Raw genomic sequence first — 57,671 nt, 5'->3', positions numbered from 1 at the left:
AATGTAAGCTTTCGCTTGATCTGTAATTTTCATGATTCTCACCTCTCTTTACACGTATAGTATAACGCAGATTGTGACGAATGAACATCATTTGATCTCTAGATTTTAGACACGTTCTCGCTTCACCGGTCGATGTCGCAGAAAATTTTTATAAGCAAATCCTTTTACGTCATCTTCTTTAAAATGCTTCAATAATTCATTGATCAAATGTTGGTACATCCCTGCATGTTTGAGTCGATCAATCGTTTTAGGCATGCCATCAAAATCTGAGCCAAAACAAATGTGCCTCACGCCTCCTAAGGCACAAAAATGTTCAATGTGCCGAATAATATCATCTATCGTCCCTTTTCCATCCGAACGCAAAAACGCGGGATGAAATACAACTCCAATAAACCCGTGACGAGAAAACAGGGCCTTCGCTTGCTCATCACTTAAATTGCGGGGGTGATCAGCCAAGGCTTTTGCATTTGAATGACTAGCGATTGGGTAAGCGGCGACATCTAATACATCCCAAAAGGAGCGTTCACTCAAATGCGAGACATCGGTCCAGACTCCCCATTGATTATTTAAACGGACAACATTAAATCCTAATTCAGTCAGGCCCGCCCCTCGTCTTTCACCGACCCCATCGGCACAAAGATTTGCATTGTTCCAGGTCAGCCCAACCGATTTCACACCAAGTAAAAAAAGTGTCCGAAGCTTGGCAAGGTCATTACCGATCGCATCCGCTCCTTCTAACGTTAACAGCGCACCAATCTGCCCATCTTCAAGCGTATCAATATCCTCCCAATTCACAATTTGCTTCATCTCTGGCTGGGCAAGGACATGCCGATGAAACAAATCAATTTGGTCAAGAGCCACTTGAAACTTCTGGTCGGATGTTACATCATCTTCTACAAAAATCGCAAAACATTGAAGCTTAACTTTTCCTGCTTTGATCCTCATGAGGTTTGTTTCGATCTCTGGTGAATCAATGAATGACCGTTTTTGCGGTTGTTCCCACAATTTCAGCAATGCATCACAATGACTATCAATAATATACATAGGTACCCCCACTTCTTTTCCACTTCTACCAACAGTTTCCTTCTATCAATCTAATCATACTTTCACTAAATTATGCCTTTCGCCCATACCATTTTTACAATGGAAACATATAGTGATAACAGTTAAACAGACCAATAAACACTTAATCGCTGAAGAGACAAGGAGGTTGCATCTATGGGTGATAAAAATGAACGTCTACCAAAACAACAACAAAAACCTTATAGTGATCTCTTAAAATCCATTGATAACTTCTTCACCGAAACATTCAAAAACTTCCACGATAACGGACTATTTGCGCCAAGTTTTCCAGTTCATATGTATGAAACAGATCAATATTACATGATCGAAGCTGAACTGCCAGGAGTAAAAAAAGAGCAAATTCAATTGGACATTTATCAAAACCACGTCCGTATTGGTGTTGAGCATCAGGAAATCATCAATGAAGAAGATCAAAAGAACGATTTCTTTCATCAACAACGCTCTTACCAACGACGAGAGCGTACGATACCACTTCCGTTTACAATCTCCGAAAAAGATGCAAAAGCAAGGTATGCGAATGGATTATTAACGATTAAAATCCCAAATAAACGGAAGACAATCGACATTGAATAACTTGTAAATTTTGGGATCGAGGAGGATGAACATGAATTTACATCATTTCCCTTTTAATGGAGGCAATCAGTATCCACCACCTCAACAAAATCATCCGTACGCACGCATGACACCGTTTGATTTGCCACAATTTTTCGGATCGATGTATAATCAAGGGTTTCCTTTCCAAACTCCGATGCCACCTCAATCCAATCAGCAACTACCGCAGCCACAACAAAACCAGCAATCACAGTCGCCGCAACAAAACCAACAACACCCCCCGCAGGTACAGCAGCAACAAGCAAACCCTACTCAGGCAACACAGCCGATGCCTGGGTATCCACCGATGCCACAACCTCTCATCGCTCATTTCATGGATGCCGATGGGAAAATCGATTTTGATAAAACCTTTAAAACCGTGGATCAATGTGTGAAAACGGCCAATCAAATTGGTCCATTACTGAAACAAATGAGTTCATTTTTTTCACAAAATCGTTAGCCTAAAGCCTACTCATCTACCTAGTAGGCTTTAGGTTTGTGTATTCTTTTATCCATTCCCCTTCGTTAATAAAAGCGGAGAGTTCTTCGTTATGCTTTTCTCGCACACATCGCGAAAGTTCTGCCAGTATAGCTTCACAGGGTGGTTTGGCTCATAATCATTCATCGTCAGCTCCAACCATCCTAGCTCATCGGCTAATCGAACCGATGAGCCTACCCATAATTTTCGCCCATGAACGTGTAAATAAAAAGGTTCATCAAAACGGAACGGCAAATAAAAGCCTTCTTCATTCGGGTGGATAATTAAATGTTGATAAACAGTTTTTTTAAACCATTTGGCATAAAATAAAAAAACGTGATCATTTTTGGCTGCTGCTGTTTTAAGCTGCTGTAATGTTTGTTGATCACCAAGTTCACGGTCCTCAATCACCTGTGTCCAATTCAATTGCTCTCGGTAAGGTACAAGGTGCCCCATTTGTTGCATCTTTAATTCTAAGTCACGATATAACTGTTTATACTGATTTCGATCTAACGTCGGAAATAGAGCTTCTACTTTTGCTACAATCGTCAATCTTAACACTCCTAATCATTTAAGCCTTCCTCAAACCTTTCGAAGAGTCAACCATGTTTATGAGTGTCGAAATAAGATTTATGATTTTAATAGAAAAAGAACCGCCCCCAACTGACTGACATCTCTACTGAGATAAACAGCCAATTAAGGACGAGACTGCTGAAAAAGTAACAGGCAGGCCAATTCAGGAAGAGTAATGGCTTCGCACATTACATAAAAGGCACTGAAAAAGTGAATTCCACACTTTTTCAGTGCCCTCCATAAGGACAGCCCCTTCTTATTTGATCTTAACCCCATATGCCAGCGTCTGGTTTTTATTGATAAGCTTAAATCCTTGCATAGGCCTATAGTCGACTTTTAAGTAACTGCCAACCTCTTGTCGCGCATAACGGTCAGCTAAGAATGTGATTCCGTTTACTTCGATGATGACATCTTCTGGTCTCGGCTCATCCAGAGCGAGAAAAAACTCAATCATCGTGCTTCACTCATACGTATCTCGAGCTACAACGCGAATGTTCTTTGTAAGACCTAGTGCTTGCATTTGCTTCACAGCAGCATCTGTCACAACGATATTCAACCTAGTCTCCCCCTTTCTCGTGAAGTCACAGTACAAATTAGTATAGCATGTTTGAGACGAGCGTACATAAAAGAAGGAGCCCTACTCACCTATTGACTACCATTCTATTTTACTCATCTCTTACTTTAAAAGAATTGCTTTGTTTAAGCAGGTCACTGCTTAATTGGTTTAATTCTTCCGCGGCTTGTGCGACACTATTTAATGCATCAACTTGCTGATCAGTAGATGCATTAACTTCTTCAACCGATGCTGCAGCTTGTTCAGTCACAGCGGCAATGCTTTGAATGGATCCAACTAGTGCATCTTTGTGATCGTTCATGATCGTTAAATCATGATTAATCGAATCAATCGAGTCAACAAAGGTTGCGATTGCCGTAGCAATTCGGTCAAATGCCTTTTCGGTATCTGAAACAGCTGTGGTTTGTTCCGAAGAAATTTCTTGTGTTTTCGTAATCGCAGCAATCGCACGCTCAGATTCAGATACAATCCCTTTAATCGTTTCACTTACTTTAACCGTCGCATCTGAAGACTGTTCAGCTAACTTTCTGACTTCATCAGCAACAACCGCAAATCCTTTCCCGTGTTCACCAGCTCTTGCTGCTTCAATACTTGCATTAAGTGCTAGTAAATTCGTTTGTTCAGAAATCCCGTTGATCGCACTGATCACACTTTCAACCTCTGAAATTTTCGACGACAAATCAACGATAACAGATTGTACTGATGCAATGACTTCATTGGATTCAGCATTCTTTTCTTTTAGGACTACGACTTGAGAAGCACCTTGCTTGCTCTGTTCTTTCGTTTGATTTGAAAGCTCCATTAATGTATTCGTTTCTGTGGTTACTTTATCAATTTGGTTTGAGAATTCCACAGCACGGTTACGCGTATCCTCTACATCAGACGCTTGTTGTGAAGCCCCCTTCGCTATTTCAGATACTGCTTGTGAAACATCCTCACTTGAAGCAATCATTTCCTCTGAAACTGCGCTCATGTTTTCAGCTGAATCATTGACTTGATTCGCTGAACGCTGAGCAGAATGAATTAACTCATTCACATTAGCTACCATCATATTAAAATGTTGTGCTAAATCTCCTACTTCATCTTTCGCCTTTGTTTGCACTTGAACGGTCAAATCACCATCTGCCACTCGACCAACTTCTGATTTCAATTGAACAATTGGACGCGTAATTCCTTTTGAGAAAAAATAAGCAGCTGTTAAGGATAGTAGAATCACAGCGATCGCAACTAGTAAGATAAGGTTACTTAAGTCTCTAGCACTCGCTAGCATATCATCATGGACATACACCGCACCGATCTTCCAATTCGTTTGTGGAACGGTCTCATAGTACATCAGTCGATCTTGACCATCAAAGTGATAATGAATGACGTCGTTCTTTTCCCCTGTTAACATTTGTTGAACCGCTTCTTCTTCAGAAAGATCTTCACCAGTGAGCGTTTGATGAACAAGAGCTACACCTTGATCATCATACAAAAATAAAAATCCATCATAATTAACCTCAACTTGATTAATTACAGTTGCCAACGCTTCAAGCGATACGTCCATCGCTAACACACCTAAAAATTGGTCAGCTTCTGTGATCGCTTTTGCAGCAGTAACGACATACTCTCCATCCTCATCACTAATATAAGGCTGTGTCCACACGACCTCATCTGGGTTTTCTTTCGCATTGATATACCACGGGCGCTCGGTTGGATCAAAGTCGTCTGGCAGATCAATTAATGGTGTCGTATCGATCGATTGATTGGTCGCAATATAACTTAATTGCACACTATCATTCAAATCATTAAAATGAGCGAAGGTTTGATCAATCGCCCCCCACCCCTCACGGTTGATTGGATCTTCTTCCACCGCATCTACAAAAGCTATAATACGCTCATCTTGACTAAAAAGATCAAGAGTCGTTGCGAAATTACCAAAATAATTATCAACGTAGCGATTAAGCTCTTGCACAAGGCTGGATGCTTCAGACTGCACATTGTCTTCGATCACATGTTTTGTTTGTTGATATGTAATCGTAGAAACAATCAGTAGCGACGCAGCTAACAGTCCTGATATCAAGATCATTAATTTTCGATTAATTTTTTGAAACATGTCTCTCTCCCTTTACCTAATGTCTTTTTTTATGTAGTTGAACAGCTAAAACATTTGTAAAATACAAATTAGTTGGACAAAGATAATATATCACAAAAACTTTTATGCGTCATACATTTTTACTAGATTCATATGTACTTAATCATACATCATTTTCCTTACTTTTCAGAAAAAATAAGAGAACCCTAAAAAAGTGCGAGTTCTCTTACCTATACTCTCCGAATTATGAAGATAGCAGTCCTATGATGAAAGACTCAAAAAGTTACGTTCGGGTCTTCAGACACTCCTCAATCTGCCTCTTTTTGTCATGTAACGATGCAAGGTCTTGTTGACTTGATAACGCCTCGATCTGAGCGACATAATAATCCATCGTTTGCGCGTGTAATTCTTTCTTAAGTTCCCCAACCCATTTTGCAAATTCGTCCCTATAATGCTCATGTAACACATGCAAGCAATCATGGATATATTGATCAGCAAACGGACGAAGTTTTTCCTCTAGTTGATCACGCAAGGCGAAATTTCCCTTTTCTAAAAAAAATGATTCCGTACTCGAATATTGGTCAAGTTCTTCCTTGAAGAAATCAGCATTAACCTCGTAAAATCCTTCATGAAACGAAGGCGAAGCAACATCAAAAGCTCGCAACGGCCGAACGTTCAAGTGCGGATCTACCTCCTGCAAACGTCCCCCCACCCTCTCGCACATGTCCTCTAGCGTCTTCTTAAGAAACATTTCAACTCGAAAGGATGTTGCCCGCATTTCTTGAACAAAATCAAAGGCAAGAAAATGAATCACTTCATTTACACAACGTTTTAAGGTTTTCGTAAAATCTTCTCCTTCAAAGCGTATCGGGCTGAAGATTCGTTTGTATTCATCAAAATATCGATAAAACACACGTTGCTTCACGTAAAAGACTAATTCATCAATCTCCTGCAATACAAGCTTTTGTTCAATCTCTACATCCACCTCGTCGACCAGCTCAAGCGAATGCCTATATGCTTTCCTCACTTGGTTTAGCTTCTCGACGCGAATATGTTCACTCTCATTTACCATCGCAATAAACAGAAATAGTCGCTCTTTTATCGTTTTGATTTCGTGATAGGAAACGTAAATCGATGATTGCAGAAGTCGTTCAATCGTATTTGTATAAAAATCATTTTCAAATGACTCCATTCCAGCATAAGCCGTTCCCATCTCAATATAGCTAGGGTCTACACGTCGCTTGTATCTTAGCGATTCGTTTTCGGACAATTGATCCATTTGAAATTTCTTTGCTAACAAACTGAGCTGACTTGAGACTGGAAAGATGCGCGCATCACGGATCCCACATGTTAAGAGATTTTTTTCAATATGAGCGACGACATCGTCAACCTCAGCCACACTGTGTGCCAAGTCAGCAGCATTAATAATAAAATACATTTTATCATGGGTAAAGGACTCTTTGACTCGACCTAATTGAATCAAGAACTCGCGATCGGCCCTTGAGAACGCATGGTTAAAATATGAGACAAATACGATCGCATCTGAGTGTTTGATGTAAGAAAATGCTAGATCCGTATGTCTTCCATTGATCGAATCAGCCCCTGGCGTATCAACGAGGATGATGCCTTGGCGTGTTAGCGAACAATCATAATAGACCTTAACCACCTCAACATAGCAGGCTTTCTCCTCCGTTTTCACTAATTCATAAAATTGCTCAAGGGAGACCTCAACGCTTTGACCGATCGATGCCTTCATCGACTCGTAACCAGCTTCTAGAGCTTGCAACAATGCCCATTGACGGTCATCTAATAACTCGAATGGATCCTCGTTACGGTCGTCTTCCTTTGTCGTCTCTTCATCCTCATGTAGTTGATCATCGTCTGTCTGTTGCCAAACGAACGACCGCTCTTGTAGCAGATGAAAAAGTTCCTCGAGGCTATCAACCTGTTGGTGAGCATACGAAAGCACTTCATTAATATCTTTTACAAGCTCACTTTCACATTTGAACGTCACTTCTACGCTCTTATGCGGATGATCAGCAGTCGGAGGGGAAATTTGGTTAATGACAGCCGTCGTCGGATTGGGAGAGACGGGGAGCAGTTCTTCTCCTAGTAATGCATTGGCAAAGGATGATTTCCCCGAACTAAATGCACCGAAGAGAGCGACGGTAAAACGATGATCGCGCAGGCGACTAGCCCGATCGATCAAGTCCTTCCTTGCCGTTGCAAACCCCTTTACCCCTTCAACAACCTGAGCTGTTTTCTCAAGTGCAGCAAGCACTTGATCCCTTTTTTCGTACATCTTAGGATCAGGAGTTCGTTTCCTTCCTTCATCATTGTTCATATAATCAGTTAAATTAACAGCGTACTGAGTTTTTTTGCTACTTTTATGTGATTGTGAGGTAAACTTCTGTTGCTTGAGAGACCCTTGGCGAGTTCGCTCATGTTTTTTATTAGGTCGATCCGTTTTGTTAAAAAGGATATCAATGAATTGCTCGTACGTGTGATCAAGTTTCTTTTCAATTTCTAGGGTTCCTTCGCACGCAAGAAGCTTCCGTTCAAATTCATCTCTTTTCCGAACACGATCACGTTCTCTCTTCGCTCTATGCTTTCTTACATATGTACTTGCTTCGGCAAGCTTTTTCAAGGCGTGCGTACGATAATAGGATCTCACCTGTTGAATGACTTGCTGTGAGAAATGAAGAACATATTGATGATTAAATAGTGCACCACGACTGAGAGCATTTGTAATCACAGTATCTGGTAGACCGACGTTAAATTGATGAATCGATATCCGTAAGGCTTCATCGTTCAGGCCATATGCCTTCGTATGAGAAAACAATAACTGCCGAATATGAATATCAAGGTACGTCGTCGCGTTTTCAGACAGCTCCTGGTAAAACTGCTGAAAACGATTGTCTTGAGCTTGTCTTGTTCGCGCAGTAGAAAAGAACCCTTTCACTTTAAAACCGATTTGCTTTGATTCTAAGTAATCCCTAGCCAAATGCCTCGTATGATAGGGCATCAAATTCGCATTTTCCAAAATGCGTTCGAGCTTCTCACTAAACTCTTCCTCAAATTGTTGAACCAATGTTTCGGCTGTCACCTGCTGTTGCTTGTATGTCTCCCACTGTTGTTTAATTTCTTTAAAATCGTTTGGCTGATAAGGATGTAATACCTCTTTATACTCTTCTAGGCGGTGCTGAAAGTGATCACTCCACCACTCTATGTGTTCTAAAATCATTTGAAAGCTTTCAGTGAGAATACTTTTTGCAAGCATCATTTCTTTATCAGCAATGACCTCATTTAACTCATCCCTTAATCGATCAAGTTCGTTATATTGGTGATCTCCAGCAAAAGAAGACGTATAGAACAACCCTTCACATTGCAATTGGTGGTCGTGCAACGACTTGCTAATTTTTTCTTGATACGCAGAAAAGGGGAGTTCTGTGTCGATATGTTTATCAATTTGATTAATTAATAAAAACGTCGGCTTCACCTGTTCATTAAGCTTTTGGATAAACTTACGGTTGATCTCAGATTCAACATGGTGATAATCCATCACATACAAAACAAGGTCGGCTAAGTGTAAATGGGATTCAGTCGCAAGGCGATGGGCCTCCTCTGTCGAATCAATGCCTGGCGTATCTAAAAGAGTCACTCCCTTCGGCAATTGTTCATTTGGCTCACGAATGTCAACGATGTCAACAGAATCTCCATCCATGCAGTACTGTTCAACAGAATCAAAAGCACCTTCTCCTTTGAATGTCACAGTCCCCTTATCTTTAAACGTGACAACGACCTCTGGGTGCCTTGCTGCCTTTACTTTCACGATATTAGCACTTGTTGGAATCGGGTGTGACGGTAACACCTCCTGACCAATGAGCTCATTAATTAATGTCGACTTCCCTGCAGAAAATTGACCACAAAACGCGATCACAAGCTGGTTGTCATCCAACTTTTCTACTAACTGCTCGCACTTTTTTAATCGTTTGTGATCGCTTTTTTGGCTGAGGTGATCATAGATCTTCTGCAGACCCTTCTTTATTTCTGAGAGCTCTTTATTGGAATTTTTTACATAACGATTTAACTTCTCCATCTGTTCTCGCTGATTCAACTGCATAAGCTCACCTGCCCTGTCACTTCTTTTCTACGAGTGTATCAAAAAAACTGGCTTCATTCGTTACCATTATAAAAAAACCGTTCAAAAAAGAGATCAGCTTCCTCTTTTTTAAAACGGCCGCAAGACTTTACTGATTTTGTACGAGTTTCTTTCCATCCATACGTGTACTGACGACTTTATAGATCAAGATCCCAATGCTACCGACAAGAGCAAAACCTGCTAATATGAGATACAACGTCGTGACACCCATTTCCTCGATCACCCAGCCGCCACCAAGCGAACCAATAATGCCTGAGAGGCCAAAGAACGTGGTAATAAATAAGATATGGCCAGTCGCTTGCAAATGATCTGGAATTAACTTTGAAACAAATTGAAAGGCACAAATATAAAACACACCAAACGAAACCCCATGTAGCACTTGCAACACTAGTGTAAACGTAGGATCATGTATCATTCCCATTAAAAACCAGCGGCTGCTATAGATCAACCCTGCTACTAAAATAAAGGTTAATGGATGAAAGCGACGGAACCAATAGGCACTTGTTGCAAGAACGAGGGCTTCAGAGGTGACGCCAATGAACCAAGCTAATCCGATTAAAGATTCAGAACCCCCTAATTCAACGATATAAATCCCTAAAAAACTATCATTTGTGCGGTGTGTGATCGATACGAATAAAATAATCAACAGAAATAATAGTAATTTTGGGTGAATACCCAATTTCACAGCGCTTAGTAAGGTAACCGGCTTTGCCGTTGACTTCACATCTGAAACCGTTAATGCCATTATCAAGGCAACAAAGGCCACACATAAAAATGGAATCCACAAATACTCGATGCCAAAAAACGCTAAAAAGTACCCAGTTAAAAGAGAGGTAATCGCAAAGCCTAACGAACCCCACATACGTATCCGCCCAAAGTTCCCCTGCATTTGCTGTGCGGTTTTTTGTGCAAGACTATCTCCTAATGCCGTGATTGGTGACATAAATGAAAATAATACAAACATCATGATCATAAATCCAATGAAACTGTTCATCTGAAAAAGAGCGACTGCAGCCGCAAGTACACCGATCAGGGTAACGACCAACACCCGTTTAATCGTTTTGTATTTATCGCTCATATATGCCCAAAACGGCTGAGCAAAAATCGATGCAAACGGTCCTACAGCTAATAACCAGCCGACTTCTATACCTGATAAACCATGATGTTGAAAATAAACGGGCATGTAACTAATGATAATGGTCATCGTTGAATAGGCGAAATAGAGATACGCCATTAAACGAAAGGCAGAACGATTGTTTCCCATAGTTCCCCTCAATTCTACACGTAGATTATTCACCTGTACTAGCATAAGCGCTCTACATGAAAATATCTAGATATGTAGGCAAAGTACAACTTTTCGAAAAATAACAAAAGCCTTGAAAACACTAATGTATATGTGTTCAAGGCTTCTTTCATTACAACAGACCATCTTTTTCAAAAAGGTAGGCATATGGGATATCAATAAATAAGTAGAGCTGATCGTCAATTGGAATCGCATAGGTACGAATAATCTCATCTCGTTCAATATCTGTATAGAGATCAGAGAGGATCCCCTTTTGCTCATAATTCATACGGACAATGTTTTCGAGGAAATAAGGGCGCCAACTCCAGTTTTTAAAACGGTCTTCTGGGTGTAACTCCCATCCCCCTTCTTCATTTCTAACCGCATTCGATGATTGTTGGAAACCATCATGGTCACAAATATAAACACGAAAACTGATATCCGTTAACTCATAGGCGACACGTTTAACAACATCATCATAATCATCTGTGACAGTAACTTTTTTTAAAGTCGATTTGATCGATTTACTTAACTGGTCTGTGATCGATAATTGAGCTTCAATTTTTTTCCGCTCATAGTTAATAAAATGATGAAATTGTTCTTTTAGATTTTCCTTACACAAATCATGAGGAACAAATTCTCGTTTCGGCTTCGCTACATAATTTCCTTGATAATATCTTCCACCATTGCGCCATGCATAATTTAAATCAAGAAAACTATTGATTCCATCAAACAATAACAGGGCGCCGATCTTCTGCGTGAGCATTGATAAAGAATGAAGGGCATCCCGATACAATTGTGGTAAGGCATTATCACCATCAAGAAAAGAAAAATTAACTTTCACGATGTTCGGCTTCAAAAAAGCAATTCGCTCTAAGTTTCGTCCACCGGAACCACCGTCCGTTAAGGCGACTTTCATTCCGAGACTCTGGATATAGGTTAACAAATGTTTCAATCTCGAAATGTCTCCTATATATAACCCTTCTGCGATCTGAAGAACAACTCGATCGAGTCGCAGCCCTTGCTCCTGATAGGCGAGTAATTTTGCAATAAATTCCTCGCCTTGATCATTCATTAGGAGATTGACATTATAATTTAAAAATAATAATTGATCTGTCTTTTTTTCTATGTAATAGTTTAGGGCAAGCGTCTGCACATGATCATCAATTTCAAGACGGTATTCATCGGGAATGCTCGGATCTTGAAAGAATCCCCCTAAACTTTTGACACCTGACTCCGTTTCGATTCTAGAGAGGACTTCATACCCAATCACCGTTTGTTTATCCGCACTAACTACCGGTTCAAAATATGGAATCACTTGATCTTTATTCATTAGAATATCAAGGGCATCCATGCTACCACCTCAATTTAGACTTAAATAGTTTATTTGATTCTATTTTTATTATACCATGAACTTATTAGTGAGAAAGTACCTTCATCGTACTCAATGCACGAACAAATAAACCCCTGATACCTAGTGTCCAAATTTGTTTCTATTGTAGCGCTTCCACTTCAATCAAAGTCGGCACTAGTAAGCTCACTTCCTCGAATATGTTTCACCGTTAGTGCAATCCGTCCCCCTTTTCCACCGCCAAAAAGATGCATAAACCGTTACGTTCATGCACCTGTATGACCTACTTGTCCTTATTATACGTCGGACGCGGCTTTGAAAAGCGCTCTCCAAGTTTTCCATAATCCGTTCCTGCTAAGCGGCTAAGCGGGGCTAGTGCATCGGTGGATATTTTCCCGTCCTCATAGACACTGTCGTCAATATCAAAACAAACCACTTCGCCAATAATTAAATCGGCATGTGGTGCTTCTTCGCTTCCACCGAGTGGAATGACCTTATGTAAGCGACACTCTAGCTTAATTTTCGCTTCTTTAATGGAGGGGACACCCACCTTATGACTCGGTATCTTTGTCAATCCTATCTCTTCAACTTCACTAACGTCATGAGGGAAGTCAGCTGATGAGGCGTTGACTTGCTCGACGTTACCTTCATCCACGACATGAACGACAAATTCCTGCTGGTTGCAAATATTTAACGATGTATCCTTTTGAACGCCATTTGGCTTACGACCGACGGATACACTAATTAAAGGTGGGTCAGCCGTTACGACATTATAAAAACTAAACGGTGCAGCGTTTAGAACACCTGTTGTCGATTGGCTAGTCACAAATGCGATTGGTCGTGGCAAAACGCTCCCAATCAACAATTTATAATTGTCCTTCCTCGACAATTGTTTTGGATCAATAATCATTTGCTTCACCTCAACGATTAAAATAGTTCGAACATTCTCCCATGGCTCTCCCTATCTTAACGAGGGAAAGCCATGGGAGCGATTAGGCTAAACCAGGAAGTTTCTGTACGAATCCTTCCTTTCGAATGATCCGTTCTGTTTCACTTGCTATCTCTTCTAGATAAGCATCAATTACATCCTGAATTTCTGCTGCTTTCTTTAAACGAGCGGTCCCATGTTTCATTTTTTCTTTATAAATCATTTCACAAGCTTTAATTCGCTTCTTCTCTTTTTCCTCAACACTCGGGTCGATGCATAACTCAAACATATCAACGACTTCATCATGCTTTCGTGAAGGGTCGATGACATGAGGTGATGTTCCATCGAGGATCGCTAGATTTAATTCGTCAATGATGATCATATCAAGACTATCTGGATCAAGCCCGCATAAAAAATACGTCAGTGAATAGCCGCGCTCAAGCGCTGGCTCCGCAACTTTTCTCATTAAGGTTGACTTTCCGCTTCCAGAACGCCCTTTTATGATGTAGCGCTTTTTCACATCTGCTGTCAGTGAGTCGATAAAATTCTCAGCACCCATAGGTGTCGCAGCCCCAAAGAAGATCTCTTCGACTTCGCCATGACCTGATTTAGGAGGAACTTGTTTATAAATGACATCAATTAATTTTTCGGCAACTTTATCCGCTTTTTTAAAATCCATCGCTGATAAGTAAATATCCTCTTTTGTTTCATGGATCTGTTTTGCCTCTGAAAACAATCGGTACGCCTCTTTATATTGATACTGTCTTTCATCGACTAATTGCTCCACTTTTTCTTTTACCTTACTAAAGTGCTTTTGATTGATGTCATCATTAAGGTTGACAATCTCTTTTAGCTTCGATCGATGGTCAAGAGCGGAATGCTGAGCCAATGCCTCATCAAAAAAAGCAAGCCGTAATGCTTTAATTCGCACCCCTTCACGACGCTTTTGATGATGAGGGCTATGGTAATAATCGACCTGATAACCTTTCTTTTCATAGGATAACCCGACTTCATCTAAGAGCTCAGATTTTGCACGCAATGAGTCCCCTTTAATCAAATACAGATGATTAATCGTTTCTACAACGCTATCAAACAATGAAAAAAACCCTTGACTTGTATTCCCACTTACATAATAATGTTTGACACTCATGAGCAACCTCCACCTCAGTAAACTAATCATGATGTACGTAACTGTTAGAATAAATGTCTACTGTAAGCGTATGCCACGACTGCCGAAACGGTTACTCTGCCTACATCGGTAAGACAGAATGTTTATTTTGTAAAATCAAAGGGTGTTTCTTGATAAACATAATAGTTTAACCAGTTAGAGAATAATAGATTCGAATGTGCGCGCCACTTCAAACGTGGTTTTTCATGATGATTATTATTCGGAAAATAATTTTCAGGAATATGAATATTCAGACCCTTTTCTTTATCACGTTCATATTCATCCTGTAATGTACATGCATCATACTCAGAATGACCAGTGACAAAAATTTGCTGTCCATTTTTTGAGGCAACAATGTATACGCCAGCGCTTTCAGATTCAGACAAAATCTCAAGGTCCGGAACCTGCTCAATATCTTCACGACGAACATCAGTATGACGAGAATGCGGAACTAAAAACTCATCATCAAACCCTCGAAGTAATTTGACATTGTCAACATTAACGGTATGAGGATATACACCAAACAGCTTTCGATCCAAGGGATATTTTGGTATGCCATAATGATGATATAATCCGGCTTGCGCTCCCCAACAGATATGTAGGGTTGATGTTACATTTGTGACACTCCAATCCATGATCGTCTTTAACTCTTCCCAATAGGTAACCTCTTCAAACTCAAGTTTTTCGATTGGCGCCCCCGTAATAATCATCCCATCAAACTTACGCGTCTTAATTTCATCAATCGTTTTGTAAAACGAAGCTAAATGTTCTTGAGATGTATTCTTTGAATGATGTGTATCAGGATGAAGGAACGCAACCTCAACTTGCAGCGGCGTGTTCCCTAACAACCGCAGCAATTGCGTCTCCGCCGTTTCTTTGATCGGCATCAAATTTAAAATGACGATTTTTAATGGGCGGATGTCCTGTTGATAGGCCCGACTTTCATCCATCACAAAGATATTTTCACTGTTAAGAATCTCTTTTGCAGGGAGATGATCTGGTACTTTAATTGGCATTTTGATACTCCTTTACTACTTTCATACTATCAATTTTTATTGATCCGATGATAAAATAACAACACCGTAATATCTACTGTCATATGTGTCGAGAACTAGCATCTGCACAAGTTTTTGGCAAATGTCTATGACATTATAACTTAATATAACATAAATCCTTTAGAGTATTAAATGAAAAAAGCATAAAAATCTGATCATTAAAAACAATTGTATGAAGCCTATTCTACCCGCGTAAACTACCATGTAGGCTACTCTTAATTCTAAAGGAAAGGAAGATATACATTGAATAAAATCATCAAACGAATCATAACAGCCATTGCGATTCGCCAAGGCCAGAAGCTTCTTACCAAATTGATTAGAAACATCCGCTAAAACGCCTATATCATAGTTTTTTTAGATTCGATCCATCCTGTTAATTATTAAAGGTAACATGTTTTTTGACTATTCGCAATTTATATGTTTATATTTTTTTAGAAAATGATCAAAGCAAAGGATGTGTTTTTTATATGAAAGTGCGGCTTGAATGGGTCTATCAGCCCGTCCGAGGTAAAAAACGGATGCGTTTCCTTTCGGATTACGTCACGCCTGAAGAAGCTTTATTCTTTTACCGCGACATTGAACGAACCGGACGAGTGAAATCGCTAGAATTCTACGATGCAACAGGAATGCAGTGGCTCAAAAAGGAGCTCGAAAAACTTGTCGAACAAATCGAGACAGAGCCTCATGCGATTACAGCCTACTTCGATGGTGGACACAATCGTGAAACTCATACGGCCGGCCTTGGTACAGTCATTTATTATGAAAAAGATGGGAAGTCATATCGGATTCGTAAAAATGATCGCTTTGAGGAAATTGAAACGAATAACGAAGCGGAATATGCGGCTTTGTGGCTACTTCTCCTCGAATTGGAAGAACTCGAGGTACACCATACAGACATAACCATAAAAGGAGATTCACAGGTCGTACTTAATCAGTTGACGGGTGAGTGGCCAACCTATGAAGAACATTTGAACCGTTGGCTCGACCGAATTGAAGAAAAATTGAAGACGCTCGGATTAACTCCAAACTATATACTTATTCCTCGAAAGGAAAATCAAGAGGCAGACCGCCTGGCTTCACAAGCGTTAGAAGGAACACCAATTGCAAGTCATCTTACAATTGATGAAAAGGAATCGGGACAAAACTAGTTAAATCGAGGCTGGTACAAAAGGTAAAAACCAACCTTTTGTACCAACCTCTCTATGGTTTCTATTACGCCTAGGCGTTAAGCTCTTCTTTAATTAAAATCGTAGGATCGTCCGCTAGAGATAACTCCTTACCCGTTTCCTCTACACGTACACAAGGTCGATGCAAATGTGAATTAATGCGTGTAACAATTCCAGTTTCCCCTGTGCTTAAGCGTACACTAGTACCTGGAAGATACGAAGGGACACCTTTGAAGAAGCTGTTCACAACCGAATGTTTATAATCGACATCCGTTAAGCTCATGATTTTTTCTACAGCTTCATATGGTGGAACTCGGTCTATAGATAGTAGTTGTTCATAGCGATTGGCAACGCTACACACTTGAGCAAATTCTAATACTTCATCTTTCTTTAACTGTCTAGGGTAACCAGTTCCATTTACTTTTTCATGGTGCTGGTAGGCAATATGAGCCGATAATAAATTAAACTCACGAATACTTCGAAGAATTGTAAACCCTTCAAAGGGATGCTTTGCTTCATCGCTCGTCACAGCTTTACCGATGTCATGCAATAAACATCCAATCGCTAAATCACGTTGCTGAATGTCATTGTATTGAAGCTGTTTACCCATCTGTAACGCAATTAATGCTACATTGACAGCATGAGCGTATGGCTGGATTTCTTTTGCTGTTGATGTAGAAGGGACTAGCAAAACGGCTTTTCTGACCTTTACTTCCTGTAATAGCTTCGAAGCTGTTACTTGGATGTCCTTTATTGGTATCGGAGCTTGTTTCTCTACTTGTTCAAATGCTTGTTGTACAGTTTTGATCGCATCGATCCATGTCGGCATATCAACCATTTCATCAAGGGTAATCCCTCTAGAGGAAGTATCCTCAACCACTACATATGTAATCCCTAATTCTAGTAACTTTTGCAAGTATTTTGGATGAATAGCATTACCTGCTGCTAATAATATTCGTCCTTTTTGATCATAGATTGGCTTGGCAAGCTCCATTGTATTGTAATTGTAATCTGAAATTTCTATCACTCTCACTAAACAAACACCACACTTTAATTTTTTCGAAAAACGCAAACGTTTATGATAAGGAACATCTATAAAGCAGGTTCCACTCCACATCCAAACCATTTTACCATGAAAGGTAAAAAAGTTATAGGAAGAAAGTTACAACCCAAAGACATAAAAGAAGCTGCTCTAAAAGAAAGGTCCACCTTTTAAAACAGCCTCTACACTTATTTTCGTTCATTCATTTCCTTAATAAGTAGATCCGCTAACTGATTATGAATACGGGTCACACCTAACGGCTCTCGCACGCGACCATAATCTTCGTGATGGAAATCAGATCCACCGGTTCTCAATAAACGAACATGATGTTTTTGCTCGATCCCTTCAACCAATTGTTCATAATGCCTCGCATCTTCTGGAGAATGATCGCGATGATAGACTTCAACCCCATCTAACCGATCATTCACGACCCAACCTTCAATATACTCATCAAGACCATAATAGACAGGATGAGCGAGAATCGCGACACCCTTTGTTTTATGAATCCACTCAATCGCTTCTGTTGGTGTCATCTCCCGTTCTTTGGCAACGTAACACGGTTTATCCTCTGCTAAATATAGCTGAAACGCTTCAGCCACATCTTTCACATATCCATGCTTAACTAACGCTTTCGCAATATGAGGACGACCAATGCTACCTCCATCGACAAACTCTAAAACATCCTCTGCTTGTAGAGAAATCTGTTGTGCTGCCAATTTTTCGAGAATCACATCAAGTCGTTTCCTGCGCATCTCCCTTTGCTCAGCTAGCATACGCTTTAATTCTCGATCTCGATAATCAAGACCATAACCTAGCACGTGGACACTAATACCCTTATACTTGGTCGAGAATTCAATTCCGGGAATGACTTGTATCCCTTCATCCGCTGCCGCTGTGATCGCCTCTTCAACACCATCCATCGTGTCATGATCGGTTAATGACACGACTGAAAGCCCAACACCCGCACACTTTTTCATCAATTCAGATGGAGAATACCCACCATCTGAAGCTGTCGAATGCATATGTAAATCTGTATTTTTCTCTGTATGTTTCACATCACTCAACTCCTGCACCTTTTCGTACCTAACTGTAGCATCTCTACTGATCTTCAAGCAATCGTTTAGGATCTAACTCCCAAACAATCTGACCTGTTCGTAAATGATCGGTATAAACAAACTCATATCCACTTGATGACGGGACAAGATAGGCAATTTCCCCACGCATTTGCCGTGCCGGATGTAGTTGACCTCCTAATACGCCCTTCGTATTAATTCTCGACTCATGTTCATGACCATACCCTTGATCGTCAATCAACGTCATATTATAGCGAGAAATCTCATGAATGCGATCAGTCGTATTTTCAATGGTAACATCAACAATGACAATATGTTCTTCAACCGAACCCGCCTCGCTCTCTTCTAAACGAGCATCATTAATTGTTACATGCAAACCATTGATAAATACCGTATCACCAATATTAAAAACATCCGCCTGACTACTAGCTGGCTTAGCCGTCCACTCACCTCGTGCATCTGTATCTTTCGGTGAATGTCCCCCTAAATAAAACCCAAGCATAAAGCTTAAAATCATTGATAAGACAAGCAAAGCAACGATTTTTTTTTGTAATACCATCCTTCCACTCTCCCAGTTCATGAACGTCAATCTTGCTGCCTCTAGACAGACACTCCCTACTCTATGTATGCCTACACCTGTTTATACCCATTTCATTTGTGATATCCATGAGAAAAGAAGAGCCTTATTTCATAGGCTCATTTACGAATCAACGATTTTCTTTCCACCACTCATCATACACTGTAACAGGTAACCTCCGTTTATGTTCGGTTTTGTTATAGCGTGTCTCAATTTTTTCAACAATGGCTTCAGGTACGTTACTACCTTCCATATAATCATCAAGCTGTTCATACGTCATTCCTAACGCCACTTCATCAGGTAACCCTGGCTTGTCATCTTCTAGGTCAGCTGTAGGGGCTTTCGTGTATAGATGTTCAGGGCAGCCTAGTTCCATTAATAATTGCTTCCCTTGACGTTTGTTTAACCCATATAACGGCGCAACATCACACGCCCCGTCCCCATGCTTTGTAAAAAATCCAGTAATCGCTTCAGCGGCATGATCAGTTCCAATCACAAGACAACCAACATGTGCCCCTACATCATATTGGGCTTTCATCCGTTCACGCGCCTTCGTATTCCCTTTATTAAAGTCAGTTAACTGTTCACCAACAGCCTCGTAAAACGATTGATAAGCTGCATCCACTGCAGGCTTAATATTAATCGTCACCTGTTTCGTTGGATTGATAAACACAATCGCATCTTGTGCGTCACGTTCATCTTGTTGCTCACCGTAAGGTAAACGGACGGCAATGAATTGGTAAGAGTTTTCCTTTTGTTCATTTAATTCATCAATAGCCATTTGAGCTAACTTTCCGGCAAGCGTCGAATCCTGCCCACCTGAAATGCCAAGTACATACCCATTGGCCCCAGTCGAAGTCAGGTATGATTTTAAAAAATTCACGCGTTTTCGGATTTCACCTTTTGCATCAATGGTTGGTTGAACATGTAAGTCAGCTATAATTTGTTTTTGAATCACTTTTTTCCCTCCATGATTGCTTCGATTGTTTTTATAAATGGTGCCGATGAACGTTGCGAAATGGTACGATCAATCGGTCGTCATGTTAAAACGCTTGATATGATCCGTTAATTGTTCCTTATGTAAGACCTCAATCTGTTTGGCACCAATTAAGTCGAAATGTGAATAAGACGGACGTCTATGAATCCATTCTTTTCGTAGCCCATAACGGCTCCCCCACTTCACTAATTCATCTAAGTCAGCACATGCTACCTTTGTAACCGTTTGAATTGTAGGATCTTTTGGGTGGAGCCAGTAATGAGTCAAAAAAGCAATCTGCCCTTCCCGTGAGGCCTGTTTCCATTCATTTAATTCCTGTCTTGTAATGCCAAAAGCCATGTTGGTCATTCTCTCCTTTGTGTACACCTGCTTACTCCTTCTATTTTATCATAAAGAGGCGTACCCAGCATAAATATTCCTCTCACAGGAGAAACCAACGCTTTTTTCGTTTTTGGAGTCGACTTTGTTTTTCTTTTTGTAATGTTCTAATTTTATACATCACATCACGATCTGCTTGTGCTGTTGCGAGCTCATCGCTAGTCTGTTCAAAAGAACCGGGCTCCTGTTTTGTTTCCTGTTGGTTCAATGACTTCTGTTCATTCCTTTCTTCGGTTGATGGTTTACGGCGTTTCATTCGCTTCTTGACCGGATTTACGATCGTTTTCTCTTTTTTTACATCTCTTTCAACCATTTCCGCAAATGTTTGCATCGCCAATTCACGAATCTCAGGGTTATTAGACTGCATTTGCTTTTTTATATGATAGAGTTGGTTTTCTAATCGACTTCTCCCTGAAAACAATGTACTCATGATTTTTCACCCTCACTTTACCCTATTTTTCATCTGCTTTCAGCTTCTATGTTTGATTTCCTTACGATTAAAAAAAATCCTGCGATAGATATTGTCTAAAACGGTCTAGTTTTCACCAGCTTAACGACAACGTTTTGCACAATATTTACTTACACTACTGAAAGCGACATAAGAAATGTCCAATCAAGGAGGATTAACAAGGATAAAGGAGATATATACGTAAAAAAACAAGGCCGGAAGATGGACCCGTACCTTGCTTTCTTGTTTCAAAACATTAAATTTCGCCATTCTCACGAGCCTTTTGTTCATCAGCAATTTCGGATTCAAAGGCTGCGATACTTTCTTCTCTTCGCTGATTTTTTGCAAGTAGCTGCTCGCGTTCTTCTTCAGTTAGCCCAGCTGTCTCTAACTGCTCGGCAGCTTCATCAATTTTTCGAATCGTATTTTCACGCATTTGTTGAAGTCGTTCTACATTATTTTTACGATTATCGTGGTGTGTCAATCGCTTCACCCCTTGTTTTTTTATTAGTTTATATCAAACAACGGATGCTATACGATCGGGTTTGAACGTTTTATTTTTTCTTAATCTCTTCATATGTTTGAAACCATTCCGGAAATACTTTTTTAAAAGCGGTCGGTTTAAATGTATCTTTTCTTACGATAATATGAGTGGTTGAGCCTTCTACACAGAGTTCACCATCACCGTTTACTATTGCATAACCGTACACCGTTTTGACACCGTCGTTGCTCTCCACCCACGTTTTAACAACAGCCTTGTCGCCATAGCGAAGCGGTTTTTTGTAAACGGCTTGCACATCATAAACTGGTGCAAAATAGCCGGATTGTTCCATCCCTACATAACTATAGCCTAGATCTTCCATCAATGCTGCTCTACCTAATTCAAAATATTTCAAGTAATTGGCATGATAAATCACACCCATCATGTCCGTATCCGCATACAGAACTTGAATATCCCTAGTTGATACAAAATAGTTATCCATTGCTGTGTTCCCCCTAATGATCATTATCGTCATTTTGCAAAAGACTTATAGTGCCTCTACGAAATCGCTTTTCACTAACGTCGTAAGGGTTGCCTCCTCATCCGTCAATTCGTCTGCCAGCACCCGGTGCGAATGATTTAAAATCGCCTTATCAATCGCATCAACTGCGTAACGGCCATTTGAATTGATCGTTTTCCCTGCAACGATATCACGAATATACACTAAAGCGTCTTCGTTTAATTGATAACCATACGTTTTTGCATACCCAAGCATAATTTCAATCATTTCGTCCGTTGAGAAATCTGGGAAATGTAAATGTTTTTTGAACCGAGACGTAAAACCAGGGTTCTTAGCTAATAATTTTTGCATGTCATCCTCATAACCAGCTAAAATAACAACAAGGTTTTCATTATGCTTGGTCATTTCCTCCACTAGTGTATCAATGGCTTCCTTACCAAAGTCCTTTTCACCGCCAGAGGCTAATGCGTAAGCCTCATCAATAAAGAGGACACCGCCAAGCGCTTCACGGACTTTATTTTTTGTTTTGATCGCGGTTTGACCGACGTAACCAGCAACTAAATCAGATCGCCCGGTAACAATCAAGTGACCTCGTTTCAACAAATCTAACTCTTTTAAAATCTTTGCATACACCTTTGCTACGGTTGTTTTTCCCGTTCCTGGATTACCAGTGAAGGTTGAATGCAGTTGGACAGGAACAACCGGCAATCCCTTCTCACGACGCATTTGCTGGACTTTGACAAATGACACTAGCCCTTGAACTTCTTTTTTGACATCGTCGATCCCTACGAGTTGATTAAGTTCATCAATCGCTGAACCCTCATTTTGTCCATCATCTTCTTTGACATCTTCTTTTTCTAGCATTGTAAAATCATTCATTTGCAGCTCTTCATCAAGCGACACCCGTGACCCTTTTTTAAAGATTGCATCAAGAACAATATTTTTCACGGTACGGGCATTACCGAACGTTTCATCGACTTGTTCCTTCTCAATTCGTTTCTTTAATTCTGTTAACGCCTGATCAGAAAAGGTATAATCATTTTCAATTGCCGCCTTTTCAGCAATATCAATTAAGTCTGGTAGGCTATAATCCGGCAAATGGATATGGTTACTTTCTGGAAAACGACTTCTGAGTCCTGGGTTCGCCCATAAAAATTGGCGCATTTCTTCTGGGTAGCCTGCTAAAATAACGGCAAACGTCCCCGCGTACTCCCCACTAGTCATCGCCGACACTAAAGTATCAATCGCGGTTTGTCCATAATCATTACCTGCAGCCCCTTCTCGTTTAAGGCTATAGGCCTCATCTATAAAGAGAACACCACCGACGGCTTTTTTTATGATATTGATTGTATTTTCTTCGGTTTGCCCAACAAAGCCACCAACGAGTTGCGAGCGATCAACCTCCAATACTTCTGGACGCTGTAACATGCCTAGTTCATAATAAATTTTCGCAAGTAACCGGGCTAACGTCGTCTTTCCCGTACCTGGATTTCCGGTTAAGATCATATGTAAACTAATATCATCGGTTAACATATAGCCTTTTTCTTTTCTAATTTTTTGGTAACGCAAATAATGATAGAGTCGATGTACACGTTCTTTCACAGGCTCTAAACCAATCATCTGGTCTAGTTCAGTTAACGAGCTTGGGTCTTCCTCACGTTCAGAAGTTTCCGTTGGAGTCAGCTCATTCCATTTTAGTTTGAGTGATTCAATGGTTTCAATCGCGGCTTTAATCTCTTTAAGTTGAGATGCTGAATAAAAAATCCCTGTCATCGAATCAGAGTACGATTCTGTTGCTTTGACAATTTGCATCAATGGCTTCTTCATTTCTGCTAAGAGCGCATTCATCGTCTGGAAACGTTCTATTTTTTCCTGATCATCGATTCGCTTGGCCGCTGCTAACGCTTGATCTACCTTCTCTTGGTACAGGGGTACCTTTGTAAAAAAAGTATTCGCAATTTGCAAGTAATCATTGGCTAGCTTTTTTTTCGCAGACGCATGATCGGTCTCTCTAATTTGTGGAAATTGCTCTGGCAGCAATCCAGCTTGAATAAAGTCTTCATTGATTCTTAACAAAAGCTCATTCGCTAGATGATGGTGACCATCAACACGAAACGCCTCATCCATCCAACTATTGATCATATCATCAACCAAATGCGTGCGTTCATATCTCGAAAACGCCATCAAGCTCAATAGCGATACCTTTATTCGCTTCTGTTTGCTTTGCTCTTCAGTTGTGCTCGACTCTAGTTTTTCGAGCATATTCAGATAACGCATCGCTTTTGCCTCATTAAATGTTCGGCGATGTTTTTCCCATTTATGTACCTGTTCTTCTATCACTTTAACATCGATTTGTTCATCTTTCATCATGGTTACCACCAACCTAGCTGCTGTTTTTCTCTTAGATCCTCTATCCTTTATTTTATCATTAACGATGCGTTCTTTCCAAAAATAAAAGACAAGAAAGCTTTCAAAGGAGCTCTCTTGCCTAATGTCTAATCGTTAATAGATATTGATGGATTTCCGCTAAATAATTTGAGAATGAATTCTGGCTATCATCCATTTCTTTTTCCTTAAACGTGTTGGAAATGACAACGAGCTCATCTCGTAATCCTTCAGCCCGAAAGCCTTGATCAAGGTAATTTTTCACTCGTTTGTAGTACGCAATAATCTCATGAGTTGACATATCCGAATAGCTAAATTCCATTTAATACCTCCTTCTTGTTTCATTGCAATAATTTTACGTTAAAAGTTTTCCAAATACAATTCATTTCGTACGTCAAATCATTCACAAAATCGACAAATCTTCAACATCTGCTTGTTTCCATTATTTCCTCATTCATCCCGCTCTATAACTCCTAGAGCGCAAAAAGAGCCTAATCCCTATTAAAGACGGCTCACCTCATGTAGGTAGGGTGAATACCGTTTTTTTAAGGGAAGCCCTTTTCGCTTGATAACACTTCGTTTATAGATAACTAATCACTAGACATTTCATATTCGACTTGTGTTGTTGAATGAGTAGGGAGTTGAATGGGGTCTTCTTCATTTTGATAGGTGAATAAGGCAATGAAAAAGATGACCCCTAAACTGACCAACCACTTTTTAATACGAGCATCACTAGCTTCCATTGTAGCACTCCCCTTTTCTTTTCACTTGTAAGCAATATATTATAGAAAAGAGAGAAAATTCCTACATCTAAAACAACTTTTTTGTCGACAAATTTCTAATGACAATATACACCTTGCTCCATAACCCCTCTCATATAACCTCCGATCACTTCTCCATCAGAGGAGACAAACTCAATCGGGTGATTGGGGTCCCACTCCTCGTTGGCAGTCGCAATATTTAGGAACGATTGGTTGATGATCTCTACCTCGTCTTTTGCGCCTTCATAATGAATAACAACATCAGCCACATGCGCAGGTTCATTAACAAACCCGATCGTCACGTACGTATAGTCCTTATCACCAACCCATAATCCACCTTCAAGTTTAAACGTTCGAATTTTGTGGTCAGATTCAGAAATCGGAATTCCACCAACAGTTAAGGTCGAATCCTGCAAACGGTAATAGCCTCCGTTTTCCTGGTCATTGAGTAGCAATTCAGTGACTAATAATTCTTGGTTGACTTCATATAAGACAACCGTATATCGCTCTTTATATGGCTGACTCTGCAAAACATTCGGTTCACCTGCAACACTTTCTCTAATTGCATCCTCCATTGTCTCATAGCGGCTATCATCACTAATCAACGTTGATGATTCAACACTTGTCATCACTGCTGTGTAACTTGATAAAAGAAAGCAAGCTGTAAGAACGAGACTTAAACGTGCCGATCCATTTCGTTTGAAGCGTCGGATGATCATCATTAAAAGAATAACGGCTAGCACCATAAAGCCAATAGAGAGACTTGATAAACCGATCGTAAATTGATCACCATAATTTAACTCATGAAATACTAAAAACAACGCTGAAGGCTGTTCAAATTGTAACGTCCTTGCAACGTCATGTGGTGGCGTTTGTTCCGTCATGACCGCCGTGACAACAAAAACAGCCAGAGCAATCACAGCTTCAGCTCGCAACCACTTCTTTGGACTAAATGTCGGCATTTGTTTTAACTTTCGAGTCATCAAAAAGCCGTTAATTAATCCATACATCAACAAAGGGATAAACAGTAAATGTTTTAGCAGTAACAGCTGCCCATACGTTAATACCCATGAATTCACATATTCTGGTGTGATCAACGACATTAAGGCAAACCCTGAAAGTATGATTATAGCAACACAGCTAATAGCCACTGGCGTGTACCAGCGTAGATATGGTAGCCACCGTTCATCTGTCGTACTAAACCAACTGACCACGAGCATAATTCCAATCCATACCGTAACTGCAAGGAAATGAAGGCTATTAGCCAAAAATCCATACAAAGGTTCTAATGAAGCAGCATGACTTGCCCAACTGGCTGCAAAAACGATAGCGATCGCACATATGAGCGGCAAAATGCGAACGATGAGCACTTGAGCTTGATTCAATCTTGCCCTAGTAAACAGTAGGAGACATGAAAACAACATCACTACAAGCCACGCATGCCCGATCGAGTAAGAAAACAAGATTTGTTGAAAGGTATGAAACAAGTTAGCCTCAAACTGATGGACAATGTAGCTAGTAACAGAAATAACAGGGACCAGTGTAAGGACCATAACACTGCCTACAACACCGAAGAAAAACCGGTTAGAAACACGAAACGCTGGCCGATACTTCCGTGGTACTAGTTCAAAAATCAAAAGCCCCATTAACAGTGAAAAACTTACATATAACAAGGCATCACTGATGATCACCATTACAACCGCTTCCTTCTAGTCATGATAAAGACCGTTAGTAATCGTTTTACTCTCATTATTTATTCTCCCCTCACCATAATTCCTACTAAACAACTTTGTATTATATATATTATCAAACTAGCAATAACTTGAAAAGAATTTTGCAGAAAACCGAAACTTCTGAAACGGAGTCAGATTCCAACTTTTATTCATGTAAATGATGTCATTTTCATTGTATACTAGAATAAAAACAAAACAAATATAGGAGTTCTTATGTACAAAAAATTAATTGTCGCAAGTAGTTATCTCATTATTGGTCTCCTCATCTATTTATATGGAGAAAGTCTCCTCGATTGGATTCGTCACGGTGGCAATGACTATGTTGTTATGACAACGGTGATTGCAACACTGATGGCCTTGTTTCCGATCATCCCGTATCCAATTATCGGAGGTGTGATCGGTGCTGCTTACGGTCCTGCTCTTGGTGCTCTTGTTACCTGGATTGGTTCGTCCCTAGCGTCCATCATTATGTTCATTGTCGTTAGGTACGGTTATCATGATTGGGGAATCAAAGTGTTACGAAGCTATAAACCGTTAGAGAGAATCACCATTTTATTTGAAAAAAACGCGTTTCTCACCATTTTCATTACTCGTCTTATCCCAATCATCCCTTCGATCATTGTCAATATTTATTCGGCTTTAAGTCGAGTGACCTTTATCAGCTATGCGGTTGCCTCATCACTAGGAAAGGTCCCTTCGATGTTTTTGTTCGCTTTTGTCGGAAATACACTACTGACAAACCCGAGTGATATTTTCGCAACCATTGCTGTCTATAGTAGCTTTCTTGGGATTGTTTTTGTTTGTTATCGACTTTGGAAAAAACGAACAGATGCCAAAATCGGCCTCTCATAAATGAAAAACGAGCAACATTTTCACGGTTGCTCGTTTTTTTAGGATGGTTTTTTTGTATTCGAAGGAATAACAATGATTCGCTTTTTTAGTCGATGTCCGATGTAAAATAGACAAAACCCAACTGCAGCTCCCGTTGTATTTAAAATCACATCGTCAACATTAGCCACTCGGTACGTAAATAAAAACTGATACAATTCAATCGAGATCGACACCATCATTCCTAGAGCAGTCACTTTAAGAAACGATCGCGCACGCGGCTTAAAGACAAGCGGCATCAAAAACCCAAAGGGAATAAATAAAATAACGTTACCAAGTAAGATCCGGATCGGATCTCTAATGTCCGGACTAAAGACAGCAATGCGATAAATGCTTCGAAAAGGCATCAGATTATAATTTCTTCCACCAGGGCCTTCTGGTCCAAGCGAAGCACCATAATTCCATGCAAACAACGTTACATAAAGAAGGACACCAATATATAGGAGAAACAAAACTGTTATCCCTAGTCGAACAGGCGTGTTTATCCATTCTTTAAAAAAAGAAAAAAATTTCCCCCTAATCGAAAACACTTCCTTATTATTATTTATAAAACAGTACAATCCATTTAAATACAACAACTACCATCTTAATTATCATCACAAACGCTCAATAAGACAAGTGTTTTTTTCACAATTTAAACATAGCCAATATTCAACCTTGAGAACTAGTCCTAGTTTATAATCCCAACCCTTGTTCATGCTTGGTTTTTTTGCCCTCACCTTTTCTTGCCAATATCACCGATCCACTTATCATTCGGTTGAAGATGACTGATCTTTATCGATTAACTTCTGAACATTCTCTTTAGGGGTCCAGCAATTAAACTGATAATGTGATTTTGTTTCAAACCCTAATCGACGACACACCCTCACCGTGTTCTTCGTTGTTTTCATCACATCAAAATGAACACACGTGGCACAACAATGAAAATTTTTCACCATTCCTCTCATCCCCCTCATTTTCACTCGTAGCTTAGGAAAAAGATAACACTCATGTAATTATAACGTAGAGAAAAAATAATAAAACATCTATATTCCAAAAATCATTGAAAGGTCGACAAACATCTACCTTAGAAAAGGAAGTGAAAATCGATGCATACGATGTGGAAAGGATCGATAAGCTTTGGACTTGTTCATATCCCGATCAAACTCTATGCCGCCACAGAAGATAAAGATATAAAAATGCGTTCGCTACACAAAGAATGTCACACACCGATTAAATATGAAAAAGTATGTCCGTCCTGTGGCAAGGAACTGGCAGCAGATGATATTGTCAAAGGATATGAATATGAACCAGGAAAATATGTCATCATCGAAGACGAAGAATTAGAGAATTTAAAAGCTGAACAAAACAAAAGCGTTGAAATTATCGACTTTGTGAAACTAGATGAAATTGATCCTGTTTATTTTAATAAGTCTTATTTCGTCGGCCCTAACGAACATGGTGAAAAACCGTACATGCTATTAAAAAATGCGATTGAACAGTCAGGTAAGATCGGCTTAGCAAAAATAACGATTCGTTCCAAAGAGCAGTTAGCTGCAGTTCGCGCCTACAAAAACGCACTGATCCTTGAGACGATCCATTATCCTGATGAGGTTCGCCAAGTGAACCAAGTTCCTGGTGTCCCAGAAGATATCGAACTGAATGAAAAAGAAATGGAAACAGCTGTCCAATTGATTGAGCAATTATCAACGACCTTTGAACCAGAAAAATACACGGATGACTATCGCTCAAAATTAATGGAATTAATCCAAGCGAAAATTGCAGGTAATGAAGGTACGGTCGCCCAAGAAGCCCCAGAGAGAAATGTTGTTGACTTGATGGAAGCGCTACAAGCGAGCATTGATAAGTCAAAACCAACAAAAACAGAAGCAGAAGCAGAAGCAGAGACTCCAAAAAAGAAAAAAGCACCCCGTAAGAAAAAGGCAACAGGCTAGTGATTAAGCAACTGAAACCGATGCTTCCATCACTCACCCAAACAATCCCACAAGGGGAACGCTGGGTCTATGAATTAAAGTATGATGGATTTCGTACGATCATATATTTCAGCGAGCAAGAACTCCATATCTTAAGTCGTAATCAAAAGAGCTTGAATCATATATTTCCTGAGGTGACAACAGCGCTACTTTCCTATAAGGAAAAGCTCCGTTCTCTACTCCCTGTTGTCATCGATGGAGAAATAGGCATTCTTGATTCAAAGTATAAAGCAAACTTTGAACGCATCCAACAACGAGGGAGGGTGAAACAGCAACAAGTCATTGCAGAAGCAAGCAAAAAGCACCCTGCTTGTTTATTGGCCTTTGACCTCCTCGCTAGTCAAGGAGAAGTGTTAACCTCAACGCATCGCTATTTAGAACGAAAGCAACGGTTAGCTTCTCTCTTCCAGAAACTACAATTCCCAACGGAGGTTGAGGTGGAATCAAGAAGAACGTTACAGTTCGTGCCGTATGAAACAAATAAAGACCGGATATGGAGAACGGTCACTACACACAACGGTGAAGGGATCATCGCCAAACAAACAGACAGCTTTTGGCATTCCGGTGTAAGAACGAAACAGTGGCTAAAAATTAAAAATTATAAGTTCGGCGTCTTTATTTTAAGTGGCTACGATAAAAGCAATGGGTACTTTCATGTTTCGATCATAAAAAACGGCACATTCACCCCCATCGGGGTCTTTAGCCATGGCCTATCACAAGAGGAAAACTATGCGTTAACGGAGATTATTAAAAAAAATAAATCACAAGAAAGTAAGCAACGAATAGAAGTTGAACCGAGCATCTGTGTTGAACTACAATTTTTAGAGATTTATAAACAACAACTACGTGAACCACGCTTCGTACAATTTCGTTTTGATCAACAGTGGGAGGATTGCACATGGGAAAATTTACAAAAGCACATTCAGAATTAATGGTAGCAGGAAAAAAATTATCGATCTCAAACCCAGAGAAACTTCTATGGCGTCGATTAGGAATTAAAAAAATAGATTATCTACACTACTTAAGTGAGGTTGCTCCATTCATGCTCCCATTTTTAAATGAACGATTGCTCACTGTAATCCGTTTTCCCAATGGAATTCATAAAGAATCTTTTTATCAAAAAAATTGCCCTGACTACGCACCCACATTTATCAAAACGGTTACACATGAGGGGATTGACTATCTCCTCTGTAATGATATCGCTACTTTATTATGGCTCGGAAACCAAGCCGCGATTGAATACCACATTCCTTTTCAACCCTATCATGCCAGACACCCAAGTGAAATCGTCTTTGATTTAGATCCGCCATCCCAAAACGAATTTTCACTAGCCGTCGAAGCTGCACTACAACTAAAACAGATTTGTGACAAGCTTCAGCTCATCACTTACGTCAAAACGTCAGGAAATAAAGGGTTACAAGTTTACCTACCATTAGAAAACAACAAGTTTAGCTATGCGGATACGAGACGCTTTACGGCGTTTATCGCCGAATATTTAGTCAAAAAGAACACCGCTTGGTTTACAACGGAACGATTAAAAAAGCATCGCGGCAAGCGGCTATATATCGACTACGTTCAGCACGCAGAAGGCAAAACGATCATTGCCCCCTATTCTTGTCGTGGCAATGATCAAGCACTCGTTGCTACACCACTTGATTGGAAAGAAGTCAACGAAAACCTGCATCCTCGTCAATTTTCCCTCGATGTCGTTCGAACTCGACTCAAACGTAAAGGTTGCCCGTTTCAATCTTTTCATGAGAGTAAAGAGGTACAACAATTTGCGAACGTTCTTACTTGGCTCAGTGAACATGGCGCATAACTTCACCAATTCACTTTTTGCCCGCATACAATCCAACGCGGTGTGAGTAAGCCCCCTTTAATGATCATCACCTTTGTTGGCGCACTCCACTCCTACTCCACTTCAAAGAGGCTGTACGAAAAGGTGATACTCCTTTTCGTACAGCCTACCATTTTCACCAAAACTGATGAAAATTTACGGAAGCCAATCCCTTTAGCATCCTCGCTTCATTATCTTTTTGATATCTATCTAACCTTTTGGTGGTACGTAATCAGGGTTTGCATTCCCTTTCGTGTTCATTTTCTTCCCGTTATTTGAGTCACTTGCACGCGGTTGTGTTCCCAAATGATTCGGTCGAAATTTATCAAATGCGTGTTTGGATTTTGCCATCTTGTAACCCCTCCTTTATGTTTACTATCACCGAAAATGCGGGGACTTATGCATGGCAATCGTTTCGCATCTATCCAGAAATGGACCGATACATACAACAGCTTACCTTAGACTTTATCAGCTCTACGCTTTTCTAATCGTTCTTCAATCTTTTCAATTGCCTCCCGATCATTAAGAAGCTGTTGTTTATTTTCATTAACCAATTCTGCAAACGATAATTTTTTCACTCTTCTCATAAGTATCACTCCTCTAATTTTTTATTAAGTTTTACTAATTAGAAGGAATTTTATACATTAAGGGCAAAATTTTTCGAAAACTCCAACCACTTCAGCGTATGCAAACGCCTACTATATGTGTTACTTCATGTATTACTTCTTACTAAAATAAATTTGACCACCTTCATCCATCGTTAATAAAAATACTTCGGTGTGGTTTCGAATCCCACGCTTACGTAATTGCTCTTTCAACCAATTAATCGTGCCTACCTGCTTTAAATTTGCATGAATGATTCGTCCGTCTTGTATCAATACCGTTGGATAACCTTTAGGTGGAGGGGTTTGTAACATGTCTTTCGGTGTTAGTGATTGATTTTCACTCTTTTTAATTACACTGATTTGTCCATTCCCCTCTAATACGGCATAATCGACTTCCGTTAAATCTGATGCCCCACGCAAACGCATATCCATAAGCAATGATTCCATCGTCACTTTTGCTTTTTTTAATTCTTTATGATCAATTTTACCGTGCTTAATTAATACGAGTGGCTCATCCTCAATAATTCGTCTGAACCTCGGCGTCCTTAATGCAACTAACGTCAATCCTAAATGTAAACCAGCAATGAGTGCCGCTGCAGCAAATGGACCGCCTAATGGGATGTCACCACTAGAGAGTGGCTCACCAATGATGTCCCCAATAATCACACCAAAAATAAAGTCAAGCGGACTGATCGTCCCCATCGAACGTTGTCCCAATATCTTAACCATGACAAAGACGTACACATATACAATAGCGGCTCGTAACAAAAACCCGTATACAGGTAAATCCTCTGCCCCTGTCCAAAAGTCAAACAAGATGATCCCTCCGTTTCACACAGAAAAACATATGTAGCTAGGACTAATGAAAACCCAAGACATATACTCTTGGGTTTTCATTTCTTATTCTCACTGATTTTGATTAAATTGCGGTTCTTCTTCAAGAATTTGCTGATAACGTCCTTCCAATTGGGTCACAATGTTTTTTTGTTGTTCAGCTAATTGTTGAAAGGTTTGCTTAGCCATTTGGTTTCCAGTTTCTAATGCAAACTGTGTCAAACTTGCTTGTACACTTTGAGCAGAAGCTATCGCTTGTTGAACTTGTGTTTGAACTGTCAATGGAACGTCTCCTTTCAAACATTTATTTTTTATTTTCTCTGCTCATCTTCTCAGCTTCTACTTCAGCATAAGAAGCAAACTCTGTATCAGGATGATTATTTTTTTTTCCTTGTGCTTTTGCATTATTATTTCTTTGAGCATTTGGATTGCCCTTCTTTTGTCTACCCATTTGTAAGCCTCACTTTCAAGATTTTTTTGTAAGCATTTATATTGTGGCTTACTATAGAAAAAATATAATTGAAACTTCATGAAATCCATTCATGATTCATGGAAAGTTCAGTGAAAAAGCTATGTATGAATTGCTTTCAAAAAGCAAAGTATAGAAATAGAAGTGATTGAAAGGGGCTGTGTTCGTTGTCAGAAAAAAACAAACAAATCGAGTCACTACTTGATACGTTAAATGAATGGAAAGGTTCAGATATTTCTATTGAAAAAGAAGAAAAAAATGATATCGATAAAAATACGATGTCATTAGAGGATGTAGCGGTTGTACAACAACCTAACGATGAGGATGATTATGTCGACCCCTATACAATCGAATTAAAAGGAATCGGAACCGTCTTAAATCATAATGGAACTTCTCAGTTGCCGCTAAATAGTTACGAACTCCCTCTAAAGCAGTTGTTATCATTTGAAGCATCAAATGAATTTTTAACGATTAAAACCGATCGCGCCACATATATTTTAAAAAACCAATAATACTCCAACACATAAAAAGATGACAAAACTTAACGGGAAGGATCCTTACATCTATAAGCCATAAACTCTAAATCTAAGAACGAAAAACAGTTCCTCGCAGCACGAGGAACTGTTTTTTCTAAGACTTATGCATTCGCCTTTTCTAATTTGCCACGTAGCACCATTTGTAGGATACCACCATGACGATAGTAGTCAATCTCAACTTCACTATCGAATCGCACAAGTGCTTCAAATTCTGTTTTCTTACCGTCAGCATCAGTAGCAACAACTTTAACCATATCACGTGGTTGTACATCATTGGTAATTTGTACTTCAAATGACTCCTTACCTGTTAGACCAAGTGATTCAGCACTGTCACCTTCAGCAAACTGTAGCGGTAACACACCCATTAACACTAAGTTACTACGGTGAATACGCTCATAGCTTTCAGCGATAACAGTCTTGATTCCAAGTAAGTTTGTACCTTTTGCTGCCCAGTCACGAGAACTTCCCATACCGTAATCTTTACCAGCGATAACAGCAAGGCCTGTTCCGTTTTCTTTATATTTCATAGCCGCATCATAGATTGGCATTACTTTATCTTCTGGCCAATACGTTGTAAATCCACCTTCTGTTCCTGGCGCAATTTGGTTACGAATACGGATGTTCGCAAATGTACCGCGCATCATCACTTCGTGGTTACCACGTCGTGAACCATAGGAGTTAAAGTCTTTTGGCTCAACACCTTTAGAAATGAGATACTTACCAGCTGGTGTATCTTTTCCAATCGCACCTGCAGGAGAAATATGGTCTGTTGTTACCGTATCACCAAACTTACCAATCACACGTAGGTCTGATAGCGGTTTAATTTCTTCTGGATCTTTTGATAACCCTTCAAAGAATGGTGGGTTTGCAATATACGTAGAATCTTCATCCCACTTATAAAGCGCATCATCTGTTGTTTCAATTTCATTCCAACGTGGGTTACTTCTGAATACATCTTCGTACTCATTTCTGAATAATTCAGGTGTAACTGTTTCTTGAACAACTTCTTTAACTTCATCAGCTGTTGGCCAGATATCGTTAAAGTAAACATCGTTACCGTCTTTATCCTTACCGAATGAATCGTTATTTAAGTCCACATCGACCGTTCCAGCTAGTGCATAAGCAACAACTAGAGGAGGTGAAGCTAGGTAGTTAGCTTTTACTAGTGGGTGAATACGACCTTCAAAGTTACGGTTACCTGATAGTACAGAAGTGACCGTTAAGTCATTGTCTGCAATCGCCTTTTCAAGCTCATCAGCTAATGGTCCAGAGTTACCGATACATGTTGTACAGCCGTAACCAACAATATTAAAGCCTAATTGCTCAAGGTATGGCAATAAGCCTGAATTTTGAAGGTATCCTGTAACAACTTTTGAACCAGGAGCTAATGACGTTTTTACGTAATCAGGAACATTTAATCCTTTTTCAGCCGCTTTCTTCGCTACTAGACCTGCAGCAACTAATACGTATGGGTTTGATGTATTCGTACAGCTTGTGATTGCTGCAATCGCAATCGCACCTGTGTTCATTGTCGTTTCTTTACCGTTTGCCAATTTCACCGTTACTTCTTTATCAAACTCATCCTTTGATAAGCCAAGGCCTTGTGTTCCTTGTGGAGCAGTAACAGCTTTTTGGAATTGTTCTTGCATTTCTGAAAGTGGAATTAAATCTTGTGGACGCTTTGGACCAGAAAGATTTGCTTCAATTTCAGAAAGATCAATTTCAACAACACTTGTATAAACCGGATCAGGTGTTTCACCAGGTACATAGAACATGTCATTTGCTTTTGAATATTCTTCAACAAGCTTGATTTGTTCTTCAGAACGTCCTGTTAATCGCATATAGTTTAGCGCTTCCTCATCAACTGGGAAGAAACCACATGTTGCACCATATTCCGGAGCCATATTAGAAATTGTCGCACGATCTGCAAGTGGCATTTCAGCTAGACCAGGACCAAAGAATTCAACGAACTTACCAACGACTTTCTTTTCACGAAGCACTTGTGTTACTTTAAGTGCTACATCTGTAGCCGTTGTTCCACTTGGAAGTGATCCTGTAAATTTAACACCAATAACTTCTGGTACTGGGAAGTATGAAGGCTGACCTAGCATACCAGCTTCTGCTTCGATACCACCGACGCCCCATCCAAGAACACCGATACCGTTAATCATTGTTGTATGTGAATCTGTACCAACGAGTGAATCTGGGTATGCAACCGCTTCACCATCAACTTCAGCAGCATGAACAACATCTGCTAAATACTCAAGGTTTACTTGGTGGACAATACCTGTTGCTGGTGGAACCGCACGGTAATTATCAAATGCTTTTTGTGCCCAACTTAAGAAGTTATAACGCTCTTCATTACGTTGGAATTCTAGGTTCATGTTGAAATCTAGAGAGTCATCAGTCCCAGCCTTATCAACTTGAACGGAGTGGTCAATAACAAGATCAACTGGAATCTCAGGGTTGATTTGATCTGCATTACCACCAAGATCAGCCATTGCTTTACGTAGTGATGCTAAATCTACAACGGCAGGAACCCCTGTAAAGTCTTGTAATATAACACGAGATGGTTTAAATGGTACATCAATGTTTTTCAGCTCACTAGTGCCCCATTTTGCTAGATTTTCTACATGCTCTTTTTTAATGACAAAGCCATCATGCTGACGAAGGACTGATTCTAGCAGAACCTTTACAGAATAAGGAAGTTTTGTAGTTTTCCCTACCCCTGCCTCTTCAAGTGCTTTTAAACTATAATAGTTATACTTCTTACCATCCACTGTAAAGGATGAACGAGACTTAAAAATATCTTTTTGATTTGTCATATGTATACCCTCCTCTAGTACTATCTTAACCCATTTTTTTAAAATTGTCGAAAAAAATTACGACAAATCGAAAAAATGAATCTTTGCTAATACGAAGCAGAAAGCGCTTAATATTTCTCTTTCCTTCACTTGCCTATTTAAGAATAGCAAAACTTTCACAAAGAATAAATGGATTTTTATAATTTTTTGAAAAAAAGATGATTGTTCCCTACCGCGGCCAAAGTAAATACCATTGTAAACCACGAGCCTATAAATAGGAAAACCCCGTGCTTTCATTGACCATTTGGAAGTAAAACACGGGATTTTGTAATGAATTATTTTTGTTCAAGCTGATCCTTTAGCAAAAATAACTCGTTTTGAAACGATTTTAATTCATGACGTTGATGTTCAGAGGCCACCTCTAGTGCATTTAATATCATTTGTTCAGCTTGATCAATGCTTTTTTCTGCATCTTTTAATTGATGACCAAACTCGCTACTATATTCTTCAATCGTATTCGTGCTTTCTTGAGCACGAACAAAAGCTTGTTGAGCAGCTTGGAATGCTTGCTGTTTGTCTTTTTGGTATGGTTTGTTCATAATTTTCCCTCCTAAAATCACCTTCAGTTTATTTTTTTATTTTCATCTAAAAACTATACGCCATCCAAACCAATGATTGGCGAGAGCATAAGTTATGTTGATTGACTCATACTAACGATAAAGGAGGGGTTAAAAATGACTGAACATAACACGTATAAAGACCAACGCAAAAACGCGCCAAAAGGACAAAACCCTGGGCAGCCCGAACCATTAAGCGGGTCGAAAAAAGTTAAAAAGCGTAACCATGTAAGTCAAACGAACGGCGAAGGATGAGACTGCTGAAAAAGTAACAGGCAGGCCAATTCAGTAAAGGGCACTGAAAAAGTGTGAAATTCACCTTTTCAGTGCCCTCAGGATAACTCGTTTTATTAGAGGCTGTCTCAACTGTGACTGCTTCTCTATGACAAGAAAAGAGAGGCGCTCAGCTGAGACAGTCTTTATTTATCTGGTCAAGGGCTTGTACGACGATCTGTACTTCTTCTTCCGTGGTTGTACGAAGGTCAATGACTAAATCATCATCCTTTAATCGACAAATAATCGCCGGTTCTCCGAGACGTAGACGATCAAATAGCTGTTGAGCACTTAGACTAGGATGCCTAAGGTGGACAAGCACGGACGGAAGCTCAACATCTGGCATTGTCCCTCCACCAACTTGTGATGTTCCTTTTTCAAGTTGCCACTGCCAAACCTTTTGATCGAGCTGATCAACAAACCGTTGGGTGCGTTCTTTCAGTTCCGTTTCCGAGGTCAATACCGCTCTGACGACAGGGATGCGGTTCAACGCTTCTTCGCCATACACGTAAGCCTTCAAGGTTGCCTCAAGCGCGGCCAATGTCATTTTATCTACGCGCAATACACGCGCAAGCTGATGCTTAGCCAGTCGCTTAATCAACTCTTTTTTACCCGCGATAATGCCTGCTTGTGGCCCTCCTAACAGCTTGTCGCCACTAAACGAGACAAGATCAACTCCTTTTGATAAAACTTCAGCAACCGTTGGCTCTTCACCAATGTGATGTTTGCGGAAATCATAGAGTGCCCCACTCCCTAAGTCTTCATAAAGAATGAGCCCTTCATGTTTCGCTCGTACATCTACTAACTCCTCGATATCTACCGATTCGGTAAATCCAATCGTTTTAAAATTACTGGTGTGGACCTTCATAATCATCGCCGTATCCTCAGTGATGGCTTGTTCATAATCATAAAGATGGGTCTTATTTGTTGTACCCACTTCCACTAACTTCGCACCACTTTCCTCCATAATTGAGGAGACCCGAAACGATCCACCGATTTCAACCAGTTGTCCCCTTGAAACGATAACTTCCTGGTCTGAGGCAAGTGCTTTTAAAATGAGATAAACAGCAGCGGCATTATTATTGACAACGATTGCCGCTTCAGCTCCCGTTACTTCTGTTAGGATTGATTCGATCACATCATGTCGTGACCCGCGTGATCCTTTTTGGATGTTATATTCAAGGTTAGAATAATTGGCGGCGGTGAGATTCACTTGGCGGATCGCTTCTTCACTAAGGCGTGCCCGACCTAGATTTGTATGTAAAATCGTTCCTGTCCCGTTAATCACTCGCTGCAAGTGATAACGAGATAATTCATTCACTTTCGTTTCTACTTCAGCAAAAAGCCGCTCTTTGAGGTATTGATGCTTCTGTTGATCCCAATCACCTGTTAATATCTCTTTCCTTATTTGGTCAACCGCTTCTTTTAATGATTTTGTCACTTGGCCAAATGGTGCCTCCTCAAGTAACGATTGAAAGCGCGGATCTTGCTGAAGTTCATGAATGGGAGGGATTTCGCGCAAATAGCTATTCAAATGATTAACCACCTTTCTGTTCATTTCACTTTTAGTTTACTAAAGATCATATTCTATTTCCGAACCGAGACTGAGCTTAAAAATTACACATCACGAAATCAAACTTCTTTACATCAAAATCAACTCTATTGTAGGATAAGATATGTGTTTTCGCAAAAAATGTACATGAATGACAACTAGCGATTGTCATTGATCACTCGCTATTAACAGATGCGAAAATCGTAATAGCAAAGGTAAAGGAGGGATCTTTAATGGAAAACCATGAAAAGATTCGTTTAACATCACTATCTACAAAAGCCGGTTGAGGATGCAAAATTGGTCCAGAAGACCTGGCGCAAGTTTTGCGTCATTTACCAGAACAAGAGCATGATTCCAATTTATTAGTCGGATTAGACACATCAGATGATGCTGGTGCGTATCAATTAACTGAAGATTTAGCGATGATTCAGACGGTTGACTACTTCACTCCCGTTGTTGATGATCCATATATGTTTGGGCAAATTGCAGCTGCTAATGCACTTAGCGATGTATATGCCATGGGTGGGAAACCAAAGACAGTCTTAAATATTGTTGGATTTCCTATTAAAAAGTTACCTGAAGAAATGTTAGCACAAATCTTGTGTGGTGCCGCAGATAAAGTAAAAGAAGCTGGCGCTCTTATTGTAGGTGGTCATTCAATTGATGACCAAGAACCAAAATTCGGCATGGCCGTCACTGGGCTTGCCCACCCAAATGACATCTACAAAAATGTCGGAGCAAAACCTGGGGACGCATTAGTGCTGACAAAGCCTATTGGTGTGGGCATTTTAACAACTGGCATCAAACGTGATGCTGTTACCGAAGAGCAAGAACAAGCGGTTACAGAAACAATGGCTAGCTTAAACAAGATCGCAGCCGAAACTTTAGCAAACTTTAAGCCTCATTCCGTCACAGATGTTACTGGCTTTGGTCTACTCGGTCACAGTTACGAAATGGCAAAAGGCAGTGATGTGAGCTTTATGATTAACCATGACGACGTCCCTGTTCTTGACGGGACGAAAGAATTGGCTGAAAAAGGAATTGTTCCTGGTGGTTCTAAAGCAAATCAGCGCTGGCTTAGTGATGAGATTTCCTTTGACAACCAAGTTTCTGAAGCAGATCAAATGATTTTATTTGATGCGATTACTTCAGGGGGTCTTCTCATTAGTTTGCCGAAAAATGATGCTGAGGCTTATGTTGAAGCCTTACAGGAAAAAGGCTTAACTGATGCTGCAATCATCGGAGAAGTGACTGAAAGGTACGAAAGACCCATTCATGTAAAATAACGCAAAAAACGTTTGGCTCTAATAAAGGCCAAACGTTTTTTATTCTAATCATAAATCTTCTTGTAGATATCATCAGTTAGCTCTTGTGGCGTTCCATCAAAAATCAACGCTCCATCCCGTAAAGCCAAAATTCTTGTTGCGAATTGTTTAGCTAAAGTCACATCATGGACGTTAATAATAGTAAGAAGCTGATGGTCACGATGAATCTGTATCAGAAGCTCAAAGATCTTATTTGCCGTTCCAGGATCCAAGCTAGCCACAGGCTCATCACCTAAAAATACGGTTGGTTGTTGGATTAATGCTCGGGCAATCCCAACTCGTTGTTTTTGGCCTCCACTTAAGGCTTCCACGCGTCGATTCATCTGCTCTACTAATTCAACATTTTCTATCGCACGTTTTGCCACCTCAAGCTCTTGCTTCGAAAACAACCCAAGAAGGTTTTTTAATGGGGGTCTTGTCCCAAATGTTCCTGTTAACACATTTTGCAGAACAGAGATGCGTGGGATAAGGTTAAAATGCTGAAAGATCATCCCCATTTGTTTACGAACTTTGCGCAAGCTTGCTTCATTTTGTTTAGAAATGTCGATACCGTCAACGGATACTTCGCCCTTACTCGGTCGCTGTAATCCATTTAAACAGCGGATAAATGTCGATTTCCCAGCACCACTTTTCCCTAATATGCAAATAAACTCCCCTTGTTTAAACGATAAGTCGATATCAGAGAGCGCGTATGATGTCGCTTTCGGGTACCGAACGGATAATTGTTTCACTTCTATCATATCAATCGCTCCTAAATGACTCGTTGACGGACTTTACCGCCGATAAAATCAACGAGGATAACGAGGATACTAATCATTAAGATGGCTATTCCTACTGATTTGTATTGCATCGTATTAAAATAATTAAATAATTGTTGCCCTATTCCGCCGGCTCCAATAAACCCAAGAATCAGTGACGTTCGAATCGCGACTTCAAAGCGATAGAAATAATGCGAAAGAACATTTGGCCAAATTTGCGGTAAAATCGAAAATAAAACAGCGACCCATCTCGTCGCCCCAACCGCCTTCATGGCTTCTTGCGGTCCATGATCGCTAGATTCAATTAACTCTGATATCAACTTCCCTAGCACACCAATATTGTGGAGCATAATCGCAATCACAGCAGGAAATGGGCCGAGCCCAACGGCAACAACAAACACTAACCCGAAGACAATCTCTGGGATCGAACGAAGAACACTCAAACTTGACCTTGTTGTGCTATAAAAAATTGGATGACGACTTGTATTATAAGCCGCCATAAAACTAATCGGTAACGCAATAAGTAAAGCAAAAAAAGTCCCTAGAAACGCCATTGCTAATGTGACGAGACTTTCCTCAATCATCTTCGGGAGAATGTCCCAATTCAATGGAAAAAACCGTTCATTTATAAAATACAGTGTATTTATAAATTGATAAAACTTTTGAAATTGGAAATCGGTCAAATGCATGCTATACCAAATAAATGCGATCAGCGCAACGAGCATGACAAGATACCGACGTTTAAACCAAATCATCATCAAAAACCTCTATTCTAATAAGCCAATTCCTCGAGCAACTTCAACCGCTTCGGCTACAGCCTGGTACTCTTCATCACTTGTGGTAATAAAACCTGAGGCACCACCAAAAATCGACAAGATCTCTGTGTCAGTGATGTCAACAAACGCGTTTTGAATCGCTGTAATTGTTTCTTCATCCATTTCTCCAGGAACGACCCACGGATATTGATAAAGTTTCTCGGATTCCCAAATGATATTAAACTGGTCACCATCAATTGTTCCTTCTTCGACTAAAGCATCGAAAATCGCACTATCAATCGCACCAGCATCCACTTGTTTGTTCTGAACAGATTCAGCCGTAATGTCATGTGAGCCTGTATACGTTAACGTTCCAAAATCATGTTCATCTGGCGATTGGAACACCCCACGCTCATACAGTTCTACACTCGGGATAATCGACCCTGAAGTTGAAGACATACTTCCAAATGCAAAGTCAATGTCAGCACGATCTTCTAATAATTCGTCAAGATCTTCCCACTGTGCATCTGCATGTGTGACAATGTATGAATGATAAAAGGGCTCACCATCGATCAGTTGAGTGATAATCGCCTGAGCTCCACTTTGCTCATGGGCAAGCACATATGTAACCGGGCCTAGGTAGGCAAGGTCGATGTGATTATAATTAATCGCTTCAACAACAGCATTATAATTTGGATAAGGTTCAACCGTTACTTCTCGATCTAACTCTTGGGCTAACGTTTCCTCAAGTTTCGTAAGCCCCTCTTGCATTTCTCCAATCGATTGCGAAGGGATCACAGCAATCTCAAATACATCCTCATCTCCATTATTCCCACATCCGACTAAAAACAATAATACTAAAATAACTGCAAATCTAATTTTTTTCATTGCTTCCTCCCACATCCTTTTCTTTCACAAACGCAGCTATAAAGCTACCACGTTTCGCCATCGGTGTAAAGATATTCGACTTCACAATCCACAGCACATTCACTAATCATGTCTGACAATGTCGATATACATCTATGTAACGCTCGATCTCAGTATTGAAACGAAATGTATCAACAACGGTTTTCCTTGCATTCCCAAAAAGAAGACTTGCATCATCAGGGTGAGCAAGCAAAGAATCAAGCTTTAACTCAAACTCCTCAGGACTTGAAAACAAATAGCCATTATGACCATCTTGAATAATGCTGGCATTCCCTTCATTTTGTCTAGCAATCACCGGCTTTCCTATATACATAGCCTCTAGTATTGCTGTTGACTGGCCTTCTGAAACTGACGTATTTACAACAATATCGGCTTGCTTGTAGATATCAGCCATCTCTTCTAATGGAACTTCTTTATGATAATGGATCCATTCATACGTGTGACACGCTGCTTTCACTTGCTCATATACATGTTGATCAAGAACCGCACCAATAATCGTAAATGTAAGATTTGGATACCTTTCTTTTAGTTTAGGGAGGACAGGTAGCAAATAAAGAACGTCTTTGACAGGACGTAACCCAGCAGGTAATAACAGATGTGGCCCTTCAATAACTGAACAAGCTTTGGGTTCAACCTGAACTGTTTCTGGATAACTAGGAAGCCAAATGCTTTGCGGGATCACATAAACAAGGTCATCATTCATCGTAAAAACGCGTTTCACTTTTTGTTTTCCATCCTCACTAAATACTGTGATCGCACAGGCCTTTGCAACGAGCCCCCTCAAATCACTTGCATATTCATCAATAAAAATGTCATGATTGATATCGGTTCCACCAGATGTCAACACATATGGCTTCGTAACAGATACATTTGTCCGCTTTTGCCATAACTGAAAACGTCTCAAATGAAGGATGTGAACAAGGTCTGCTTGTTCAATAAGCTTCTGTGCGCGTTTCAGACAACTTTCTTCCTCATAAGCAAATATGTCAAGCTCATAGCCGGCTTGCTTCATCCCTGCTTCAATTCGTTTGGCCGTCGTTGAATTACCACGGGGTTGCTCGTAATACGGACTGAAAAACGCAACTTTAGTTTTCTTCTTTTTCGTTAATCCATTGTTCAACATTTGCTCTCTTCCATTCTCTTACCGATTCAGTGCGTACGGTTAGTTGTAAGTGATCTAGTAACTCCAAAAAAGGAACAAGGTATTTACGTGAGACATCTAACGCAGCCTTTGCCTCTTGCATCGAAAAGCTGTCCGATGTTTGTTCATACAACCACTTCAAACGTTCATTCAAGATCTTTTCATGAATAAAATACTTCTCATCAAGTTGGTAAATCTGCTTGTCCGATACTAAGAAGTGTTTTAATTCCTCTCCTACATCTGCTGGCACTTGCTGATTTTTCAGAAGTTGATCCCAAGACTCTACTTGTAATTGCTGCACCTTTATTTCAGAAACAATATGTTCCATTCGTTTAGCCCATTGTTGTGGAAAATGAGGACGAAAGTTAGGTAATGATATAAATTGGCCTGTCTTCATAAGAAGCTGGTTCGTGACAGCATCTTCTATCATTGCTTCCGCGACCTTTTGAGGAACAACGGTCAGTAACGATTGCACGATTTCGGCTTTATTCTTCCCTAACCGAAGCGGAAATTGCTCATGAAAGTTGATTAATTCCGATTCAACCTCCCCCAATAACGATTGTCGTAAATCAGTCAGGAGGTAATAGTGTCCTAATAGTAAAACTTTTCGCTCGTCTGTAAGTGTTTTAAGAGCTTCTTCTGCTTCTTCACGTGCTATGCTTGCTTGTTTAATAATTTCTTGTAAAGATATAGCATGGTTTTTGCTAATTACATCAACGACACGGTCTCTAGGCGTCCCTTCTTTTTTACGTTGAAGTAAGTGAATCGTTTTCTCACCAAAACGGTAGCGCTCTCCAGATGGATCAATCACCATTCCACCACCAATCGTTTCAACAGGAGTTGGACGCCGTAAGATAAAGCGATCGCCTCTTTTCGTTACAATCGGTTCATCTAAACGGAGTTGACATAGTATGGTTTCATTTTTGCCTAATTCATTTCGATCAAAGAAAACAACCTTTCCATAGACTTCAGCTGTTCCAATATGTAATTTAATAAATGAGCGTTGCTTTAAGCGGTAAGTAAGGCGTTTAACCGTATGAAGTTCAATATCAATTGTTGTTGTGCGGATATAGTCATCAGTGGAAACAAGGACGTCCCCACGCTGAACTTGATCCGTTTCGCCTCCTAGATTAATCGCTACTCGTTGTCCGGCAGTTGCTTCTTTCTTTGGTTGATGATGAACTTGTAATTGACGCGCCCTCACCTTTTTACCTTGAGGTAGTACGTTAAGCATATCGCCTTCACGAACGATACCTTCATACACAGTACCTCGAACAACCGTTCCTTGTCCATGCACGGAAAAAACTTGATCAATCGGTAGACGAAATGCTCCTTTTTGATTACGCATCGGTAACGATTCCAGTTGCTTAACAACTGCATTTTTTAAATCCTCGATTCCTTTTCCTGCTAAACTATCAACAAAAAGGAGTTCCTCTTCTTCAAAAAATGTTCCTTGAACTTGCTCGCGAATGTCTTCTTCAACAAGCTCGAGTAGCTCTGTATCGACACGGTCGATCTTTGTCACGACCACAAGACCAGATTCGATTCCTAAATAAGAAAGAATCTCTAGGTGCTCTTTCGTTTGTGGCATAACACCTTCGTCAGCAGCAACGACGAGAAGGACAAGATCAATGCCAGCCACACCAGCGATCATCTGACGAATAAATCGTTCATGTCCTGGGACATCAATCACAGAGACTTCCAAATCATCCCGAAGAACTAACGGGGCGTAACCAAGTTCAATCGAAATCTTTCTTTCCTTCTCTTCCTTTAAGCGATCGGTATCAATATTCGTTAACGCTTTCGTTAACGTTGTCTTCCCATGATCAATGTGACCAGCCATTCCAATTGTATAATGTTTTTTCGTTACGATCTGTCTTCACCACCTGGCTATTCATTTGTTATTTTTTTCACGTGTTACATCATACTACAACAACAAATGAATGTTAAACGATTTCCAATGAGTTTGAAATGACATGTATTCCTTTCCTCTATGTTACGTCAAATCAAACTTCTATGTATTCCTTTTTAACTTCGTCACTTCCATAATAGCAAAGAGGGTGCCTAAAAGGTAACATCAACCTTATAGGCACCCTATTGGATTGGTTATCCTTTTGAACCTGGTCCTCTTTTTGGACGGTTATGGGAACTACGGCGATATTGTTCTTCGACATCTGGCATGCTTTCGGTCGGTGTCATGTTATTTGTTAATGCTGCGTCACGTTGCCCTTTTCGCTTACGCATACATTTCTCCTCCTTTGGCATTGGAGCAGACCAACTAAATTGCCGTTGATCTACGAACGCAACCCCTTATTCGGGAAATTATTGTTGATTCTCGTTTGTTACATCATCTGCTACATTTTCGATCGCGTTTTGAACAGGTGCAATCATTTGCTGCATATCGATGTTGTTTGCATTATTATTACGATCTCGCATCATCGTATAAGCAGCTGCCCCTACCCCAAGTCCAACAACAGAGAGCATAATGTTGCGTGTTGTATTGTTATTTTTTTCACGAATCCCTACCGTTTCAAGCATTTGTTGCATCCCTCGACCTGAATTAAATAAATTTCCAATACCTCTATTCATGCCGGAGCACCCCTTCTTCTTTTGTTTGTTCAAGCCTCTCATTCTGGGCTGAACAGTATTTATCATGAGCGTTGTAGCTTGTTTTATCCTGAGTGATTATTTCCAATCATGGATTTCCTGCTCCACTGACCCACGAGCACTACTTGTCAGTAACTACTTGTACACTACGAATGCGATGACCTTCAACTTTGTGGATGATAATCGTTACATCGCTATACTCAAATTGATCACCAGTGGTTGGTATCCGTTCAAATTGTTCAACAATCCAACCACCTAATGAATGGTAATTACTGTCTGGTAAAGGTATGCTTACAAATTGACTAAAATCATCGAGTCCAATTTCAGCAGAAAATATAAATGAACCATTATCAATCTGTTTCACGAGTAGCTTTTTCTCATCATGTTCATCCCATATTTCACCAACAATTTCCTCTAATATATCTTCCATCGTAATCAAGCCTTCTGTCCCGCCAAATTCGTCAATAACAACAGCCATATGAGTTTTATGTTTTTGCAACTCAGGCAGAAGCGTTGAAATCCGCAACGATTCGACAACAAACATGGGTTCACGTAGCAAGTCTTTTAACTGGAAGGATTCATTTTTTACTAACATGGATAAAAACTCTCGTTCAGACAGAATTCCAATGATATTATCGATATGACCTTCATAGACAGGAATTCGTGAAAAGCGCTCTTTAAAGAAAACTGATTTGATCTCCTCAGTTGATGCATGTACTTCAATAGCCACCATATCAATGCGACGGGTAAGTACTTCTCCGACAATAATATCATTAAAATCTAGCGCACTGTGTACGAGCTCTTTTTCTTGTTGATCGATGATTCCTTCCTCTTCACCAATCTCCACCATCACCTTAAGTTCCTCTTCGGTAACAGAAGGTTCACTTTCTTTCGAAGTAACAAGGGACGACAACCAATTCTTCAAACGTACAAATAAAAAAGTAACTGGTGACAGCACCTTGATTAAAAAGGACAGCACACCTGAGATTTTTAGTGCATACGTTTCGGCGTTCTCTTTAGCATATGATTTTGGGAGGATTTCTCCAAAAATCAAGACTAGAATCGTCATCACAACGGTACTGATCACAAGCCCTGAGCTTTCCCCGAATAAGTCTGTAAAGATTTTAGCTGCAATCGTTGTACCAGCAATATTAACAAGGTTATTCCCGACGAGAATTGTTGAAATGGTTTGATCAAAGTTTTCCGATATTCGTAAAGCCAATTTACCTCCAGGGCGATTTTCTTCGGCATATTTTTTCATGCGAATTTTGTTTACACTTGAGAAAGCTGTTTCCGAGGATGAAAAAAACGCAGAAAAAACGATCAACAACGCTAATAGTATAATCAAACTATATGAGACAGACTCCATAACATTCACTCCAATACTGAAGCGTTTTAAAATTGCTTTGTCTGTCTTTTACTGTTCCCAAAATTAAAATCTATACTAGCATGTATGAATCTTTTTGTATCATTTCATGTTTTATGTATACACTACATCCTATAAACGCTTGTGGAGGTGGGATAAGACGTGGACAAAGTAACAGACATCACCTCTGTTGAAATGAAGGAAAAAATAGCAAATGAGATTCGTAAGATGTCTTTCACCAAAAATTTCCGCTCAGCTACTGCGGAAGAGTGGTATGTCTTTCTTGGCTCGTATGAAGACCCAAAAACAGGTGGCGCAGCTGGGAAGACATTCATCCACTACGATTTACTTGGCAACAAGGAAGTGTTTATCAATACGACTATCATCTTTGATAATCCCACACTCCATGATCCCAAGGCGTTGCCACTTGTATATGGTTTATGTGATGAAATCGTCAACCGTCTCGTCGGTTATGCAGATACACTTCTATCCGTTCATGCAGGTGAAAATTCATATCAAGCTGAATACATCGATCGATGATACCAATCCACAATACGTACACATTGGCTTGATTGTCCCAACCGACAAGTCCCACTTGTTCAAACTTTCTTGAGCAACTAAGAAAAGATCAACCGTCTGTTAACGATTGATCTATCATATTATCTAACAAAGCGGTGATTTCCGATATGAGTAACTAGTTGCCGACTTCTTAAAAACGTATCATTCGTTCGTGTTGGATTAAAAAAATAAAGCGCATTTGATACATAATTGACTCCTAACAATGCCTGTTGTGCAGCAAGATACGCTTGATCTGACGGTACGACATGGTTGATCGATCCATTTGTTACCGGCGTAAACTGTCTAGGTTCCATGATGACTTCTGCAATTGAATTGGGGAAGCTTGAACTATTTTTACGGTTTACGACAACATTTGCAACCGCTACTTGTCCTTGAAAACTTTCACTCCCTGCTTCTGCTTGAATCAGTTTGGCTAACAACTCGAGATCCGGGTGATTATTCATCAACCTTGGTATGACAACACGAAGTTGTTCACCTGCAAAAAGCTCGTCACCTGATAGTTGATTTCGTTCTCTTAAGAGCTCTTTTGAAACTCCGAACGCTTCACTAATAGAATCTAGCGAATCTCCCAATTGCACCGTATATAACGGCACACTGTCGATATAAACTTCTCTATTGTCGTTATTCCACTCGACATTGGCATGCAAAAATTCAGAAACATGTCGTGCTGGTAAGTAGGTACGATCATGACGAATCCGCGGTACGACATCCATCATATATGTACGATCGTTCATAACGAGTTGAGGACGATTTATTGTTAGTCGTAACCGATCCCCTTGTTGATTGTTCATGTTTACACGTTGTTGATCTCCATTCCATTCCACAGTAGCTCCGATGTATTCAGCGATAAATCGTAATGGTACATAGACTCTACCATTCTCTAAAAATACAGGTTCTTGAAAACGAACTTCATCCCCATCAACAAACACACGAAAATCATTCGCCGCCAACGACTGTTGTGACCACGCGATGAAAACGGTCAAAAACCCTAATAGGAAAATTATATTTCGAATAAAGCGAGTCCCCCCTTCCCTTACTTGCGATAGTTTAGCATAAAATCAAGGGAGAGGGGCTTGGTAAATACTAGCATTCCTTTTACCTATGTTTGTCAACCGATAGAAAAATACATCGTACTCGGGGTTTCTTGGGGTGGAAAACAAAGCTTTAGTTTTCACTGGTAACATTAGCAATAAAAGGAAGAGGGCTGTTCTAAAAGGTTTGAAATCCTTTTAGAACAGCCCCCCTTAACGCTTTGTTAGCACATAGCTAATTGATCCTGAGAGGATCCCAAGCAAGGCTCCTGCCACTACTTCTTCTGGCTGGTGACCAAGCATTTCCTTTAATTTATCCTCACGCTCACGATGGTAGTCTCCCGGTTCATAGCCTTCAAGCTTTTCAATTTCCTCATCAAGGTCATTTACCTTTAAAGTGAGTTCACCTGTTTGCCGCCTGATTCCTTGTGCATCATACATGACGATTAGGCCAAATATTGTCGCTAACGCAAAATCGACAGAGGTAAACCCCTTATCCAAACCGACATACGTCGAAAGTGCAGTTACACCTGCCGAATGTGAACTCGGCATTTTTCCAGACTTCAGCAATGTATTCCATTTGCTTTCTCCATTGTCAGATTCGTTTAGTGGGACTTTCAAGGCCTGGGCAAGACCAATCGTCGTTAGGGCTGTAATAATCTCTCGGTTCATCTTCTTCACCTCATAGTTATGGTTTGATATGAAGAAAATTCTATACAACCTTAACTGCATTTTCTTTTATCTGGTCTTGCATTTGAACACGATATATTTTTAAAATCGAAAAACTACCACTTGTTAACAACTGTTACACCTAGATTTTTATACGTATCCATTTCATTGAATACTTTTGGTGCTTCCTCCAACGAAATCGTATTTGTAATTAATGATCCCGGTTTCAATTTACCTTTCTCAACCATTTCAAGCATATAAGGATACCTTGATGGCTGCATACCAAGCGAACCAATCACTTCAATTTCATGTTGGACAATGACATCAATTGGAAGCGGGATCATCCCTTCTTCTTCTCTTGTCGTTAAGCCAATTTGCAAATGTCTTCCTCGCTTGCGAAGACTGAATACAGAGGCTTGACACGTTTGTTTGATCCCTAAAGCATCAATAGAGACATCAGCCCCGCCTTTTGTGATCTGCTTAATGGCTTCTGGAACGTTATTCCTACTTGCATTAACAGCCTCAACGGCTCCTAGCTGTTTAGCAAATTCTAATTTATCATCGCCGATATCAACTGCGATGACATTTGCACCTAGAGCTGTTGCAATCTGGATCGCTGACAAACCGACTCCTCCACAACCGTGAACAGCCACCCATTCACCAGCACCCACCCGTGCTTGGTCCGTCACACCATGAAAAGCAGTCATAAAACGACAGCCCATCCCAGCCGCTTCTACAAAACTAATACTCTCAGGCAATTGAGTAAGATTGGTATCCGCATTTGGTACATGAGCAAATCGTCCGAAACCACCCCACGATGAGAATCCAGGCATTTGAATGTTTTCACAAATATTATGATGACCGCTTTTGCAATAAGGACAGCTGCCGTCACCAATTGTAAATGGGACAATCACTCGGTCGCCTTTTTTAAAGTTTTTAACCTCTTTTCCTACCTCTTCAACAACACCCGAGAATTCATGACCCAATACGTGCGGAAGTGGAAGTTTAATACCAATCCAATCCCAATCCCCTTGCCACGCGTGCCAATCACTTCGACATACTCCATTTGCTTCGACTCGAATAATAACTCCTTCGGGTGAAAGATCAGGGTCTGGCATATTGCGTACGACCAAGGGCTTTTTGAACTCTTCTAATACTAAAGCTTTCATCATGTCACCATCCTCTTCATTTTAAATGTATGTTAATGCTTTGTTTTGCTGTACTAGCTGATCAACAAGACTAATCACAAAGTAAGCGCCTTCATTTTTGCACAACGCTCCTGCTGGATTAGTAATAGTTATGTCCAGGCATGAAAAAAATGACAAAAACGCTTCATTTTGATATAGATATACGAAAAAGACCCCACAACTCCGATAAACTAAGGTTAGGAAGTTGTGGGGCTCAATAAATAGCACGCAATATTAACCGTCTATCCACTCTTCAATTTGTGATCTGTTCTCATCGATCCATTCTTGTGCAATCATATTTAAATCTTCATCTTCCATTCTTAACATAAGATCTTCAACATCCTCTAAACTGATTTCAAAGTCTTCAAGGAAAGAATAAAGGTCTGGTGCTTTCTCTTGAAAGTTTTCATTGACGCCAGTCATAACATCGTCTGTTTCCCAAATTCCTCTAGGGTCATCTAACATTTTGATATCAAATAGCTGGAACATTGTATGTGGACGCCAAGCTAAAAAAACAACCGGCTCTTCATTATTCGTCGCTCTCAATACTGCTGCTAGCATCGCTTCTGTACTACCGGAGATCAGGTTTAAATCTAGGTCATATTCCTCTAACACTTCCTCAGAGGTTGGCATCATCCCTGCTCCAGGTTCGATACCAATCACCTCACCACCAAATAGTTCCTCATTTCCAGATAAGTCCTCAATACTATCAATATCTACATAGGTAGGAACCGCCCAACCGACTGGGGCATCTTCATACAATGTTCCGATAAGATCGATAGTATCTTCATATCGATCGGCATAGGTTGAATGAAGATTTGGTAACCAAATATCAGCATAGACATCAATGTCTCCCCGTGATAAGCCTAGAAACATCACACCAACATCACCTTCAGTTCTCTCCGTAGGGTATCCAAGCTCATTTGCAACATTTTCAATGATCGCTAATGGAACCCAGGCTTGTTGATAAGGAACTTGGCCAAGTGTGATGGTTGGATTGTCAGATTCGGCTACTTCACCATCCTGTTCATCCGTGTCAGCAGGTCCACAACCGCTTGAAATTAGGACACTAACGATCACAATACAAAGTAGAAAAGAACGTTTTTTGTACATCATCTTCATTAACAAAATAATCACCCTTTATTGCTTTTAATAAATTTGTTCAAAATTCCTTTACACCTGCTCAAAAGACCAACTTTCAAGGGGATGTTTGAACAATATCTTTAGTAAAAAGAATCACCTAGTATATCCTTTTTTATTCAATGCTAGGTGAATATGGCTATACTCACTCCTTTCATAAGTAATAAAACACTCTCGAGTTCAGACAGCAATGCTTTATTGATCAGCTCCGAGCGTATGATATGAACTTCATATCTTGAGCCATAATTACTATTTCATTATGGCTAATTAGGATTTGGTTACCGTCCCCTTTCAAACTAAGCACAAACAACCCATCAGCGCAGCGTGATCGCGCTTTGATGAGTCGGCTACATAAACAAAACTAGCTGTTGAATAAAAATCGACAAATGACCTCACCTTATGAAAAAAACAAAGCTTTGTATTATAATGGTCATGGTTGTACTTTAGTACAATACGTTTTATCCTGATTTACAAGGAGTGAAAGAATGAAAATTACAATAACAGAACCTGCACTTAAATGGTTTGAAGAGGAAATGGACATTGAGAAAGGTGAATTTATTCGCTTTTTTGCTCGTTATGGTGGTGATAGCTCCGTTCAACAAGGATTTTCTCTCGGTGTGACAAAAGAAAGCCCTAAAGAAGCTGCTGCAACCCTAGATGTAAACGGGTATACCTTCTTCATCGAAAGCGATGACCTATGGTATTTCGATAACCATGACCTCCATGTGAAATACAGCCGCAAAACGAACAGTATTACATATGACTATCAACAATAAAAAAACAGCCAAAAGACCTTATACTTCGGTTTTTTGGCTGTTTCATATTGAACTAATTAAACCACTCAAGAATTGGTATGATATGTATATTTGGCGGGACTGTGTGGGAATCGAACCCACCGGAGACGGCACGCGCCTCCCTGAAGGTTTTGAAGACCTCGGCGTACACCAGTACCGCAGCCAGCCCCATGTTAAAATCGATCAATAATGATAAGAACTCCATACGACAAATAACGACAATCTCTTTCAGCAATTTTAATCATCTCATATTATTAAGTAAGATGTCAACCCTATTCATAGGTGAAGAAAATGACAAATCTATTCATTGAAGCTTTTGTATTCTCAACGATGATAACGATCCCTTTCGTTCTAGCCTTCAACTATTTTAAACACCATAAACATAAAAAACATCGGCACACAGTCGACCATGAACGCTTAAAATGTGAATCCGATCTAGAACGTGACGTTTACGATTTCTTAAAAGCCAATGGGTACCGTGTCAAAGCACGTATTCCATGTGGCCAATATTTTATCGATATTGCTCTTCCGAAGAAAAATATTGCTATAGAGTGTCACAAGGATCCAAATAAAAACAAGCATGAAAAAATCATTCGTCGACAAAAAATCGCTTACTTTAAAAAAAGGGGATGGAATATTGTCCATATTCATGAACAACAAATGAACAGTGATTACAAGAAAGCAATGAATCAACTTGAACAAGAAATCAACGGAAACAGAGATTAGCCTCATATAGTCTTCTTCAGACCCAAAAAAGGAGGGGCGTCCCCCTTAAGAGAAATCGCCCCTTTTACCATAACCTTTGTCTTTTTTAATACTTATGCTTTTTATGCTTCTTTGATTTCACATGAAGTTGTTGATTTTGCAACACTTTAACTGTTAATTCAACGACCATTTTTTCTTCAACTGAAGTAAATGTTCCTTCTTCAAATGGTGCATCAATTTCTTTTCCACGGTGATCGTACACGCGCCCCATTTTGCGATCAAGTGCTTCATCGACTTCAATGAATCGACTAGAAATTAACTCACAGAATGGAAGCTCATTAAAGTTCTCACCACTAATTTGATCAAATTGGGCAAGATCAGCTGATAATAATTTTTCCTTTTCTGCAAAACCTTTTGGAAGCGGTGATGTCGTGAAGTATGAGAATTCAGTCTGACCTGGTTGTGCCTTAAATTGTGGTTCCCTCTTTAAATTTATTGGAGTAACGATCTCAAACGGAATATCTGTTGTCAACGAACGGATATTAGAAACGACTGATTCTTTTGACCCATGTGTTGGCGTTGCATACTGGATATTTTTACGAACAAACCCTTTAATAAATAATTTATTTGTCGGTAATAGTAGACGACATTGCGTAACTTTTAAGTTTTTCTTCACCTCTTTGATCTCAAGGACAGGCTCCGGGAAATCAATTTTTGCATTCATATCAATTTGAACAGTATCTTCTGCCAATACCACTGGAACTTTTACAAATGCTTTCCCTACCGCAATCTCAGGTTCCATTTCACGATTACTTGCTTCAGGTAAAACCGCATTTTTACGTTTTTTTGGCTGATGTTTAAAATAAGGCGGTGGAGCATAGTCATTGTTCACTTTCTTATGACCTTTAGACGTTTTATCGTGCTTATTAAAGTCCGTCATCATGATTCTCCTTTCGTAGATTTTTTTATTTAGTTGTTTGTTATTAACCTATGAAAGTTTGAGATATTTGGTTGGACAATCTCCCTACTACAACCGCCAATATTTTGTCCCACCGAGCTGAAAAACGAATACGGAACAACAAAAACACTTTCTCTACTGATGAGAAAGTGTTCTTTACCTAGATATACCTAACAGCCTTTAATACAAACATCACAACGATTGCCACTGAAAGGAAGATACTGAACCTCTTCACCTTCGCAATAGTCGTACGAGCATCCTCCTGGTTTGAAAATGCCTCTTGAGAAAGTCGCATATTTTTTAGTGTAACCCCAAGAAAAGCACCAAGAGCAACCCAAACGATGATGATACTCCAAAGCCACAATGATGCTAGATTAAAATACATCCATAACCCTGTAATAAATGCAAAAACTAGGGCACCATGTGCAACCACTAGGACGCTTTTATAAAATCGAAATAAGACAGTTAAACGCTCTCTTCCATCTTGCTCCATTCCCTTAACCAAAAAAGGCAGTGGTAAAAGGATGAAGAAAATGACAGCTGATAGTAAATGTAAACCATAACTAATAATCATTGCATACACATCATTTCACCTCACTGACTATAACTATAGCAAAAATAGCTATTAAAGGTAAAATAAATGTATTCATAGGTCGCTTTATGATAAAATTTAAATGAAATCATTATTAAATGGGGTCCAGATAAGGTTGAGGTGAGGACGTATGTCAGAATGGTTTATGTGGTTTATCGTTTTTTGGTCAATCTTTTTAATCACAGTGATGTTTATTGGTGGTTATTTTATGTTTCGAAAATTTCTCAAACGCCTGCCAAAAGAAGATGGAAAGTCTATTCTCGATTGGCAAGATCACTATATTCAAGAAACACGCCACTTATGGCCTGACGAAAAAAAGCAACTACTTGAAGAATTGGTAGAACCGGTCCCTGAGCTATTTAGAGATGTTGCTCGTGAGAAAATAGCTGGCAAGATTGGACAACTTGCGCTTGAAAGAGAGGCAACGACAATTACGGAGGAACTGATCATTGAGGGCTATATTCTAGCAACACCAAAGCGTGACCATAAGTTTCTTCGGAAGAAATTGAAAGAAAAAAACATTGACCTTACAACGTATCAACACTTATTTAGTTAATATCAAAAAGCTTGGTGAGGAATCATCCTCGACCAAGCTTTTTGATATGATTTACGTTTGGGCAGGTACGACTTGCTTTTCGTTTGATGTACGTTCTAATTCTTTTTCTAACTTTTTATATGAAATAAACATCGAAATTCGCCAAGGGATAATCATTCCATAAGCTAAAATAAAAAACATCCCACTTAGGACTTCATAACTAACCGTATCTCCTATGATTAGTTTTAAAGCAATTCGACAAAGCAACAAACCGAACAAAATAAAAATAAAAGCTTTTGATCGCTTTAAATATATTTGATCTTCCTTAATTTCGAATTTAGATGACTTAATGAGAAAAATCGAAAATATCATTCCAACGGCAAGTGCTATAAATGTCTCGATGATCTCTACGGTACCACCCGGTCGTACAGGTGGGTATAAAAACATTAAAAAACCAGTCGACATAAATAAAGGCGGTAAAACTATTTTTTTTACGGTCGCTGGCCTTTTTGTCGCTTTTAATCGAATAATAGCCGCTAGTATTGCCATCATAATAGCACCAATCGTGAATACTACATACATTGCCGACGACATAAATCGAATACCTCCTTCCACTTAACACAATATGTATCATTATAACATTATAACATAGCCTCAATAAGAACCTATCACTCTGTTTGTTGTATTCATTGTCACCATATGACGTATCCTAAGTCAAAATAATGACAAAAGCTGCTACTGTTTAAGATACATGATCGTTGCACTTGAAGCAATCATTTCATTCGCTCGCATGGGTTCGGTTAAGCCTACTTCACTGACTAGTATCTCCGTTCGCGCACTCCACCCCCTTTTCCCTTCTCTGATTTTACTTCTCTCGCTTCAGTGCTCTTACCCTCGTACTTCAATCTAAAGGCGGTTCGAGTAAGCCTACTCCACTTACTTACATCTCTGTTGGCGCACTCCGTTCCCTTTTCCCTTCTCTGATTTTACTTCTCTCGCTTCAGTGCTCTTATCCTCATACTTCAATCTAAAGGCGGTGCGAGTAAGCCTACTCCACTTACTTGCATCTCTGTTGGCGCACTCCGTTCCCTTTTCCCTTCTCTGATTTTACTTCTCTCGCTTCAGTGCTCTTACCCTCATACTTCAATCTAAAGGCGGTGCGAGTAAGCCTACTCCACTTACTTGCATCTCTGTTGGCGCACTCCGTCCCCTTTTCCCTTCTCTGATTTTACTTCTCTCGCTTCAGTGCTCTTACCTTCATACTTCAATCTAAAGGCGGTGCGAGTAAGCCTACTCCACTTACTTGCATCTCTGTTGGCGCACTCCGTCCCCTT

General features: G+C 39.9%; 61 protein-coding genes and 1 tRNA gene (1 of these 62 only partly in view). 14 read left to right on the top strand and 48 right to left on the bottom strand.

The window, feature by feature from the left end:
* Both KH400_RS27425 and KH400_RS12605 read right to left on the bottom strand, forming a co-directional pair.
* Positions 1-33, bottom strand: the beginning of a protein-coding gene (locus tag KH400_RS27425; RefSeq protein WP_217225053.1) for an iron-sulfur cluster biosynthesis family protein. It extends 255 nt beyond the left edge of the window; only the first 33 of its 288 coding nucleotides appear in the window; its start codon is at positions 31-33; its stop codon lies beyond the left edge, outside the window.
* A 72-nt stretch (positions 34-105) separates the two neighbouring features.
* Positions 106-1,056, bottom strand: a complete 951-nt coding sequence (locus KH400_RS12605; RefSeq protein WP_498067631.1) for a dipeptidase — start codon at positions 1,054-1,056, stop codon at positions 106-108.
* A 162-nt stretch (positions 1,057-1,218) separates the two neighbouring features.
* Here KH400_RS12605 and KH400_RS12600 point away from each other — a divergent pair, with 162 nt between their 5' ends.
* Together KH400_RS12600 and KH400_RS12595 are read left to right on the top strand one after the other, a co-directional pair.
* The gene (locus KH400_RS12600; protein WP_217225051.1) at positions 1,219-1,656 is read left to right on the top strand and encodes an Hsp20/alpha crystallin family protein; all 438 of its coding nucleotides are present in this window, start codon (positions 1,219-1,221) and stop codon (positions 1,654-1,656) included.
* Between the two features lie 31 nt (positions 1,657-1,687).
* Entirely contained in the window at positions 1,688-2,134 is a 447-nt protein-coding gene (locus tag KH400_RS12595) for a YppG family protein (RefSeq protein ID WP_217225050.1), read from the top strand.
* 48 nt (positions 2,135-2,182) lie between these two features.
* Here KH400_RS12595 and KH400_RS12590 read toward each other — a convergent pair whose 3' ends face one another.
* From KH400_RS12590 to metA, 9 genes are all read right to left on the bottom strand, one after another.
* Positions 2,183-2,704 (bottom strand): putative DNA-mimic protein, encoded by a 522-nt coding sequence (locus KH400_RS12590; protein ID WP_217225048.1) that lies wholly within the window; start codon positions 2,702-2,704, stop codon positions 2,183-2,185.
* Positions 2,705-2,981: 277 nt separating this feature from the next.
* On the bottom strand, positions 2,982-3,179 hold the full coding sequence (locus KH400_RS12585; protein WP_217225046.1) for a hypothetical protein: 198 nt from the start codon (positions 3,177-3,179) through the stop codon (positions 2,982-2,984).
* Between the two features lie 211 nt (positions 3,180-3,390).
* The gene (locus KH400_RS12580; RefSeq protein WP_217225044.1) at positions 3,391-5,394 is read right to left on the bottom strand and encodes a methyl-accepting chemotaxis protein; all 2,004 of its coding nucleotides are present in this window, start codon (positions 5,392-5,394) and stop codon (positions 3,391-3,393) included.
* Positions 5,395-5,656: 262 nt separating this feature from the next.
* The gene (locus tag KH400_RS12575; protein ID WP_217225042.1) at positions 5,657-9,496 is read right to left on the bottom strand and encodes a dynamin family protein; all 3,840 of its coding nucleotides are present in this window, start codon (positions 9,494-9,496) and stop codon (positions 5,657-5,659) included.
* Between the two features lie 127 nt (positions 9,497-9,623).
* The gene (locus tag KH400_RS12570) at positions 9,624-10,799 is read right to left on the bottom strand and encodes an MFS transporter (protein ID WP_217225041.1); all 1,176 of its coding nucleotides are present in this window, start codon (positions 10,797-10,799) and stop codon (positions 9,624-9,626) included.
* A gap of 151 nt (positions 10,800-10,950) precedes the next feature.
* The gene (locus KH400_RS12565) at positions 10,951-12,171 is read right to left on the bottom strand and encodes an EAL domain-containing protein (protein WP_217225040.1); all 1,221 of its coding nucleotides are present in this window, start codon (positions 12,169-12,171) and stop codon (positions 10,951-10,953) included.
* 280 nt (positions 12,172-12,451) lie between these two features.
* On the bottom strand, positions 12,452-13,078 hold the full coding sequence (locus KH400_RS12560; RefSeq protein WP_217225039.1) for a flavin reductase family protein: 627 nt from the start codon (positions 13,076-13,078) through the stop codon (positions 12,452-12,454).
* An 82-nt stretch (positions 13,079-13,160) separates the two neighbouring features.
* Positions 13,161-14,246: a hypothetical protein gene (locus KH400_RS12555; RefSeq protein ID WP_217225038.1), complete on the bottom strand. Its 1,086-nt coding sequence runs from the start codon at positions 14,244-14,246 to the stop codon at positions 13,161-13,163.
* Positions 14,247-14,368: 122 nt separating this feature from the next.
* Complete coding sequence (metA, locus tag KH400_RS12550) at positions 14,369-15,280, bottom strand: homoserine O-acetyltransferase MetA (RefSeq protein ID WP_217225037.1); 912 nt, start codon at positions 15,278-15,280, stop codon at positions 14,369-14,371.
* A gap of 506 nt (positions 15,281-15,786) precedes the next feature.
* Here metA and KH400_RS12545 point away from each other — a divergent pair.
* Positions 15,787-16,467 (top strand): reverse transcriptase-like protein, encoded by a 681-nt coding sequence (locus KH400_RS12545; RefSeq protein WP_217225035.1) that lies wholly within the window; start codon positions 15,787-15,789, stop codon positions 16,465-16,467.
* Positions 16,468-16,537: 70 nt separating this feature from the next.
* Here KH400_RS12545 and KH400_RS12540 read toward each other — a convergent pair whose 3' ends face one another.
* The 12 genes from KH400_RS12540 to KH400_RS12485 form a co-directional block, all read right to left on the bottom strand.
* Positions 16,538-17,518, bottom strand: a complete 981-nt coding sequence (locus KH400_RS12540; protein ID WP_217225033.1) for an HD-GYP domain-containing protein — start codon at positions 17,516-17,518, stop codon at positions 16,538-16,540.
* 197 nt (positions 17,519-17,715) lie between these two features.
* Positions 17,716-18,582, bottom strand: a complete 867-nt coding sequence (locus tag KH400_RS12535; protein ID WP_312889155.1) for a PHP domain-containing protein — start codon at positions 18,580-18,582, stop codon at positions 17,716-17,718.
* A 43-nt stretch (positions 18,583-18,625) separates the two neighbouring features.
* On the bottom strand, positions 18,626-19,159 hold the full coding sequence (locus KH400_RS12530) for a DUF4352 domain-containing protein (protein WP_217225031.1): 534 nt from the start codon (positions 19,157-19,159) through the stop codon (positions 18,626-18,628).
* A gap of 148 nt (positions 19,160-19,307) precedes the next feature.
* Positions 19,308-20,132, bottom strand: a complete 825-nt coding sequence (gene nadE / locus KH400_RS12525; protein ID WP_217225179.1) for an NAD(+) synthase — start codon at positions 20,130-20,132, stop codon at positions 19,308-19,310.
* Positions 20,133-20,204: 72 nt separating this feature from the next.
* The gene (locus KH400_RS12520; protein ID WP_217225029.1) at positions 20,205-20,513 is read right to left on the bottom strand and encodes a hypothetical protein; all 309 of its coding nucleotides are present in this window, start codon (positions 20,511-20,513) and stop codon (positions 20,205-20,207) included.
* Between the two features lie 82 nt (positions 20,514-20,595).
* Complete coding sequence (locus KH400_RS12515; protein WP_217225026.1) at positions 20,596-20,982, bottom strand: hypothetical protein; 387 nt, start codon at positions 20,980-20,982, stop codon at positions 20,596-20,598.
* A 274-nt stretch (positions 20,983-21,256) separates the two neighbouring features.
* Positions 21,257-21,493 carry a small acid-soluble spore protein Tlp gene (gene tlp, locus KH400_RS12510; RefSeq protein ID WP_438821115.1) on the bottom strand — a complete coding sequence of 79 codons (237 nt, stop codon included), beginning with the start codon at positions 21,491-21,493 and terminating at the stop codon, positions 21,257-21,259.
* A 61-nt stretch (positions 21,494-21,554) separates the two neighbouring features.
* The gene (locus KH400_RS12505; protein ID WP_217225021.1) at positions 21,555-21,983 is read right to left on the bottom strand and encodes an acyl-CoA thioesterase; all 429 of its coding nucleotides are present in this window, start codon (positions 21,981-21,983) and stop codon (positions 21,555-21,557) included.
* A gap of 45 nt (positions 21,984-22,028) precedes the next feature.
* Positions 22,029-24,371 (bottom strand): AAA family ATPase, encoded by a 2,343-nt coding sequence (locus KH400_RS12500; protein WP_217225019.1) that lies wholly within the window; start codon positions 24,369-24,371, stop codon positions 22,029-22,031.
* A gap of 118 nt (positions 24,372-24,489) precedes the next feature.
* Entirely contained in the window at positions 24,490-24,708 is a 219-nt protein-coding gene (locus tag KH400_RS12495) for a hypothetical protein (RefSeq protein WP_217225017.1), read from the bottom strand.
* Positions 24,709-24,976: 268 nt separating this feature from the next.
* Positions 24,977-25,129 (bottom strand): hypothetical protein, encoded by a 153-nt coding sequence (locus tag KH400_RS12490; protein ID WP_217225016.1) that lies wholly within the window; start codon positions 25,127-25,129, stop codon positions 24,977-24,979.
* Between the two features lie 95 nt (positions 25,130-25,224).
* The gene (locus tag KH400_RS12485) at positions 25,225-26,841 is read right to left on the bottom strand and encodes a CopD family protein (protein ID WP_217225015.1); all 1,617 of its coding nucleotides are present in this window, start codon (positions 26,839-26,841) and stop codon (positions 25,225-25,227) included.
* A 252-nt stretch (positions 26,842-27,093) separates the two neighbouring features.
* Here KH400_RS12485 and KH400_RS12480 point away from each other — a divergent pair, with 252 nt between their 5' ends.
* Positions 27,094-27,732, top strand: a complete 639-nt coding sequence (locus tag KH400_RS12480; protein ID WP_217225014.1) for a TVP38/TMEM64 family protein — start codon at positions 27,094-27,096, stop codon at positions 27,730-27,732.
* A 38-nt stretch (positions 27,733-27,770) separates the two neighbouring features.
* On the opposite strand, the gene KH400_RS12475 is transcribed toward KH400_RS12480, so the two are convergent.
* Complete coding sequence (locus KH400_RS12475; protein ID WP_246589543.1) at positions 27,771-28,220, bottom strand: VanZ family protein; 450 nt, start codon at positions 28,218-28,220, stop codon at positions 27,771-27,773.
* Positions 28,221-28,856: 636 nt separating this feature from the next.
* Here KH400_RS12475 and ku point away from each other — a divergent pair.
* From ku to ligD (KH400_RS24070), 3 genes are read left to right on the top strand one after another with little or no spacing between them, the layout of a single operon-like run.
* Positions 28,857-29,702 carry a non-homologous end joining protein Ku gene (ku, locus tag KH400_RS12470; RefSeq protein ID WP_217225013.1) on the top strand — a complete coding sequence of 282 codons (846 nt, stop codon included), beginning with the start codon at positions 28,857-28,859 and terminating at the stop codon, positions 29,700-29,702.
* Complete coding sequence (gene ligD, locus KH400_RS24075; RefSeq protein WP_312889154.1) at positions 29,702-30,673, top strand: non-homologous end-joining DNA ligase; 972 nt, start codon at positions 29,702-29,704, stop codon at positions 30,671-30,673. The genes ku and ligD (KH400_RS24075) overlap by 1 nt, the downstream gene beginning before the upstream one ends.
* On the top strand, positions 30,640-31,560 hold the full coding sequence (ligD, locus tag KH400_RS24070; protein ID WP_246589541.1) for a non-homologous end-joining DNA ligase: 921 nt from the start codon (positions 30,640-30,642) through the stop codon (positions 31,558-31,560). The genes ligD (KH400_RS24075) and ligD (KH400_RS24070) overlap by 34 nt, the downstream gene beginning before the upstream one ends.
* 228 nt (positions 31,561-31,788) lie before the next feature.
* On the opposite strand, the gene KH400_RS12460 is transcribed toward ligD (KH400_RS24070), so the two are convergent.
* From KH400_RS12460 to ypzF, 5 genes are all read right to left on the bottom strand, one after another.
* A complete protein-coding gene (locus KH400_RS12460; protein ID WP_217225012.1) occupies positions 31,789-31,929 on the bottom strand; it encodes an acid-soluble spore protein N in 141 nt (46 codons plus the stop codon).
* A 107-nt stretch (positions 31,930-32,036) separates the two neighbouring features.
* Positions 32,037-32,165: an FbpB family small basic protein gene (locus KH400_RS12455; RefSeq protein ID WP_217225010.1), complete on the bottom strand. Its 129-nt coding sequence runs from the start codon at positions 32,163-32,165 to the stop codon at positions 32,037-32,039.
* 132 nt (positions 32,166-32,297) lie between these two features.
* Positions 32,298-32,999, bottom strand: a complete 702-nt coding sequence (locus KH400_RS12450; RefSeq protein WP_217225008.1) for a YetF domain-containing protein — start codon at positions 32,997-32,999, stop codon at positions 32,298-32,300.
* Between the two features lie 90 nt (positions 33,000-33,089).
* Complete coding sequence (locus tag KH400_RS12445) at positions 33,090-33,299, bottom strand: DUF1657 domain-containing protein (protein ID WP_217225007.1); 210 nt, start codon at positions 33,297-33,299, stop codon at positions 33,090-33,092.
* Positions 33,300-33,321: 22 nt separating this feature from the next.
* Complete coding sequence (ypzF, locus tag KH400_RS12440) at positions 33,322-33,468, bottom strand: protein YpzF (RefSeq protein WP_217225006.1); 147 nt, start codon at positions 33,466-33,468, stop codon at positions 33,322-33,324.
* Between the two features lie 185 nt (positions 33,469-33,653).
* On the opposite strand from ypzF, the gene ymzB reads away from it, so the two are divergent.
* Positions 33,654-33,998: a protein YmzB gene (gene ymzB / locus KH400_RS12435; protein WP_217225005.1), complete on the top strand. Its 345-nt coding sequence runs from the start codon at positions 33,654-33,656 to the stop codon at positions 33,996-33,998.
* A 125-nt stretch (positions 33,999-34,123) separates the two neighbouring features.
* On the opposite strand, the gene acnA is transcribed toward ymzB, so the two are convergent.
* Together acnA and KH400_RS12425 are read right to left on the bottom strand one after the other, a co-directional pair.
* The gene (acnA, locus tag KH400_RS12430; protein WP_217225004.1) at positions 34,124-36,847 is read right to left on the bottom strand and encodes an aconitate hydratase AcnA; all 2,724 of its coding nucleotides are present in this window, start codon (positions 36,845-36,847) and stop codon (positions 34,124-34,126) included.
* A gap of 314 nt (positions 36,848-37,161) precedes the next feature.
* Entirely contained in the window at positions 37,162-37,425 is a 264-nt protein-coding gene (locus tag KH400_RS12425; RefSeq protein ID WP_217225003.1) for a hypothetical protein, read from the bottom strand.
* Between the two features lie 135 nt (positions 37,426-37,560).
* Between KH400_RS12425 and KH400_RS12420 the strand changes: the two genes are divergently transcribed.
* Positions 37,561-37,698: a small acid-soluble spore protein P gene (locus tag KH400_RS12420; RefSeq protein ID WP_217225002.1), complete on the top strand. Its 138-nt coding sequence runs from the start codon at positions 37,561-37,563 to the stop codon at positions 37,696-37,698.
* Positions 37,699-37,846: 148 nt separating this feature from the next.
* On the opposite strand, the gene selA is transcribed toward KH400_RS12420, so the two are convergent.
* A complete protein-coding gene (gene selA / locus KH400_RS12415; RefSeq protein WP_217225001.1) occupies positions 37,847-39,250 on the bottom strand; it encodes an L-seryl-tRNA(Sec) selenium transferase in 1,404 nt (467 codons plus the stop codon).
* A 251-nt stretch (positions 39,251-39,501) separates the two neighbouring features.
* Here selA and selD point away from each other — a divergent pair, with 251 nt between their 5' ends.
* The gene (gene selD / locus KH400_RS12410; protein ID WP_217225000.1) at positions 39,502-40,554 is read left to right on the top strand and encodes a selenide, water dikinase SelD; all 1,053 of its coding nucleotides are present in this window, start codon (positions 39,502-39,504) and stop codon (positions 40,552-40,554) included.
* 44 nt (positions 40,555-40,598) lie between these two features.
* Here selD and phnC read toward each other — a convergent pair whose 3' ends face one another.
* The 8 genes from phnC to KH400_RS12370 all read right to left on the bottom strand — a co-directional run bounded on the left by phnC (position 40,599) and on the right by KH400_RS12370 (position 48,150).
* The gene (phnC, locus tag KH400_RS12405) at positions 40,599-41,333 is read right to left on the bottom strand and encodes a phosphonate ABC transporter ATP-binding protein (protein WP_217224999.1); all 735 of its coding nucleotides are present in this window, start codon (positions 41,331-41,333) and stop codon (positions 40,599-40,601) included.
* A gap of 11 nt (positions 41,334-41,344) precedes the next feature.
* A complete protein-coding gene (gene phnE / locus KH400_RS12400) occupies positions 41,345-42,106 on the bottom strand; it encodes a phosphonate ABC transporter, permease protein PhnE (RefSeq protein ID WP_217225176.1) in 762 nt (253 codons plus the stop codon).
* A 12-nt stretch (positions 42,107-42,118) separates the two neighbouring features.
* On the bottom strand, positions 42,119-42,994 hold the full coding sequence (gene phnD / locus KH400_RS12395; RefSeq protein WP_217224998.1) for a phosphate/phosphite/phosphonate ABC transporter substrate-binding protein: 876 nt from the start codon (positions 42,992-42,994) through the stop codon (positions 42,119-42,121).
* A 106-nt stretch (positions 42,995-43,100) separates the two neighbouring features.
* The gene (locus tag KH400_RS12390) at positions 43,101-44,156 is read right to left on the bottom strand and encodes a glycosyltransferase (RefSeq protein ID WP_217224997.1); all 1,056 of its coding nucleotides are present in this window, start codon (positions 44,154-44,156) and stop codon (positions 43,101-43,103) included.
* A complete protein-coding gene (gene selB, locus KH400_RS12385) occupies positions 44,119-46,047 on the bottom strand; it encodes a selenocysteine-specific translation elongation factor (protein WP_312889169.1) in 1,929 nt (642 codons plus the stop codon). Before selB ends, KH400_RS12390 begins: the two co-directional genes overlap by 38 nt.
* Positions 46,048-46,280: 233 nt before the next feature.
* Positions 46,281-46,418 (bottom strand): protein YkzP, encoded by a 138-nt coding sequence (ykzP, locus tag KH400_RS12380; RefSeq protein ID WP_217224995.1) that lies wholly within the window; start codon positions 46,416-46,418, stop codon positions 46,281-46,283.
* 78 nt (positions 46,419-46,496) lie between these two features.
* Complete coding sequence (locus tag KH400_RS12375) at positions 46,497-46,763, bottom strand: DUF3918 family protein (protein ID WP_217224994.1); 267 nt, start codon at positions 46,761-46,763, stop codon at positions 46,497-46,499.
* A gap of 139 nt (positions 46,764-46,902) precedes the next feature.
* The gene (locus KH400_RS12370) at positions 46,903-48,150 is read right to left on the bottom strand and encodes a hemolysin family protein (RefSeq protein ID WP_217224993.1); all 1,248 of its coding nucleotides are present in this window, start codon (positions 48,148-48,150) and stop codon (positions 46,903-46,905) included.
* Between the two features lie 192 nt (positions 48,151-48,342).
* Here KH400_RS12370 and KH400_RS12365 point away from each other — a divergent pair, with 192 nt between their 5' ends.
* Complete coding sequence (locus KH400_RS12365; protein ID WP_217225175.1) at positions 48,343-48,687, top strand: hypothetical protein; 345 nt, start codon at positions 48,343-48,345, stop codon at positions 48,685-48,687.
* 119 nt (positions 48,688-48,806) lie between these two features.
* Here KH400_RS12365 and KH400_RS12360 read toward each other — a convergent pair whose 3' ends face one another.
* The 4 genes from KH400_RS12360 to KH400_RS12345 all read right to left on the bottom strand — a co-directional run bounded on the left by KH400_RS12360 (position 48,807) and on the right by KH400_RS12345 (position 52,735).
* Positions 48,807-49,709, bottom strand: coding sequence for a stalk domain-containing protein (locus tag KH400_RS12360; protein ID WP_217224992.1), 903 nt, complete (start codon positions 49,707-49,709; stop codon positions 48,807-48,809).
* Between the two features lie 261 nt (positions 49,710-49,970).
* A complete protein-coding gene (locus KH400_RS12355; protein WP_217224991.1) occupies positions 49,971-50,429 on the bottom strand; it encodes a divergent PAP2 family protein in 459 nt (152 codons plus the stop codon).
* 113 nt (positions 50,430-50,542) lie between these two features.
* Positions 50,543-51,598 carry a zinc-dependent alcohol dehydrogenase family protein gene (locus KH400_RS12350; protein ID WP_312889149.1) on the bottom strand — a complete coding sequence of 352 codons (1,056 nt, stop codon included), beginning with the start codon at positions 51,596-51,598 and terminating at the stop codon, positions 50,543-50,545.
* A 249-nt stretch (positions 51,599-51,847) separates the two neighbouring features.
* Complete coding sequence (locus KH400_RS12345; protein WP_246589550.1) at positions 51,848-52,735, bottom strand: glycine betaine ABC transporter substrate-binding protein; 888 nt, start codon at positions 52,733-52,735, stop codon at positions 51,848-51,850.
* Positions 52,736-53,238: 503 nt separating this feature from the next.
* Here KH400_RS12345 and KH400_RS12340 point away from each other — a divergent pair.
* Positions 53,239-53,529: a HesB/YadR/YfhF family protein gene (locus tag KH400_RS12340; RefSeq protein WP_217224988.1), complete on the top strand. Its 291-nt coding sequence runs from the start codon at positions 53,239-53,241 to the stop codon at positions 53,527-53,529.
* 91 nt (positions 53,530-53,620) lie between these two features.
* Here the strand turns inward: KH400_RS12340 and KH400_RS12335 are convergent.
* A tRNA-Sec gene (locus KH400_RS12335) sits at positions 53,621-53,717 on the bottom strand.
* A gap of 121 nt (positions 53,718-53,838) precedes the next feature.
* Between KH400_RS12335 and KH400_RS12330 the strand changes: the two genes are divergently transcribed.
* Positions 53,839-54,273, top strand: coding sequence for a PDDEXK-like endonuclease domain-containing protein (locus tag KH400_RS12330; RefSeq protein ID WP_217224986.1), 435 nt, complete (start codon positions 53,839-53,841; stop codon positions 54,271-54,273).
* Positions 54,274-54,358: 85 nt separating this feature from the next.
* On the opposite strand, the gene KH400_RS12325 is transcribed toward KH400_RS12330, so the two are convergent.
* Both KH400_RS12325 and KH400_RS12320 read right to left on the bottom strand, forming a co-directional pair.
* Positions 54,359-55,213 (bottom strand): CsxC family protein, encoded by an 855-nt coding sequence (locus KH400_RS12325; RefSeq protein WP_438821117.1) that lies wholly within the window; start codon positions 55,211-55,213, stop codon positions 54,359-54,361.
* Positions 55,214-55,370: 157 nt separating this feature from the next.
* Complete coding sequence (locus KH400_RS12320) at positions 55,371-55,793, bottom strand: hypothetical protein (protein ID WP_217224982.1); 423 nt, start codon at positions 55,791-55,793, stop codon at positions 55,371-55,373.
* A 139-nt stretch (positions 55,794-55,932) separates the two neighbouring features.
* Between KH400_RS12320 and KH400_RS12315 the strand changes: the two genes are divergently transcribed.
* Positions 55,933-56,358 (top strand): DUF2621 domain-containing protein, encoded by a 426-nt coding sequence (locus KH400_RS12315; protein ID WP_217224981.1) that lies wholly within the window; start codon positions 55,933-55,935, stop codon positions 56,356-56,358.
* Between the two features lie 51 nt (positions 56,359-56,409).
* On the opposite strand, the gene KH400_RS12310 is transcribed toward KH400_RS12315, so the two are convergent.
* Positions 56,410-56,931: a CcdC family protein gene (locus tag KH400_RS12310; protein WP_217224980.1), complete on the bottom strand. Its 522-nt coding sequence runs from the start codon at positions 56,929-56,931 to the stop codon at positions 56,410-56,412.
* Positions 56,932-57,671: the final 740 nt, after the last annotated feature.

It is taken from the genome of Desertibacillus haloalkaliphilus, from assembly GCF_019039105.1.
GTDB lineage: Bacteria > Bacillota > Bacilli > Bacillales > KJ1-10-99 > Desertibacillus > Desertibacillus haloalkaliphilus.
This window is presented reverse-complemented; position numbering and strand designations above follow the sequence as displayed.

What these genes read in the sequence shown, in the direction of transcription:
- KH400_RS12600 (WP_217225051.1), top strand. Translation starts at nt 1,219, where the DNA reads ATGGGTGATAAAAATGAACGTCTACCAAAACAACAACAAAAACCTTAT.
- KH400_RS12595 (WP_217225050.1), top strand. Translation starts at nt 1,688, where the DNA reads ATGAATTTACATCATTTCCCTTTTAATGGAGGCAATCAGTATCCACCA.
- KH400_RS12585 (WP_217225046.1), bottom strand. Translation starts at nt 3,179, where the DNA reads ATGATTGAGTTTTTTCTCGCTCTGGATGAGCCGAGACCAGAAGATGTC.
- KH400_RS12580 (WP_217225044.1), bottom strand. Translation starts at nt 5,394, where the DNA reads ATGTTTCAAAAAATTAATCGAAAATTAATGATCTTGATATCAGGACTG.
- KH400_RS12575 (WP_217225042.1), bottom strand. Translation starts at nt 9,496, where the DNA reads ATGCAGTTGAATCAGCGAGAACAGATGGAGAAGTTAAATCGTTATGTA.
- KH400_RS12570 (WP_217225041.1), bottom strand. Translation starts at nt 10,799, where the DNA reads ATGGGAAACAATCGTTCTGCCTTTCGTTTAATGGCGTATCTCTATTTC.
- KH400_RS12565 (WP_217225040.1), bottom strand. Translation starts at nt 12,171, where the DNA reads ATGGATGCCCTTGATATTCTAATGAATAAAGATCAAGTGATTCCATAT.
- KH400_RS12560 (WP_217225039.1), bottom strand. Translation starts at nt 13,078, where the DNA reads ATGATTATTGATCCAAAACAATTGTCGAGGAAGGACAATTATAAATTG.
- KH400_RS12555 (WP_217225038.1), bottom strand. Translation starts at nt 14,246, where the DNA reads ATGAGTGTCAAACATTATTATGTAAGTGGGAATACAAGTCAAGGGTTT.
- metA (WP_217225037.1), bottom strand. Translation starts at nt 15,280, where the DNA reads ATGCCAATTAAAGTACCAGATCATCTCCCTGCAAAAGAGATTCTTAAC.
- KH400_RS12545 (WP_217225035.1), top strand. Translation starts at nt 15,787, where the DNA reads ATGAAAGTGCGGCTTGAATGGGTCTATCAGCCCGTCCGAGGTAAAAAA.
- KH400_RS12530 (WP_217225031.1), bottom strand. Translation starts at nt 19,159, where the DNA reads ATGGTATTACAAAAAAAAATCGTTGCTTTGCTTGTCTTATCAATGATT.
- KH400_RS12520 (WP_217225029.1), bottom strand. Translation starts at nt 20,513, where the DNA reads ATGGCTTTTGGCATTACAAGACAGGAATTAAATGAATGGAAACAGGCC.
- KH400_RS12515 (WP_217225026.1), bottom strand. Translation starts at nt 20,982, where the DNA reads ATGAGTACATTGTTTTCAGGGAGAAGTCGATTAGAAAACCAACTCTAT.
- KH400_RS12505 (WP_217225021.1), bottom strand. Translation starts at nt 21,983, where the DNA reads ATGGATAACTATTTTGTATCAACTAGGGATATTCAAGTTCTGTATGCG.
- KH400_RS12500 (WP_217225019.1), bottom strand. Translation starts at nt 24,371, where the DNA reads ATGATGAAAGATGAACAAATCGATGTTAAAGTGATAGAAGAACAGGTA.
- KH400_RS12495 (WP_217225017.1), bottom strand. Translation starts at nt 24,708, where the DNA reads ATGGAATTTAGCTATTCGGATATGTCAACTCATGAGATTATTGCGTAC.
- KH400_RS12490 (WP_217225016.1), bottom strand. Translation starts at nt 25,129, where the DNA reads ATGGAAGCTAGTGATGCTCGTATTAAAAAGTGGTTGGTCAGTTTAGGG.
- KH400_RS12485 (WP_217225015.1), bottom strand. Translation starts at nt 26,841, where the DNA reads ATGGTGATCATCAGTGATGCCTTGTTATATGTAAGTTTTTCACTGTTA.
- KH400_RS12480 (WP_217225014.1), top strand. Translation starts at nt 27,094, where the DNA reads ATGTACAAAAAATTAATTGTCGCAAGTAGTTATCTCATTATTGGTCTC.
- ku (WP_217225013.1), top strand. Translation starts at nt 28,857, where the DNA reads ATGCATACGATGTGGAAAGGATCGATAAGCTTTGGACTTGTTCATATC.
- ligD (WP_246589541.1), top strand. Translation starts at nt 30,640, where the DNA reads ATGGGAAAATTTACAAAAGCACATTCAGAATTAATGGTAGCAGGAAAA.
- KH400_RS12460 (WP_217225012.1), bottom strand. Translation starts at nt 31,929, where the DNA reads ATGGCAAAATCCAAACACGCATTTGATAAATTTCGACCGAATCATTTG.
- KH400_RS12455 (WP_217225010.1), bottom strand. Translation starts at nt 32,165, where the DNA reads ATGAGAAGAGTGAAAAAATTATCGTTTGCAGAATTGGTTAATGAAAAT.
- ypzF (WP_217225006.1), bottom strand. Translation starts at nt 33,468, where the DNA reads ATGGGTAGACAAAAGAAGGGCAATCCAAATGCTCAAAGAAATAATAAT.
- acnA (WP_217225004.1), bottom strand. Translation starts at nt 36,847, where the DNA reads ATGACAAATCAAAAAGATATTTTTAAGTCTCGTTCATCCTTTACAGTG.
- KH400_RS12425 (WP_217225003.1), bottom strand. Translation starts at nt 37,425, where the DNA reads ATGAACAAACCATACCAAAAAGACAAACAGCAAGCATTCCAAGCTGCT.
- KH400_RS12420 (WP_217225002.1), top strand. Translation starts at nt 37,561, where the DNA reads ATGACTGAACATAACACGTATAAAGACCAACGCAAAAACGCGCCAAAA.
- phnC (WP_217224999.1), bottom strand. Translation starts at nt 41,333, where the DNA reads ATGATAGAAGTGAAACAATTATCCGTTCGGTACCCGAAAGCGACATCA.
- phnE (WP_217225176.1), bottom strand. Translation starts at nt 42,106, where the DNA reads ATGATTTGGTTTAAACGTCGGTATCTTGTCATGCTCGTTGCGCTGATC.
- phnD (WP_217224998.1), bottom strand. Translation starts at nt 42,994, where the DNA reads ATGAAAAAAATTAGATTTGCAGTTATTTTAGTATTATTGTTTTTAGTC.
- KH400_RS12390 (WP_217224997.1), bottom strand. Translation starts at nt 44,156, where the DNA reads ATGTTGAACAATGGATTAACGAAAAAGAAGAAAACTAAAGTTGCGTTT.
- ykzP (WP_217224995.1), bottom strand. Translation starts at nt 46,418, where the DNA reads ATGCGTAAGCGAAAAGGGCAACGTGACGCAGCATTAACAAATAACATG.
- KH400_RS12375 (WP_217224994.1), bottom strand. Translation starts at nt 46,763, where the DNA reads ATGAATAGAGGTATTGGAAATTTATTTAATTCAGGTCGAGGGATGCAA.
- KH400_RS12370 (WP_217224993.1), bottom strand. Translation starts at nt 48,150, where the DNA reads ATGGAGTCTGTCTCATATAGTTTGATTATACTATTAGCGTTGTTGATC.
- KH400_RS12365 (WP_217225175.1), top strand. Translation starts at nt 48,343, where the DNA reads ATGAAGGAAAAAATAGCAAATGAGATTCGTAAGATGTCTTTCACCAAA.
- KH400_RS12355 (WP_217224991.1), bottom strand. Translation starts at nt 50,429, where the DNA reads ATGAACCGAGAGATTATTACAGCCCTAACGACGATTGGTCTTGCCCAG.
- KH400_RS12350 (WP_312889149.1), bottom strand. Translation starts at nt 51,598, where the DNA reads ATGATGAAAGCTTTAGTATTAGAAGAGTTCAAAAAGCCCTTGGTCGTA.
- KH400_RS12345 (WP_246589550.1), bottom strand. Translation starts at nt 52,735, where the DNA reads ATGAAGATGATGTACAAAAAACGTTCTTTTCTACTTTGTATTGTGATC.
- KH400_RS12340 (WP_217224988.1), top strand. Translation starts at nt 53,239, where the DNA reads ATGAAAATTACAATAACAGAACCTGCACTTAAATGGTTTGAAGAGGAA.
- KH400_RS12330 (WP_217224986.1), top strand. Translation starts at nt 53,839, where the DNA reads ATGACAAATCTATTCATTGAAGCTTTTGTATTCTCAACGATGATAACG.
- KH400_RS12315 (WP_217224981.1), top strand. Translation starts at nt 55,933, where the DNA reads ATGTCAGAATGGTTTATGTGGTTTATCGTTTTTTGGTCAATCTTTTTA.
- KH400_RS12310 (WP_217224980.1), bottom strand. Translation starts at nt 56,931, where the DNA reads ATGTCGTCGGCAATGTATGTAGTATTCACGATTGGTGCTATTATGATG.